The organism is Pigmentiphaga sp. MLSB6-MA01 (assembly GCF_058793475.1).
In genome coordinates this window covers 223,147-279,664 of record NZ_JBXAFV010000004.1, presented here as the reverse complement: position 1 = coordinate 279,664, position 56,518 = coordinate 223,147, and the positions used below count along the sequence as shown (strand labels likewise).

48 protein-coding genes, 1 tRNA gene and 1 pseudogene (2 of these 50 running past the window's edge) are annotated in these 56,518 nt (G+C 68.7%); 20 read left to right on the top strand and 30 right to left on the bottom strand.

The annotated features are described in order from the left end of the window. The 4 genes in view from AC1Q6E_RS08975 to miaB are tightly spaced (at most 28 nt apart) and all read right to left on the bottom strand, a layout consistent with a single transcriptional unit that may run on beyond the window. On the bottom strand, positions 1–193 hold the 5' portion of the coding sequence (locus tag AC1Q6E_RS08975) for a CorC family transporter (RefSeq protein ID WP_152796085.1). It extends 704 nt beyond the left edge of the window; 193 of the gene's 897 nt are visible here — the first part of the coding sequence; it begins with the start codon at positions 191–193; the stop codon falls past the left edge of the window. 28 nt (positions 194–221) lie between these two features. After that, the gene (gene ybeY / locus AC1Q6E_RS08970) at positions 222–713 is read right to left on the bottom strand and encodes an rRNA maturation RNase YbeY (protein ID WP_152797747.1); all 492 of its coding nucleotides are present in this window, start codon (positions 711–713) and stop codon (positions 222–224) included. Further along, positions 697–1,713 carry a PhoH family protein gene (locus AC1Q6E_RS08965; RefSeq protein ID WP_152796086.1) on the bottom strand — a complete coding sequence of 339 codons (1,017 nt, stop codon included), beginning with the start codon at positions 1,711–1,713 and terminating at the stop codon, positions 697–699. Before AC1Q6E_RS08965 ends, ybeY begins: the two co-directional genes overlap by 17 nt. Further along, positions 1,710–3,077 (bottom strand): tRNA (N6-isopentenyl adenosine(37)-C2)-methylthiotransferase MiaB, encoded by a 1,368-nt coding sequence (gene miaB / locus AC1Q6E_RS08960; RefSeq protein WP_492572580.1) that lies wholly within the window; start codon positions 3,075–3,077, stop codon positions 1,710–1,712. The genes AC1Q6E_RS08965 and miaB overlap by 4 nt, the downstream gene beginning before the upstream one ends. Positions 3,078–3,456: 379 nt before the next feature. On the opposite strand from miaB, the gene AC1Q6E_RS08955 reads away from it, so the two are divergent. Further along, positions 3,457–3,533: transfer RNA gene (locus AC1Q6E_RS08955), tRNA-Met, on the top strand. Between the two features lie 64 nt (positions 3,534–3,597). Here AC1Q6E_RS08955 and AC1Q6E_RS08950 read toward each other — a convergent pair. Together AC1Q6E_RS08950 and AC1Q6E_RS08945 are read right to left on the bottom strand one after the other, a co-directional pair. Next, complete coding sequence (locus tag AC1Q6E_RS08950; protein WP_296556762.1) at positions 3,598–5,439, bottom strand: sensor histidine kinase; 1,842 nt, start codon at positions 5,437–5,439, stop codon at positions 3,598–3,600. After that, positions 5,436–6,104 carry a response regulator gene (locus AC1Q6E_RS08945; protein WP_152796092.1) on the bottom strand — a complete coding sequence of 223 codons (669 nt, stop codon included), beginning with the start codon at positions 6,102–6,104 and terminating at the stop codon, positions 5,436–5,438. Before AC1Q6E_RS08945 ends, AC1Q6E_RS08950 begins: the two co-directional genes overlap by 4 nt. Before the next feature lie 195 nt (positions 6,105–6,299). Between AC1Q6E_RS08945 and AC1Q6E_RS08940 the strand changes: the two genes are divergently transcribed. From AC1Q6E_RS08940 to AC1Q6E_RS08930, 3 genes are read left to right on the top strand one after another with little or no spacing between them, the layout of a single operon-like run. Further along, a complete protein-coding gene (locus tag AC1Q6E_RS08940; RefSeq protein ID WP_492572579.1) occupies positions 6,300–8,483 on the top strand; it encodes a sulfatase-like hydrolase/transferase in 2,184 nt (727 codons plus the stop codon). Then, the gene (locus AC1Q6E_RS08935) at positions 8,470–9,591 is read left to right on the top strand and encodes a formylglycine-generating enzyme family protein (protein WP_152796094.1); all 1,122 of its coding nucleotides are present in this window, start codon (positions 8,470–8,472) and stop codon (positions 9,589–9,591) included. The genes AC1Q6E_RS08940 and AC1Q6E_RS08935 overlap by 14 nt, the downstream gene beginning before the upstream one ends. Positions 9,592–9,605: 14 nt before the next feature. After that, a complete protein-coding gene (locus AC1Q6E_RS08930; protein ID WP_152796096.1) occupies positions 9,606–11,948 on the top strand; it encodes a sulfatase-like hydrolase/transferase in 2,343 nt (780 codons plus the stop codon). Positions 11,949–11,996: 48 nt separating this feature from the next. Here the strand turns inward: AC1Q6E_RS08930 and AC1Q6E_RS08925 are convergent, their stop codons facing one another. From AC1Q6E_RS08925 to AC1Q6E_RS08910, 4 genes are all read right to left on the bottom strand, one after another. Next, on the bottom strand, positions 11,997–12,380 hold the full coding sequence (locus tag AC1Q6E_RS08925; protein ID WP_152796098.1) for a WYL domain-containing protein: 384 nt from the start codon (positions 12,378–12,380) through the stop codon (positions 11,997–11,999). Between the two features lie 164 nt (positions 12,381–12,544). After that, positions 12,545–14,350: an alkaline phosphatase D family protein gene (locus tag AC1Q6E_RS08920; protein ID WP_152796100.1), complete on the bottom strand. Its 1,806-nt coding sequence runs from the start codon at positions 14,348–14,350 to the stop codon at positions 12,545–12,547. Positions 14,351–14,445: 95 nt separating this feature from the next. Beyond that, positions 14,446–14,871 carry an organic hydroperoxide resistance protein gene (locus AC1Q6E_RS08915; protein ID WP_152796102.1) on the bottom strand — a complete coding sequence of 142 codons (426 nt, stop codon included), beginning with the start codon at positions 14,869–14,871 and terminating at the stop codon, positions 14,446–14,448. Between the two features lie 101 nt (positions 14,872–14,972). Beyond that, positions 14,973–15,887 (bottom strand): LysR family transcriptional regulator, encoded by a 915-nt coding sequence (locus tag AC1Q6E_RS08910; RefSeq protein WP_296556765.1) that lies wholly within the window; start codon positions 15,885–15,887, stop codon positions 14,973–14,975. Between the two features lie 146 nt (positions 15,888–16,033). Here AC1Q6E_RS08910 and AC1Q6E_RS08905 point away from each other — a divergent pair, with 146 nt between their 5' ends. The 4 genes from AC1Q6E_RS08905 (at position 16,034) to AC1Q6E_RS08890 (ending at position 19,782) form a co-directional block, all read left to right on the top strand. Next, positions 16,034–17,197, top strand: a complete 1,164-nt coding sequence (locus AC1Q6E_RS08905) for an ABC transporter substrate-binding protein (RefSeq protein WP_152796104.1) — start codon at positions 16,034–16,036, stop codon at positions 17,195–17,197. A gap of 7 nt (positions 17,198–17,204) precedes the next feature. Next, the gene (locus AC1Q6E_RS08900) at positions 17,205–18,233 is read left to right on the top strand and encodes a Rieske 2Fe-2S domain-containing protein (RefSeq protein ID WP_152796106.1); all 1,029 of its coding nucleotides are present in this window, start codon (positions 17,205–17,207) and stop codon (positions 18,231–18,233) included. A 220-nt stretch (positions 18,234–18,453) separates the two neighbouring features. Further along, positions 18,454–18,885, top strand: a complete 432-nt coding sequence (locus AC1Q6E_RS08895; RefSeq protein ID WP_152796108.1) for an RcnB family protein — start codon at positions 18,454–18,456, stop codon at positions 18,883–18,885. 36 nt (positions 18,886–18,921) lie between these two features. Then, positions 18,922–19,782, top strand: coding sequence for a spermidine synthase (locus tag AC1Q6E_RS08890; RefSeq protein ID WP_152796110.1), 861 nt, complete (start codon positions 18,922–18,924; stop codon positions 19,780–19,782). Positions 19,783–19,804: 22 nt separating this feature from the next. Here the strand turns inward: AC1Q6E_RS08890 and AC1Q6E_RS08885 are convergent, their stop codons facing one another. Both AC1Q6E_RS08885 and AC1Q6E_RS08880 read right to left on the bottom strand, forming a co-directional pair. Then, entirely contained in the window at positions 19,805–20,929 is a 1,125-nt protein-coding gene (locus tag AC1Q6E_RS08885) for an ABC transporter permease (RefSeq protein ID WP_152796112.1), read from the bottom strand. A gap of 62 nt (positions 20,930–20,991) precedes the next feature. Continuing rightward, positions 20,992–22,434 (bottom strand): TolC family protein, encoded by a 1,443-nt coding sequence (locus AC1Q6E_RS08880; protein ID WP_492572578.1) that lies wholly within the window; start codon positions 22,432–22,434, stop codon positions 20,992–20,994. A gap of 408 nt (positions 22,435–22,842) precedes the next feature. Between AC1Q6E_RS08880 and AC1Q6E_RS08875 the strand changes: the two genes are divergently transcribed. The 3 genes from AC1Q6E_RS08875 to AC1Q6E_RS08865 are packed head-to-tail and all read left to right on the top strand — an operon-like array spanning position 22,843 to position 26,190. After that, positions 22,843–24,219 (top strand): aspartate aminotransferase family protein, encoded by a 1,377-nt coding sequence (locus tag AC1Q6E_RS08875; protein ID WP_152796116.1) that lies wholly within the window; start codon positions 22,843–22,845, stop codon positions 24,217–24,219. Between the two features lies 1 nt (position 24,220). Beyond that, entirely contained in the window at positions 24,221–25,318 is a 1,098-nt protein-coding gene (locus AC1Q6E_RS08870; RefSeq protein WP_492572577.1) for a GNAT family N-acetyltransferase, read from the top strand. Beyond that, positions 25,315–26,190, top strand: a complete 876-nt coding sequence (locus AC1Q6E_RS08865; protein WP_152796118.1) for an arginase family protein — start codon at positions 25,315–25,317, stop codon at positions 26,188–26,190. Before AC1Q6E_RS08870 ends, AC1Q6E_RS08865 begins: the two co-directional genes overlap by 4 nt. Here AC1Q6E_RS08865 and cphA read toward each other — a convergent pair. Next, positions 26,144–28,765, bottom strand: coding sequence for a cyanophycin synthetase (gene cphA, locus AC1Q6E_RS08860; RefSeq protein WP_492572576.1), 2,622 nt, complete (start codon positions 28,763–28,765; stop codon positions 26,144–26,146). The genes AC1Q6E_RS08865 and cphA overlap by 47 nt on opposite strands. 87 nt (positions 28,766–28,852) lie before the next feature. Next, positions 28,853–30,988 (bottom strand): annotated as a pseudogene (locus AC1Q6E_RS08855) (cyanophycin synthetase); the annotation flags it as partial. Between the two features lie 366 nt (positions 30,989–31,354). Between AC1Q6E_RS08855 and AC1Q6E_RS08850 the strand changes: the two are divergent. Together AC1Q6E_RS08850 and AC1Q6E_RS08845 are read left to right on the top strand one after the other, a co-directional pair. Beyond that, positions 31,355–33,631: a cyanophycin metabolism-associated ABC transporter gene (locus tag AC1Q6E_RS08850; RefSeq protein ID WP_152796124.1), complete on the top strand. Its 2,277-nt coding sequence runs from the start codon at positions 31,355–31,357 to the stop codon at positions 33,629–33,631. Next, complete coding sequence (locus tag AC1Q6E_RS08845) at positions 33,628–34,095, top strand: cyanophycin metabolism-associated DUF1854 family protein (protein WP_152796126.1); 468 nt, start codon at positions 33,628–33,630, stop codon at positions 34,093–34,095. Before AC1Q6E_RS08850 ends, AC1Q6E_RS08845 begins: the two co-directional genes overlap by 4 nt. Positions 34,096–34,117: 22 nt before the next feature. On the opposite strand, the gene AC1Q6E_RS08840 is transcribed toward AC1Q6E_RS08845, so the two are convergent. The 9 genes from AC1Q6E_RS08840 to AC1Q6E_RS08800 form a co-directional block, all read right to left on the bottom strand. Then, positions 34,118–35,350, bottom strand: a complete 1,233-nt coding sequence (locus AC1Q6E_RS08840) for a DegT/DnrJ/EryC1/StrS family aminotransferase (RefSeq protein WP_296556770.1) — start codon at positions 35,348–35,350, stop codon at positions 34,118–34,120. Continuing rightward, positions 35,337–35,747, bottom strand: coding sequence for a DMT family transporter (locus AC1Q6E_RS08835; RefSeq protein WP_152796128.1), 411 nt, complete (start codon positions 35,745–35,747; stop codon positions 35,337–35,339). The genes AC1Q6E_RS08840 and AC1Q6E_RS08835 overlap by 14 nt, the downstream gene beginning before the upstream one ends. After that, positions 35,747–36,103 (bottom strand): EamA family transporter, encoded by a 357-nt coding sequence (locus AC1Q6E_RS08830; protein ID WP_152796130.1) that lies wholly within the window; start codon positions 36,101–36,103, stop codon positions 35,747–35,749. The genes AC1Q6E_RS08835 and AC1Q6E_RS08830 overlap by 1 nt, the downstream gene beginning before the upstream one ends. Next, on the bottom strand, positions 36,100–36,945 hold the full coding sequence (locus AC1Q6E_RS08825; RefSeq protein ID WP_152796132.1) for an alpha/beta fold hydrolase: 846 nt from the start codon (positions 36,943–36,945) through the stop codon (positions 36,100–36,102). Before AC1Q6E_RS08825 ends, AC1Q6E_RS08830 begins: the two co-directional genes overlap by 4 nt. Positions 36,946–36,971: 26 nt before the next feature. Next, complete coding sequence (locus AC1Q6E_RS08820; RefSeq protein ID WP_152796134.1) at positions 36,972–37,727, bottom strand: MtnX-like HAD-IB family phosphatase; 756 nt, start codon at positions 37,725–37,727, stop codon at positions 36,972–36,974. A gap of 9 nt (positions 37,728–37,736) precedes the next feature. Then, positions 37,737–38,639 carry an HlyD family secretion protein gene (locus tag AC1Q6E_RS08815; protein WP_152796135.1) on the bottom strand — a complete coding sequence of 301 codons (903 nt, stop codon included), beginning with the start codon at positions 38,637–38,639 and terminating at the stop codon, positions 37,737–37,739. A gap of 14 nt (positions 38,640–38,653) precedes the next feature. Further along, positions 38,654–39,403, bottom strand: coding sequence for an ABC transporter ATP-binding protein (locus tag AC1Q6E_RS08810; protein WP_152796137.1), 750 nt, complete (start codon positions 39,401–39,403; stop codon positions 38,654–38,656). 179 nt (positions 39,404–39,582) lie between these two features. Then, the gene (locus AC1Q6E_RS08805; protein WP_152796139.1) at positions 39,583–41,259 is read right to left on the bottom strand and encodes an MFS transporter; all 1,677 of its coding nucleotides are present in this window, start codon (positions 41,257–41,259) and stop codon (positions 39,583–39,585) included. Positions 41,260–41,563: 304 nt separating this feature from the next. Continuing rightward, on the bottom strand, positions 41,564–42,460 hold the full coding sequence (locus AC1Q6E_RS08800) for a LysR family transcriptional regulator (protein ID WP_492572575.1): 897 nt from the start codon (positions 42,458–42,460) through the stop codon (positions 41,564–41,566). 131 nt (positions 42,461–42,591) lie between these two features. On the opposite strand from AC1Q6E_RS08800, the gene AC1Q6E_RS08795 reads away from it, so the two are divergent. The 3 genes from AC1Q6E_RS08795 to AC1Q6E_RS08785 are packed head-to-tail and all read left to right on the top strand — an operon-like array spanning position 42,592 to position 45,707. After that, positions 42,592–43,572: a Bug family tripartite tricarboxylate transporter substrate binding protein gene (locus tag AC1Q6E_RS08795; protein WP_492572574.1), complete on the top strand. Its 981-nt coding sequence runs from the start codon at positions 42,592–42,594 to the stop codon at positions 43,570–43,572. Positions 43,573–43,592: 20 nt separating this feature from the next. Then, positions 43,593–44,570 (top strand): PDR/VanB family oxidoreductase, encoded by a 978-nt coding sequence (locus AC1Q6E_RS08790; protein ID WP_296556773.1) that lies wholly within the window; start codon positions 43,593–43,595, stop codon positions 44,568–44,570. Between the two features lie 33 nt (positions 44,571–44,603). Further along, complete coding sequence (locus tag AC1Q6E_RS08785) at positions 44,604–45,707, top strand: Rieske 2Fe-2S domain-containing protein (protein WP_492572573.1); 1,104 nt, start codon at positions 44,604–44,606, stop codon at positions 45,705–45,707. 13 nt (positions 45,708–45,720) lie between these two features. On the opposite strand, the gene AC1Q6E_RS08780 is transcribed toward AC1Q6E_RS08785, so the two are convergent. From AC1Q6E_RS08780 to AC1Q6E_RS08770, 3 genes are all read right to left on the bottom strand, one after another. Further along, positions 45,721–47,079, bottom strand: coding sequence for a sensor histidine kinase (locus AC1Q6E_RS08780; RefSeq protein WP_152797741.1), 1,359 nt, complete (start codon positions 47,077–47,079; stop codon positions 45,721–45,723). A 95-nt stretch (positions 47,080–47,174) separates the two neighbouring features. Continuing rightward, a complete protein-coding gene (locus tag AC1Q6E_RS08775) occupies positions 47,175–47,864 on the bottom strand; it encodes a response regulator transcription factor (protein WP_152795961.1) in 690 nt (229 codons plus the stop codon). A 79-nt stretch (positions 47,865–47,943) separates the two neighbouring features. Next, positions 47,944–48,921: a Bug family tripartite tricarboxylate transporter substrate binding protein gene (locus AC1Q6E_RS08770; protein WP_152795959.1), complete on the bottom strand. Its 978-nt coding sequence runs from the start codon at positions 48,919–48,921 to the stop codon at positions 47,944–47,946. 113 nt (positions 48,922–49,034) lie between these two features. Between AC1Q6E_RS08770 and AC1Q6E_RS08765 the strand changes: the two genes are divergently transcribed. From AC1Q6E_RS08765 to AC1Q6E_RS08750, 4 genes are read left to right on the top strand one after another with little or no spacing between them, the layout of a single operon-like run. Then, positions 49,035–50,234, top strand: coding sequence for a CoA transferase (locus AC1Q6E_RS08765; RefSeq protein WP_152795957.1), 1,200 nt, complete (start codon positions 49,035–49,037; stop codon positions 50,232–50,234). 11 nt (positions 50,235–50,245) lie between these two features. Beyond that, positions 50,246–50,983: a GntR family transcriptional regulator gene (locus tag AC1Q6E_RS08760; protein WP_152795956.1), complete on the top strand. Its 738-nt coding sequence runs from the start codon at positions 50,246–50,248 to the stop codon at positions 50,981–50,983. 40 nt (positions 50,984–51,023) lie between these two features. Further along, positions 51,024–51,884: an HpcH/HpaI aldolase/citrate lyase family protein gene (locus AC1Q6E_RS08755; protein WP_492572572.1), complete on the top strand. Its 861-nt coding sequence runs from the start codon at positions 51,024–51,026 to the stop codon at positions 51,882–51,884. A gap of 19 nt (positions 51,885–51,903) precedes the next feature. Beyond that, positions 51,904–52,944 (top strand): MaoC/PaaZ C-terminal domain-containing protein, encoded by a 1,041-nt coding sequence (locus tag AC1Q6E_RS08750; protein ID WP_152795952.1) that lies wholly within the window; start codon positions 51,904–51,906, stop codon positions 52,942–52,944. Here the strand turns inward: AC1Q6E_RS08750 and AC1Q6E_RS08745 are convergent. The 4 genes in view from AC1Q6E_RS08745 to AC1Q6E_RS08730 are tightly spaced (at most 14 nt apart) and all read right to left on the bottom strand, a layout consistent with a single transcriptional unit that may run on beyond the window. Next, positions 52,941–53,570: a VOC family protein gene (locus tag AC1Q6E_RS08745; RefSeq protein WP_492572571.1), complete on the bottom strand. Its 630-nt coding sequence runs from the start codon at positions 53,568–53,570 to the stop codon at positions 52,941–52,943. The two genes, AC1Q6E_RS08750 and AC1Q6E_RS08745, sit on opposite strands and share 4 nt — an antisense overlap. A 14-nt stretch (positions 53,571–53,584) precedes the next feature. After that, positions 53,585–54,394 carry an acetoacetate decarboxylase family protein gene (locus AC1Q6E_RS08740; RefSeq protein ID WP_152795948.1) on the bottom strand — a complete coding sequence of 270 codons (810 nt, stop codon included), beginning with the start codon at positions 54,392–54,394 and terminating at the stop codon, positions 53,585–53,587. Next, on the bottom strand, positions 54,391–55,245 hold the full coding sequence (locus AC1Q6E_RS08735; RefSeq protein ID WP_492572570.1) for an alpha/beta fold hydrolase: 855 nt from the start codon (positions 55,243–55,245) through the stop codon (positions 54,391–54,393). Before AC1Q6E_RS08735 ends, AC1Q6E_RS08740 begins: the two co-directional genes overlap by 4 nt. Then, a protein-coding gene (locus AC1Q6E_RS08730; RefSeq protein ID WP_492572569.1) for an FAD-dependent monooxygenase crosses the window boundary here: on the bottom strand, positions 55,242–56,518 show its 3' portion. Its footprint extends 388 nt past the window's final position; 1,277 of the gene's 1,665 nt are visible here — the last part of the coding sequence; its start codon lies off the right edge, out of view — the gene reads right to left on this strand; the stop codon is at positions 55,242–55,244. Before AC1Q6E_RS08730 ends, AC1Q6E_RS08735 begins: the two co-directional genes overlap by 4 nt.

The window sequence follows — 56,518 nt, the reverse complement described above, 5'->3', positions numbered from 1 at the left end:
GCACGCCCTCGATCATGGACAGTGCCTCGGCATCGAGCAGGTCGCGGCTGTAGGCGGCCTCGAGCACGGCCTTGAGGTCCTCGCGATCTTCCGGTTCGCGATGGATCAGCGCCGAAAGCCGTTCGAAGAAGGTTCTGGGTGGGTTTCTGGGCGTACGCGAGGCGTACGCCGGACTAGGGGAGGTGTCTGACATCGTCCAATTGGACAAGTGTTGCAAAAGTTTAGGATACCCGATACGGGTCGGGTATTGCCATCTTTGCCAGGATACGGGTTTCCAGGGCTTCCATGCGCCGGGCGTCGCGGTCGTTCAGATGGTCGTAGCCCAGGGAGTGCAGGACGCCGTGGACCACCAGATGGGCAGCGTGATGCAAAAACGGCTTTTTCTGCGCCCGGGCCTCGGAAACCAGCACCGGCAGGCACAGGACGATGTCGCCGCCCACCACGCCGTCCGGATCCGCGCCGTATTCGAAGGTCAGCACGTTGGTGGCGTAGTCGCGCTGGCGGAAATCGCGGTTCAGCCGCCGGCCTTCGGCGGCGCCCACCAGCCGCAGCGTCAGGGCGGCCCCTGCCACGCCGGCCAGCTCCGGGGCCCGTAGTGCCTGGGCCACCCAGCGCCGCAGCCGCCAGCGCGGCAGCCGGGCCTCCTGCTGCCCGTACTGGACCGCCAGGGACAGCGCCGGCGCGGCGGCGGGCGTGCTAGCGGCCCGGGGCATGCTGGCCATGTTTCTCGTAGGCGTCGACGATGCGCGCCACCAGCGGATGGCGCACGACGTCGCCGCTGGTGAACTGGGTGAACGAGATGCCCTGCACCGAGGCCAGCACCTGCGAGGCGTCCAGCAGGCCGCTGCGCTGGCCCTTGGGCAGGTCCACCTGCGACGGATCGCCGGTGATGACCGCCTTGCTGCCGAAGCCGATGCGGGTCAGGAACATTTTCATCTGCTCGGGCGTGGTGTTCTGCGCCTCGTCCAGGATCACGAAGGCATGGTTCAGCGTGCGTCCGCGCATGTAGGCCAGCGGCGCGATCTCGATGGTCTGTTTCTCGAACAGCTTGGTCACGCGCTCGAAGCCGAGCAGGTCGTACAGCGCGTCGTACAGCGGGCGCAGGTAGGGGTCGACCTTCTGCGTCAGGTCGCCCGGCAGGAAGCCCAGCCGTTCGCCCGCCTCGACCGCGGGCCGCGTCAGCACGATGCGGCGCACCGACTCCCGCTCCAGCGCGTCGACGGCGCAGGCGACCGCCAGATAGGTCTTGCCGGTGCCGGCCGGGCCCATGCCGAATGAAATGTCGTGCGCCAGGATGTTGCGCAGGTAGTCGCGCTGGCGCGGCGTGCGTCCGCGCAGGTCCTGCCGGCGCGGCAGGCGCAGCACGACTTCCGTTTCGCCCGGGGCACCCTGTGGCGGCGTGTCCTCGTCGGTATCGTGGGCGGCGGTCATCGCGCCCAGTTCGACCAGATTCAACTGCAACTGGTCCACCGACAGCGGCTGGTTCGCGTGTTCGTACAGGTATTGCAGCGCCGCCGAGGCCGCGTCGGCGCGCTCGCCTTCGAGCGTGATCCGGTGGCCGCGGCGCGCCAGCTCGACACCGTAGGCGGCCGCCAGTTGGCGCAGGTTCTCGTCCAGCGGGCCGCACAGATTCGACAGCCGGGCGTTGTCGTCGCCCAGCGAGACGACGACTGGCGCGGCGCGGCGGTGGGAAGCGCGGGAGGCGGCCGTCATGCGGGCACGCCCCCGGCCGTCTCGCGCGTCACGACCTCGCCGCGCAGCGTGTGCGACAGCGCCGTGGTGATGCGGATGTCGGCCACCTGGCCGACCAGCCGCGCGGGCGCGGGGAAATTCACGATGCGATTGTTCTCGGTGCGGCCCATCAGTTCGTTGGGATCCTTGCGCGAGGGGCCTTCGACGATGACCCGCTGCGTGGTGCCGACCATGCCTTGGCTGATGGCCGCGGCCTGGTCGTTGATCAGCGCCTGCAGGCGCTGCAGGCGCGCCAGCTTGACGGTTTGCGGCGTATCGTCGGCCAGGTCGGCCGCCGGCGTGCCGGGACGGCGCGAATAGACGAACGAGAACGACGTGTCGAAGCCGACCTCGTCGATCAGCCGCATGGTCTTCTCGAAGTCCTCTTCGGTTTCCCCGGGAAAACCGACGATGAAGTCCGAGGACAGCGACAGGCCGGGCCGGGCGGCGCGCAGCTTGCGCACGATGGACTTGAATTCCAGCGCCGTGTAGCCGCGCTTCATCGCCGCCAGCACGCGGTCGCTGCCGGCCTGCACGGGCAGGTGCAGGAAGGACACCAGCTTGGGCAGCCGCGCGTAGGCCTCGATCAGCCGCTGCGTCATTTCCTTGGGATGCGAGGTCGTGTAGCGGATGCGCTCGATGCCCGGAATGTCGTGTACGTATTCCAGCAACAGCGCGAAATCGGCGATCTCGGTCGAATCGCCCATCCTGCCGCGATAGGCATTGACGTTCTGTCCCAGCAGCGTCACTTCCTTGACGCCCTGGTCCGCCAGGTCGGCGATCTCGGTCAGCACGTCCTCGAACGGGCGCGAGACTTCCTCGCCGCGGGTGTAGGGCACGACGCAGAAGCTGCAATACTTGCTGCAACCTTCCATGATCGACACGAAGGCCGTGGAGCCATCCACGCGGGCCGGCGGCAGATGATCGAATTTCTCGATCTCGGGGAAGCTGATGTCCACCTGCGACACGCCCGAGGCGCGCCGCCTGGCGATCAGCTCGGGCAGCCGGTGCAGCGTCTGCGGACCGAACACCACGTCGACATACGGCGCCCGCGCCACGATGGCATCGCCTTCCTGGCTCGCCACGCAGCCGCCCACGCCTATGACCAGGCCGGGCTTCTCGCGCTTGAGCATCTTCGCGCGGCCAAGATCGGAGAAGACTTTTTCCTGCGCCTTCTCGCGCACCGAACAGGTGTTGAACAGGATGATGTCCGCGTCTTCCGGACGGTCGGTGATTTCCAGCGGCTGGTCGGCGTTCAGGACGTCCACCATCTTGTCCGAGTCGTACTCGTTCATCTGGCAGCCGAAGGTGCGGATGTACAGCTTGCGGGGAGTGGGATGGCTCATGTGGATTGCCGTGACGGGGTTATAGCCCGGGGGCAGAAAGGCGGAACAGGCCATTTTAGCAGAGGGGGCGGGGTTGCCGGCGCGCCACGGGGCAGCGCTGTTCAGGTCTCTGTCAGTCCCTCCGGGCTAGACTGAAATCTCAGATGATTGCTTTGCCGCCAAGGGCGCCGGTGGAATCCGCAGATCCCCAACGCCTGGCAGGGTTGTTGTCCGACACCGATACCGCGCTTCCCCCGCGAGCATATTGAAGCGCGGCATTGTGTGCTCCCTATTGGCCCGACAGTTTACTGTCGGGCCATTTTTTTGGGTGGATGGCGGCGTGGTCCAGGCCGTTTGCGAATTTTTTTTGGTTCTGTATATAATCGCGGTCTTAGCTTTTGGCGCATTAGCTCAGCCGGTTAGAGCGACGGAATCATAATCCGCAGGTCCCCTGTTCGAATCAGGGATGCGCCACCAGAATTCATGCGGCCCGCAGCGATGCGGGCCGTTTTGTTTTCAGCGGCCGATGGCAGCCACGCCCTCACTCCGGCAACCGCGCCGGAAGCACCAGCAACAGCCTCGCGCCATCCTCCTCCATCGTGAACTCCACACGCCCGCCCAGCTCGCGAGCCCGGCGCTGCATGTTGCGCAGCCCGTTCCCCGCGCCGGCCAGGCGTGGCCGGCCCCCATCGTTGGACACCCGCAGCGTCGCCATCCCGTCCCCGGTCGTCCCGCCTTCGATCGACAGCCGGCGCGCCGGGCCGTGCCGGATGGCGTTGGTCACGGCCTCCTGCAGGATGCGCAGCACGGACAGGGCGTTCTGGGGCGTGACGCCGGTCACCGCCGGCAGTTTCTCGGTGGACCAGTGGAATGCGATGCCCAGGCGCCGCAATTGCGGTTCGAGCCGTTCGCGGAAGGCCGCCAGGGCCACGCCCAGGTCGCCGTCGCCCAGGTCCAGGGAGTGGACCACCAGCCGGAGGTCGTCGAGCGCCGCGCGGGCCGCGCGTTCGATGGCCTGGCCGCCTTCCGGGTTGCGCTCGGAAAGAGCGATGATCGCGACGAGGTGGCCGCTCATCCCGTCGTGCAGGTCCCGCATCAGGCGTTGTCGCTCCTGCTCGCGGACCATCTGGTTGGCGTGGACTTTTTCTTTCTCGTGCGCCAGCCCCAGTTCCGCTTCCCGCGTCGCCAGTTTTTGCCGGAGCGTATCGTTGGCGTGGTCCAGGCTGTTGAGGCTGCGGGCCAGCCGGCCCATCAGGATGACCATGATGGCCAGCAGCATCAAGGTGCGGGCGTACGAGGCGAGCAGGAAAGGATCGTCGTAGCGTCCGGTCACCACGAGGACGTCGTGCACGCCGAACCAGGCCGTCAGCACGCAGGGCACCACCATGATGGCGGCATCCCAGTTCCTGTTCTGCGTGAACTGATGCGCCAGGATGCCGGCGGCGACGACATAGGCGGACAGCGTGATGCAGGCGCTCAGGAGCCCGATCACCGGAAAGGGGACCAGCCCGGTCTGCCCCAGGACCAGAAGGAACGCGGGAGCGGCGATGACGGCCGGCAGCAATTGCCTGGGGCGCCGCCGCCCCACGATCGCCAAGGCCATGCCGATCGCCATGAGGCCGACGGCGGACACGAGCGAGATAGACTGGAATTGTTCCAGGGTGCCCAGCGCGGCGTGCGGCGATTGGGTAAGAACGATCAGGATGCTGGTGATCGACATCGCGGCCAGCCATCCGAATACCGGATCGTGCCGGCGCGCGGTCCAGATGCTGGCAATGCCTAGCGTCAGGGCGATGTGCAGGGCGAAGGTCATGGCACGGACTTCCTCGATCAGGAAGTTCGACAACTGGTACGCCGGCATGACCGCGGCGGCCGTCCCCACGCTGACCTGGGAAAGACGGCCCGGCAGCCACCCGATCTTGCGGGTCTGCCGCAGCAGGATTTCGTTGTCGCCGGCCTGGATCGCGCCGTCGGGAATCCGTGCCAGGAAGGAATAACCGCTGGTGGGCGCCGACCAGACGGTGTCCGGCGCCGCGTCGGCTCTGCGGCCGTTGACCCAGGCCTCGACGCGATGGCGCACGGCGGGGATGAACAGGAACATGGACTCGCCGGGCACATCCGGGACGTGGAAGGACAGGCGATAGCTGCCGGTCGTCAGTTCATAGAGTGTCTCGGGCATCCAGTGATGCGGCAGCGAGACCGCCTGTTCCGGGCTTTCTCCTTCCTGAATGAAACGGGCGTCGGTGATTGCCAGGGTGCCCTGCGGCGGGGACGTATCCACGAGGTGGGGCAGTGCGCCGATCGCGGCCGTAATGGCGACCAGGAGAATCCAGGCGATCAGTTTTCCCCACTCGTGCGAGCGGCGCGCGCGTGTTCCCGTCACAGCTTGATGAGCCCGAGTCTCGACGCCTCGAACACGGCCTCGGAACGGTTGGTGGCTTGCAGCTTGCGGTAGATGTTGCGGATGTGGACCGGGACGGTCTGGCGGGAAATGGCAAGCTTGTCGGCCAGCTCGCCATAGGTGAAGCCCTTGGCGATGCCCCACAGGATGTCCATCTCGCGTTCGGTCAGGGAGGGCTTGTCCGCTGCGTTCTCGGTGTTGCTGGCAACCTGCCCCTGCTCGGCCAGGCGGCGAACCAGGACGCGCGCAATGCGCGAGGAAATGGGCGAACGGCCGGCCATGACGTCCCGGATCGCGTCGAGCAGGTCGATGGAGTCGGCGTCCTTGAGCAGGTAGCCGGCCGCGCCCGCTTCGATCGCGTCGAGGACGGAGCGCTCGTCCGCCAGGATGGAAATGACCATGGCTTCGGCCTTGGGCTGCCGCTTGGCCAGGAACCGGATGGCGTCGATGCCGCTGCCGTCCGGCAGGTTGATGTCGGTGATCAGAAGGTCGATCTCGTTGGCCCCGATGGCGATCAGGGTTTCCTCGAGGTTGGCGCAAGCCGCGCACAGGTCCGCTTCGGGCCATTCGCCGATTATGCGGGCGAGGCGCTCGCGGATGGGCCCATCGTCTTCGGTCAGCAGAATCCTGAGCGGACCCGTCGTCATTGCAGATCTCCTGGCCGCACTCCTGCCGCGGCCGTCCCATCGGCCCATGGCGAGTGCGCATTTCTTGAGTGAGCAAGTATCGCAGAGAGCGCCGGGCCGACCATACCATGTACATGGTATTCAACCGGCGCCCCAGGCATGACTAAGATGCGCCCATCGCGGGCGATCGGCTGCGCGAGCCCAGGGGGAATACCAATGAAAACACATATCCAGCGCCTGGTGGCGGTGGGCGCCGCGGCCGCCATGGGGCTGGCCGCCTGCGGCGGCGGGTCGTCCGGCAGCGGGGACGGCCAGGCCGAAGGGCCCGCCGAGAATCCACCCAATATCCTGTTCGTGGTGATGGACGACGTGGGCATCGATCAGATGGCCGCCTTCGGCTATGGCGGCGCCACCGCGCCCAGCATGCCCAACATCGGCGCGGTGGCCGCGGCCGGCGTGCGCTTCCGCAATACCTGGTCGATGCCGGAATGCTCGCCGGGCCGCGCCGCCTTCTTCCTGGGCCGTTATCCGACCCGCACCCGCATCTATCAGGCCATCGGGCCCAACGATCTGGCCAATTCACAGGTGTCGCCATATGAAGTGACGGTGCCCAAGCTGCTCAAGCGGGCCAACTACGAAAGCGCGATGTTCGGCAAGTTCCACCTGGCCGGCCCCGAGAACAACGAGGCCGGCAACGCCACGCCCAGCGTGCTGGGCTGGGATCATTTCCACGGCTGGATCGGCGGGCTGCCGGGGTCGATCGACTCGACGGCCGGCGGCATCGCGACCGAGAAGACCTATGCCTGCGGCTTCGTGCCGGGCAAGGCCGCCGGCGGCACGGACACGGGGGCCTGCTACCAGGCAGACAACAGCTGCACGACGATCAGCCGCACCTCGCCCTCGCAGGATGCGGCCGGCCTGCAATGCCTGTCCGCGGGCGGCATCTTCGTGCCCGACCAGAGCTGCGGCAAGGCGCCCGCCACGCTGAATTTCGAACGCGAGAACGCCTACTACGTCTCGCCGCTGGTGATCATCGACGATGGCAAGGTCACCGAGGTCCCGCTGAGCGATCCGCGTTCGCGCGGCTACCGCACGCGCATCGAGACCGATGCCGCCATCGACTGGATCAAGTCGCGCCCGTCGTCGCGGCCGTGGATGGCCACCGTCAGCTACAGCGCGGCCCACACGCCCTGGCAGCAGCCGCCCCGCGGCTTGGTGCCGGCCAGCGGCAACGCCGTGGCCGACGGCTGGGACTGCAACGGTTCGCTGACCGGCCGCCTCATCCAGGACCAGATGACCGAGGCCATGGACTCCGAGTTCGGCCGCCTGCTGGTGGAAACCGGGCTGGCGCGCCGCGGCGACGACGGCCGGTTGCAGTACGACCCGAAGGCCGCCAACACGGTGATCGTGATCGTCGGCGACAACGGTTCGCTGGGCTCGGCGGTCAAGCTGCCGTTCAGCGGGTCGCAGGCCAAGGGGACGGCCTACCAGACCGGCGTCTGGGATCCGCTCATCATCGCCGGCCCGCAGGTCGCGCAGCCCGACCGCGAAGTCGATCACATGGTCAACATGGTGGATCTGTTCCAGTTCTTCGGCGAGGTGGCGGGCATTGACGCGCACGCGGCGGTGCCGCGCACGATCGACTCGGTGGCCATCCTGCCCTATCTGACCCACCCCGACCAGCCCAGCCTGCGCACCGTCAATTTCACCATCGGCGGCTACAACCAGCAGGCCGATGGCGGACGCAACGGCGCATGCGTGATCAACACGAGTTGCACCCAGATCCCTGTTTCCAAGAGCGTGTGCGAAGACAACCAGGGCACATGGTGGGGCGCGGGCTACGACGATCCCTCGGTGGTTCCCAATGGCGGCGCCGGCTATGGCTCGTGCTGGAGCGTCAACCAGGCGCTCTACAAGGCCGACCGCGACCAGCTCGAAATCCTGCCCGAGATTTCGGCCGCGATCCGCGACGACCGCTACAAGCTGGTCCGCAACACTCGCCAGGCCTACGACAGTGCCAGTGACAGCGGCACCTCGGTCGTTACCGAGGAGCTGTACGAGGTCGACCAGGCCGTACCCACGCCGCTGCTGGACACGCCTGACCGCGACCTGCTGGTGGCCCCGACCGCTGAAGTCAACGCCGCCTACGCCAACCTGCGCGCCAAGCTCGACGAGATGCTCGCCGCCGATCCGGACTGCCCGGGCGACGGCAATCGCGACGGCGTGGTCGATGCCGAGGATCTCTCCAACTGGAGCCGGCTGGCGCGGGACTGGGGCTTGTCCAGCGTCTACGACTTCGTGATCGCCAACGTGCTGGATGGGCGCACGAACGACGCCGACGGCCAGATCGTGCGGAACAACCTGGGCAAGACCTGCCCCAAGAGCCATGGCATCTACTGACCCCAAGAACGGCCGCCGGCGCCTGCTGGCCGGCGGGCTGGCCCTGGCGGCCGCCGGCACCGGCGCCGCCGGCGTCATGGGCTGGCAGGCCTGGCGCAGCCGCCCCGCGCACAAGCCGCGCATCCTGCTTGGCGATGGCGTCAAGACGCCCAAGGACATGGCCTGGGTGGCGGGCGGCGCGTTCCTGATGGGCAGCGATCACAAGCTGGCCTATCCCAACGAGCGTCCGACGCACGAGGTGCGCGTGCCGGGTTTCTGGATGGACGTCACGCACGTCACCAACGACCAGTTCGCGCGCTTCGTCCAGGAAACCGGCTACGTCACCACCGCGGAACAGAAGCCGGACTGGGAAAGCGTGCGCGTGCAACTGCCGCCCGGTACGCCGCGCCCGCCCGCCGATGTGCTGGTGCCGGGGGCCATGGTGTTCGTCGGCACCGATATGCCGGTGCGCCTGGACGATTACTCCCGCTGGTGGCGCTACGTTCCGGGCGCGGACTGGCGCCATCCCCAGGGGCCGGGCAGTTCCATCGAGGGCAAGGGCGGCCACCCGGTGGTCCAGGTCAGCCATCCCGACGCGCTGGCCTATGCCAGGTGGGCGGGCAAGCGCCTGCCCACCGAGGCCGAATGGGAGTTCGCCGCGCGCGGCGGCCTGGAGCAGGCCACCTATGGCTGGGGCGACGAGCCGCTGGTGGACGGCGCGCGCCAGGCCAACTACTGGGACGTGCGCGAGCGCCGTTTCCCCGTGGTCAGCCCGCGCGCGGGCGGGGCGGCCGGCACGGTCGAGGCCGGCACCTTTCCGGCCAATGGCTACGGCCTGCTGGACATGACCGGCAACGCCTGGCAGTGGGTGGCCGACTGGTATCGCGCCGACTACTTCGCGCAGCAGGCCAGGCTGCGGGCCCACCCCATCGACAACCCCCAGGGGCCTGCCGATTCCTATGACCCCGGCGAGCCCGGCGTTCCGCTCGATGCGCCCAAGCGGGTCATCCGCGGCGGCTCGTTCCTGTGCAACGAAGACTACTGCCTGTCGTACCGGCCCAGCGCCCGGCGCGGCTCGGACCCCTACAGCCCCATGTCCCACCTGGGATTCCGGCTGGTCAGGACTTGAAAGGGAGAACAAACATGAAAAAGATACCGCGCGGCAAACCGATCATCCTGTGCGCGGCGGCCGCGGCCGCATCCGCGCTGCTGCTGTCGAGCTGCTCGGACGATAGCGGCGCCAAGCCTTCGCCGCAGGCGGAGCAAAAGCCCAATATCCTGTTCATCGTGATCGACGACTTCGGCCTCGACCAACTGACCTCCTACGGCTACGGCGGCGCGGTGCCGCCCAAGACGCCCAACCTGACCGCCATCGCCAAGGCCGGTCTGCAATTCCGCAACGCCTGGGCCATGCCCACCTGCACCCCCACCCGCGCCACCTATTTCACGGGCCGCTATCCGTCCAGCACCAACATCCTGAACGCGGTGGTGTCCACCGACCTGGCCAATTCCGAGATCTCGCCCTACGAGGTCACGCTGCCCAAGCTCCTGCGCACCCAGGGCTATACCAGCGCGCTGATCGGCAAGATGCACCTGACCGGCTCCGACCTGGGCACGGCCGCCAACCTGCCCTACGGCCACCAGACCATGTGGAAGCTGGGGTGGGACTACTTCGACGGCTATCTGGACGGCGCGCCCTATCCGATCGACACGCGGGCGGGCCTGGCCACCGTGGCCGAAGGCACCCACAAGTGCGGCTTCGTGTCGAACACGACGATGGATCCGGTCAATGGCGCCGATGGCGGCGCGTGCTATTTCGCCACGGGCAGTTGCGAGTCCATCGCCCGCGGCAGCGACATCGTCACGCCGGGCCGCAGTTGCATGGAGCGCGGCGGGATCTTCGATCCCGGCCAATCCTGCCAGACCGCCCGGCCCGGCTACATCGACTTCAGCGCGCAGAACGGCTACTACACCGGCGAGTTCATCCAGAGCTGGGCCGATGGCCGTTCGCGCAAGGTCACGGCCACCGACCCGTCCGCGCGCGGCTACCGCAGCACCATGGAGACCGACCGCGCCGTGGCCTGGGCCAAGGGGCAGTCCAAGGACACGCCCTGGATGATGTCGGTCGGCTATTCCGCCATCCATGCGCCGCTGCAAGTGCCGCCCCTGTCGCTGGTGTCGGAATCGACCCCGGGCCGCAACGACAACCTGCTGTGCTCGCCGGCCAGCGACATCGAAGGCGCCCCGGGCCAGATCACGGCCCTGGTCGATGACCACATCGTCACCAACCTGATGGTGGAGGCCATGGACAAGGAGATCGGCCGCCTGCTGGTGGAACTGGGCCTGGCCACCTGGAACGATGACGGCACCTTGAACTACCAGCCGGAGAAAACCAATACGATGGTGGTCGTCACGGGCGACAACGGCACCTACGTCAACAGCGTGAAGTTCACCGCGCCGGGCCGCTTCGATCCCACCCGCGCCAAGGGTTTCCCGTATCAGACCGGCGTGTCGGTGCCGCTGCTGGTGGCCGGACCCATCGTGAAGGAACCGGGCCGGGAAGTCCCGCACCAGGTCAGCTCGCCCGACCTGTACCAGTTGTTCGCGGAAATCGCCGGGGCCGACGTCAAGGCCAACGTACCGGCCAATCGCCCGGTGGATGGCCAGCCCATGCTGGCCTACCTGAACAACACCGGCCAAGGCGCCATCCGTGCCCTGAACTTCTCCGAGATGGGGACCAACTTCACCAACCCGGCCACGGACATCACGCCCCAGCCCTGCGTGGTGGAGGGCGCCCAGGTCTGCTTCACCATCTTCCCGAACAAGGCTCTGTGCGAAGACCAGAGCGGCGTCTGGTATGGCGCCGACTCCGGGCTGGCGGGCGTGCCCGCGGAAGGCTTCAGCCAATGCGGCCAGGTGCTGTCCTACCGCAAGGCCCTGGAGGCGGACGACCCCGTGGACATCCTGCCCGATTCGCAGAAGGCCGTCAGCGACGGCAGCTACAAGCTGGTGCGCCTGAACCGCAAGGCCTACACGATGGATACCGCCAATCCGGTCAACTCGGCGTACGTGGAAAACAAGAACACCGACGAGCTCTACCGGATCGACATGGCGGTTCCCAACCCCACGCTGGATCGCAGCGGCAGCGCCATCGCCACGGGTTCGCCCACCATCACCGCCGCGTTGGATGGCGAGGCGCAGCAGGCCTATGCCACGCTCAAGGCAGAAATGGACAAGCGGGACCGGGTGGCGGACTACAACTACAACTACGATACGCAGAACTGCCCGGGCGATGGCAACCGCGACGGGGTGGTCGACCAGAAGGACCTGGACAACTGGACCGAACTCAGCCGGTTGAACCTGCACGAGGGCGTCGCCCAGTCCAGCTGGTACGACTTCAACCATGATGGCAAGACCGACGACGCGGATCGCGCCATCATCCAGGCCAACATGGGCAAGGCCTGCAAGCCCGGTGTCGCCGGTTGATGGGGAGGCCAATTGACGGGGCGGACCGGATGGCCGCGAGGCGTCGGGTCAGACCGTCCTCAGCCATCTTCCACGATTCTTGCGCTGCTGGCTGGCCAGCGGCGGCAGGTCGAAGAGACCGTCCTCGTCGAACGACGATTCGTGCGGCGTCCTGATCAGCCCGGCCAGCTTGTAGGGCGGATGGGGCAGCGGCTCGAAGCGCCGGCCCGTGCGGACCAGCCGGTTCATCTTGTCGGCGTTGTACAGGCGCCAGCCGGGCGGGTCGCCCGAGCGGCCGTCGAGTTGCCAGGCGATCACGATCAGGGTGCCGTCGGTGGTGGCGCCCAGGCAGTGGGGATGGGCGACGCGCGTGGCGCCGTGGTAGTGGAACTGGAGTTCGGACCGGACGGCAATGGCGGCGGACAAGAGGGTGGAGCGGGTTTCGTTGTGCATCGCAGCTCGGGGAATCCTGATGGATTCCCTGGATGGTAGCGCCTGAAAAACCGGATCGCCAGAAAAATGTTGCGATGCACAAATTCGGGTCGAAACGCACCGGAACGGCGCGCGCGGGGCCCCGTTCCGGTGCTCCGCCGACAGGCGGCGGAGCACCGGGCCGGTCAGGGTTCGACCAGCTTGCGGTTGCCTGCGCCCGGCAGCGTCGCCAGGCTCTTGCCCAACGACGCGCGATAGGCGCGGGCATGCACCGTGTCGACGTACTGCCAGTCGGCGCGGATGCGTTCGGGCGTGACGGTCAGGACCATGTAGCCGCGCAGGCTGGTGTCGGCGTACTTCAGGCTGCCGGCCCACTTGTTGCCCGCGGGCAGGGTGGAGAGGTTGGCCAGGCCGGTCAGCAGGGCGGCCAGTTGGGCGGGCGGCACGCCGTCGCCCAGGTATTCCTCGAAGCCGGGCGAGGTGACCGACGAAGCGGCGAACTCCACGCCGATGGCGGCGCCGTCCTTGTCGCGCAGGTCGCTGGCCCAGGCGTTGTGGGTGTCCCCGGCCAGCACGACCAGGTTCTTGTTCAACTGGCGCGCCATGCCCAGCACGGTCTCGCGCGCGGCCCAGTAGCCGTCCCAGGAGTCGAGGTTGTACGGGATGCAGGGCATGGCCAGGATGGCGCGCTCCTGCGCGGTCAGGGTCGGGTCACCGGCCTGCTGCCGGGCCGCCAGCCGGGCGTAGGCGGCGGGGTCCATCGCGAACTGGGCGGGGATCTCGACGTCGCCCAACTGGCCGGTGGCGGCCAGGAGGCCGAGCAGGACCGGCATGGGCAGGTGCACCGGCGCCATCAGCACCTGCTGGCCCAGGACCTGCCAGGTCGCGTTCGAGGCAGCCAGGCGGTCGCGCAGCCAGGCGGTCTGGGCTTGCCCCATCAGTTGCCGGCCGGGCGCGGCGACGTCGGCGGTGAATGCGGCGGCGAATTGCGCGAGTCCGGCGGCAGGATCGGGGTTGCCGAGCAGCGCGCCGAAATAGCTGGTGTAGGACAGTTGTTTGGCGCGGGCCAGGACGCGCGTGTCGAGCATGTGGAGCGACAGCAGGTCGCCGAAGTCGAAGCTGCGGTAGATGACGTTCGGCGCCGACTGCGGCCGCGTGGGCAGCCACTCGTGATAGGCGCGCACCGCGGCCGCCTTGCGCAGCGCGAAGTCGCCCTCGGTGTCGGGCTGGTGGTTCTCGGCGCCATTTTCCCAGGTGTCGTTGGCGATCTCGTGATCGTCCCAGACGGCGATGAAGGGCAGCGCGGCATGCACGGCCTGCAGGTCGGGATCGCTGCGGTATTGGGCATAGCGGCGCCGGTAGTCCGCCAGCGACACGATCTCGTTGGCCGGTTCGGACGGCCGGCCCATGGCCTGCGCCTGTTCCGAGGCATAGCCGTCGCGGCCGTATTCGTAGATGTAGTCGCCCAGGTGGACGGCGGCGTCCAGGTCGCCGCGCCTGGCGGCTTCGGCATAGACGTGGAAGTAGCCGGCGGGGTAGTTGGAACAGGAGAAGACCACCAGCTTGACCTGCCTGACCGGGCCGGTGGGCAGGGTGCGGGTGCGGCCGACGCCGGAAACCTTGTCTTCGTGCTTGAAGCGGTACCAGTAGGCCGTGCCCGCCGCCAGGCCGGCGACATCGATCTTGACGGTGTAGTCCTGGTCGGCGCGGGCGCTGGCCGAGCCGCTCTTGGCGACGTTCTTGAAGGCCTCGTCCGTGGCCAATTCCCATTTGATGTCCACGTCGCCGCCGGTGGCCGGGACGGCGCGGGTCCAGATGACGACGCGGTCGGCCAGCGGGTCGCCGCTGGCGACGCCATGGGTGAAGCTGACGTCGACGGGGTGATCGTCGTCGCCGCCGCCGCAGGCGGCCAGGGCCAGGGTGGAGGCGGCGCCGGCGCCGCCCAGGGCAACGCCGCGCAGGAAGCGCCGGCGCGGGAGAGTATCGGTCATGTTCGTCGTGTTCGCGTGGGGAAGACGCCGGGCAGGCTACCTGCCACGGGTGACAACGAAGTGAACGATTCCGCGCCGCGCCGCCGCGCGGCGGGTCAGACCACCGTGAGCGTGACGTCGATATTGCCCCGGGTCGCGTTGGAGTAGGGGCACACGACGTGGGCCTTCTGCACCAGGGACTCGGCCGTGGCACGCTCGACACCAGGCAGCGAGATCCTGAGCTCCACCTCGATCGCGAAGCCGGTGGGGATGGGGCCGATGCCCACCGCGCCTTCGATGCGGGCGTCGGCCGGCAGGCTGACCTTCTCCTTGGCGGCGACGAATTTCAGCGCGCCCAGGAAGCACGCCGAGTAGCCGGCCGCGAACAACTGTTCCGGGTTGGTGCCGGGACCGCCCGCGCCGCCCAGTTCCTTGGGCGTGGACAGGCGCACGTCCAGCGCGTTGTCGGAAGAGGCGGCCTTGCCGTCCCGGCCGCCGGTGGCCGTTGCGTGGGCGACGTAGAGGACTTTTTCGATCGACATGATGCAACTCCTGTTGGGGCTTGAAGAGCCTTTGGGGGCGGGGGGAAGCCGTGGCTGATGATGGAGTACAGCGCGAAGCAGGGCGGGTTGTCCAGTGGCGGCTAGGGCGCGGCGGGGGCCGGGTCGCCCAGGACGTCCTGGATGAGCGCGCGCAGCCAGATGCTCTTGGGGTCGTGGTGGAAGCGCCGGTGCCAGTACTGCTTGAGGTCGTAGCGGCGGATGGGGAAGGGCGGTTCGATGATGCGCGCGTTGGCGCTGCGCACGTGCAGTTCCGCCACGGCGCGGGGCAGCACGACGATCAGGTCGCTGTCGTTGACCAAGGTGCCCAGGCTCATGTAGTGCGAGGTGCGCAGCGCGATCTTGCGTTCGATGCCGCGGGCGGCCAGTTCCTGCTCGAACATCTCCTGGCTGCGCCCGTCGTCGCGCACCAGTACGTGGTCCATGCCCAGGAATTCATCCAGCGTCATGCCTGGGCCGGCCAGCGGATGGGCCTGCCGCACGAGGCAGGTCAGATCGTGTGAATACAGCCGCTGCTGGAAGATGAAGTTGGATTGCAGGTCGGGGAAGTAGCCCAGGACCGAATCGGCGCGGCCTTCGTACAGGGCGCTTTCGAGCTCGGCCGGCAGCAGGCCGATGGTGCGCAGCCGCGCGCCGGGCGCCTCGGCGCGGATGCGCCGGTAGAGGGCGGGCAGGAAGACCGCTTCGCCGATCTCGCTCATGCACAGCGTCAGTTCGCCGTCGAAGCGGGCCGGCGAGAACTCGGGGTTGGGCAGGATCTCGTGGTCGATGACCTGGATGACCTCGCGCGTGCGGGCAATGATGTGTTGCGCGCGCGGCGTGGCTTCCATGCGGGAGCCGCGCCGCACGAACAACTGGTCGCCCAGCGAGGCGCGCAGGCGCGACAACGCGGCGCTGGCGGCCGGCTGGCTCATGGCGAGGCGCTGCGCGGCGGCGCTGACGCTGCCGGTGTCATAGATCGCGACCAGGACGCGCAACAGGTTCAGATCGGTCTTCACGCGCCGAATATTATCCGAAAATCAAATACTCATTATTGAAAATATTTGCTATTGAAATTATGTGGGCGCCGGTAGATTGCTGGCTGGGCCCGGGTCTGGGTGGGCCTTTCGAGAACGAGGCGCCACGCGCCGACAGGAGACGATTCATGCAGAAGAATTATCCGCTGGCCGCGGCGCTGGTCCTGGCATGCCTGGCCCCGGCGGCGCAGGCCCAGGTCAAGATCGGTTTCATGGGAGAGCTGTCCGGCCCGCAGGCGATGCTGGGCCAGGACATGTACGACGGTTTCATGCTGGCGGTGGAGCAGGAGGGCGGCAAGCTGGGCGGCATCCCCGTCGCCATCGTGCGCCGGGACAGCCAGCTCAAGCCCGAGGTCGCCACGCAGATCGCCGACGAATTGATCGAACGGGAGAAAGTGGCGCTGGTGGCTGGCATGACTTTCTCGAACGTAGCCATGGCGGTGACCCGCAAGTTCGCCTCGGCGCAGGTGTTCATGGTGTCGGGCAACGCCGGGCCGTCGCCCACGGCCGGGTCCGCCTGTACGCCTTTCTTTTTCTCGGCGGCCAAGCAGAACGACCAGTTCGCCGAGGCCAGCGGCACCTATGCCAGGCAGCAGGGCTATGCGCGCGTGATCGCGCTCGCGCCCAACTACCAGGCCGGCAAGGATTTCGTCGCCGGCTTCAAGCGCAACTATGGCCAGCCGCTGGCCGACGAAATCTACACCCCGCTGGCCCAGCTCGACTTCTCGGCCGAGATCACCCGTATCGCGGCCGCGCGGCCGGACGCGGTCTATGCCTTCTACCCGGGTGCCAACGGCGTGGCCTTCGTGCGCGCCTACGGCCAGGCGGGCTTGCTGGGCAAGATTCCGCTGCTGACCAACGCGGCGGCCGACGGCACCAACCTGCCCGCGCTCAAGGAAGCCGCGCTGGGCGTGTTCAACAGCAGCAACTGGGGGCCGGACCTGCCCAATGCGGAGAACAGGCAGTTCGTCGCGGCCTTCGAGGCGAAATACGGCCGCATTCCGTCCGAGTACGCGGCGCAGTCCTACGATTCCGCCCGGCTGATCGGTTCGGCGCTGAAGGCCACCGGCGGCAAGGTGGACGACAAGGCGGTCCTGGGCAAGGCCTTGCGCGCGGCCGATTTCAAGTCGGTGCGTGGCAACTTCCGCTTCAACACCAATAATTATCCGATCCAGGATTTCTACATGTTCGTGGCCGCGCGCGATGCCCAGGGGCGGGTCAGCCTGAAGACCGTGTCCAGGCCCCTGTCCGACGCCAAGGATAGTTTCCACGCGCAATGCCGCATGTCGTGAGGATGGCATGGAGTTCCTGAGGAATTGCTGGTACATGGCGGGCTGGAGCGAGGAGCTTCCCGCCGGGACGCTGCTGTCGCGCACTTTCCTGGAGCAGCCGGTCGTGCTGTTCCGCCGCGAGGGCGGCGCGCCTGTCGCCCTGCTGGACCGCTGCCCGCATCGCGTGGCGCCGCTCAGCCGCGGCACGCTGGCGGGCGATACGCTGCGCTGTATCTATCACGGCCTGCGCTTCGATGCCGGCGGGCGCTGCGTGGAGAACCCGCACGGCGCCATCCCGGCCAAGGCCAGCGTGCCGGCCTTTCCGATGGCCGAGCGCGACGGCATTCTGTGGATCTGGATGGGGGCGCCGGAAGTGGCCGATCCCGCCCGGGTGCCCGACCTCGGCCACATGGCCCGCGTTCCCGCCACCGCGCAGTCGCGCGGCGCCATGCCGTCGGCCTGCCACTATCAATTGATCGTCGACAACGTCGCCGATCTCAGCCATGTCGAGTACCTGCACGCGACCACGCTGGGCGGCGGCGCCTTCGTCGAAAATCGCCCCGCCGTGTCCGAACAGGGCACGGAGGTGGTCGTCGAACTGCGCAGCCGGGGGCAGGCGGCCCCGCCGGTCTACGACCGCTTCTTGCCGGAGCCCGGCGTACCCGTGGATTTCGTCAATCGCGTGACCTGGTGCCCGGCCGGACTGCTCCGGCTGGACATCAGCGTCACGCCCATGGGGGCGCCGCCGGAGCAGGGCCTGCGGACCTTCAATGCCCATATCGTTACGCCCGAGACGCGCACGTCGTCCCATTACTGGTACTGGCTGACGCGCGAGTACCGGCAGGACGACGAGGAGATGACCCGGCTGCGGCATGCGCTGATGACGCGCGTCTTTGTCGAGGAGGACAAGCCTGTCATCGAGGCGCAGCAGCGCCTGTTGGGGACCGCCGACCTGTTCGACGCCCAGCCGGTGCTGCTGGCCACCGATACCGGCTCGATCCGTATCCGCCGCGTCCTCAAGCAACTGCTGGCGCAGGAGTCCGGCCCGACGGCCTGACCGCGGCGGTGTCGTGCCGGCGGGACAGTCCGCCCAGCTCATTGCAACATCGTCCGGCCCGCGCCGTGCCTGGGGATTCCGGCTCAGGACCGGCGCGGCTACACGTTTGATTACGTATGTAGCAATGTATCAATATTGCCGCGGTGTACAGTCAGCTTGCCGAAAGCCAAGTGTGCTCGCCCGTGCGGTGCGGTGCGGCGCAGGGTTAGAAGGAAACGACATGATGATCAAGAAAACGGTGGTGATCGCGATGGCCTGTGCCGGCCTCGCGCTGGGCGCTGCGGCCCAGGCCAAGGGAGACCGCTGGGACCGGGGCCACGGCCACGGCCACTACGACAAGCATGACCGGGGAGATCGTCGCGGCTGGGACGATCACCGCCGCGACCGCGACTATCGCCATGGCTATCGCGACGGCTACCGCGATGGGCCGCGCGTCGTCCACCGCGGATGGGCGCCGCCTCCGCCGCATCGCTGGGCGCGCGGCGACCGCCTGCCCAACTACCATCGCGGCGGTTATTATGTCGTGAACGACTGGCACTCGCGCAGGCTCTATCGGCCGCAGCCGGGCTACCAGTGGGTACAGATGGGCTCCGAGTACCTGCTGGTCGCGATCGCTTCCGGCGTCATCGCCAGCATCATCCTCAACAACTGACGACCCCTGTCCGCAAGGACATTGGAGCGGGATTCCATGTCCATGCGGCATACGCGCCTCGCGGCGCGCGTGGCGGTCCTGGCGCTGGCGGCGGCGACGCCGCTGTCGGCGCAGACCATTCTCCACAACGAAAAATCGGCTTTCGAGGACATCGTGGTCTACGAGTCCGGGGGCGAACGCTGCATGAAATTCGGCAGCGTGCAGGCGCCCGGGCGCCAGACATGCCAGTTGCCGGCGCGGCCCCAGGAACTGCTGTTCGACTACACCCGCATGATGATGGCCTCGTTGTACCTGCGCCCGGATCCGCGCCGCATCCTCGTGATCGGGCTGGGCGGCGGCAGCCTGCCCATGGCGCTGGCCAAGGCCGTGCCCGAGGCCAGCGTCGACGTGGTCGAGATCGATCCGGCCGTGGCCCGCGTGGCCGAACGGTTCTTCGGTTTCAGGACGGGGCCGTCCATGCGGGTGGAAGTGGCTGACGGGCGTGCGTTCGTACAGGCGGCGGCGCGGCGCGGCGACCGCTACGACATCGTCATGCTCGATGCCTTCGACGAGGCCTACATCCCCAGGCACCTGTCGACCGTGGAGTTCATCCGCGAGGTGCGGTCCATCCTGCAGCCCGGCGGCGTGCTCGCGGCGAATACGTTTTCGTCCAGCGGGTCGTATGCGAACGAATCGGCGACCTATGCCGAGGTGTTCGGGGCGTTCTACAACCTGCGCAGCGCCAACCGGGTCATCCTGGCGTCGGCTGGCGCGCTGCCCGATACCGAAACGGTGGCGGCGCGGGCCCGGACACTGCGGCCCGTCCTGGCCCCCATGGGCATCGACCCCGGGCGCCTGCTGCCGATGTTCTCGACGGGCCGCGACTGGCCGCAGGACGCGCGGCCGCTGCACGACTGACGGGGGGCCGGGGCCCCGGCGCTCAGCGCAGCAGCGACGCGGGGTCTTCGCGATGCAGCCGGCGGACCGCGAACAATCCCGAGATCAGCGCGATGGCCATGACGAGGAGGGCGCATATCGCGGCCACCGCCGGCGTCATGCGCACCGGCACGTTCTGCGCGCGCGCGATCGTGAGCAGCACGACGCACAGGATGGCGGCCAGCGCCGTGCCGGTCACGCCGACGCCGAACGCCTGCTTCAGCACGACCGTGCGCAGCGACGAGACGCTGACGCCCATGGCCTTGAGCGTGGCATAGGCGCGCATGGAACCGGCGATGGCGGCGATCAACGTCTGGCTGGTGATGGCCGCGCCCGCCAGGAACACCACCCCGGCCAGGAACAGCACGCCGGCGCCGGCGCCGGTCTGCAGCAGCCAGTACAACTGTGTTTTCCTGGAGAACTCCTTGCTGCTCCAGACCTCGTAGGCGCCGAAGCTGCGCTGGTTGGCGATGCGCGCGCGCGCCGCCTGCGCCTCCGACGGGTCGCGCAGCTTGGCGACGAAGTAGGTCGGCAGGTCGCCTTCGTCCGGCGTGCTGATCAGCCGCGCCGTGTCGGACGAGGCCAGCACGTTGGCGCCGTCCAGGGCGCGCAGGCCGCTGATGACGCCGATGATGCGCACCGGATGGCCGTTGAGCGTCGCCTGCCCGCCTTGCCGCGTTCCGAGCTTGTGCAGGTCGGCGCGGTCGACCACGATGGTGCCGATCTCGGCCAGGCGTTCGCGCAGGTCGGGCGACAGCAGCCGGGAGAAGAGCATGCCGTCCGGCCTGACGTCCAAGCCCGACACGGCCACGCTCATGCCGCCGCGTACCTGGGGGCTGCGCCATTCGGCCGAGCGCAGGTAGAAGGGCTCCACCGCGGCGATGCCGCGGTCCATGCGCAGGGGCATCTCGATGTCGGGGTTCAGCGGCAGCCCCTGGTCGATGCTTTGCGTGCCGGGCGAACCTATCCAGAGATCGGCGTTCGACGCGGTGATGTAGACCGCCGCGTTGCCGAAGATGCCCAGCACCAGGCTGGCCTGGGCCAGCAGCAGCAGGCCCGAGAAGGCCACCGCCACCACCGCGGGCAGGAAGCGCGGCCATTCGTGGATGAGAGTCTTGCGTGCGAGCATGTCAGTCCCGACGAGCCCCCCCGGGGGGCAGCGAACGAAGTGAGCGTGGGGGTCGTAGCATGTCAGTTCCGGGAGGACGACTGTTCTTCCCCGCGCCAGGCCGGGGCGCCGCCCACGGCCTTGTGCAGCGAGATGAACGCGAGGTCCTGCGCCAGCGTGGTGGCCGACAGCGCCAGTTGGGCCTGGATGCGGCGCGCGGCGAGGTCGGCGTTGTCGAATTCGCTCGACAGCTTCGAGGCCGTCAGCCGCCCGGCGTGGTCGGCGGCCCGTCCGAGCGCCTGCAGCGCGCGCTCCTCGGCCTCGCGGCGCTGCCGGTACTGGTCCAGCTCGACCAGCGCGGACTCGGCCTCGGACAACCCTTCCAGCACGGCCTGGCGATAGGCCAGCAGCGCGGCGTCGAGTTCGTCGCCGCGGGCGTGGGCGGCGGCCTGCCGCTGGCCCCAGTCGAACAGGGGGATGTCGATCAGGGGGCCCAGCGAGAAGATCGTCTGGGTATGGGTGGGCGTGTTGCGCCGGTTGAAGTTGTTCGCGAAGTTGCTGGCCACGGTGAGCGAGCCGCCTATGCCCAGGCGGGGGTAGAGGTCGGCCCGGGCGATGCCCAGTGCGCCCGCGGCGTCCAGTACCCGTGCCTGGGCCATCTGGATGTCGGGGCGGGTGCGCAGCATGTCGGCGGGCGTGCTGGTGATGGCCGCCAGCACGGCGGGGTTCGTGGCGTCATCCGGCTCGCGGGTCCAGGCGGGGTCGGGTTCGTGGCGCCCCAGGAGCACGGCCAGCTTGAGCGCGCTCTGCCGGATGGCCAGGCCGGGGTCGGCCAGGGAGGCGCGCGCCTGTTCCAGCGCGGCCTGCGTCCGCTCGACCTCCACCCGCGACGCGAGGCGCGTGCGCTCCCGCAGCGAGATCAACTCCACCTGGCGTTCCTGCAGCGCGACCGCTCCCTTGAGCAATCGTTGCCGGGCCTGGGCGCTGCGCAGTTCGCGCCAGGCACGCACGACTTCGGCGGCGACGCTGACGCGCGCGCCTTGCAGGGTGGCGGCCGCGGCCTCCACGTTGGCGCGGGCCAGGCGCTCGGTGGCTTCGCCCCGGCCGAACAGGCCGAGTTCCCAGGTGGCATCGAACCCGGCCTGGAAGTACGAGCTGCTGGCGTCGGCCGCGACGGCGTCGCGCGTGCGGAAGTTCAGGTTGGGCAGATAGGCCGCGTCGGCCACGCCATGCAGCTTGCGCGAGGCCTGCAGGCGGGCATGGGCCTCGGCGATGGTCAGGTTGCCGGCCAGTGCCTGCCGGACCAGGTCGTCGAGCTGCGGGTCGGCGAATGCTTTCCACCATTCGGCGGGCGCGGCCGCGCCCGCGGCGGCCGGCGCGGCGTTGTGCCACTGCGCGGGAACGTCGGCATGCAGGTCCGGGGCAGGAGCGCTCGCGCATCCGGCCAGGGCGGCGACGGCCAGGACCAGCGTCCGCCGAAGACCGGGATGGGAAAGAGGGGACTGCGGAAAGCGGAAAAAGGGCATGACCAGGCGCGCAGAGGGGCTGTGGGGCGAGGAGGTGGCATGCGGCCCGGCGACGAGGGGCGCAACGCGACCAGGCGTGATCTTACTCTGACTGCCTGCCGGGCATCGGGAGCGAGCGGGACGGCCAGGGCAACTGGCGGGCTATACTGCCGCAGTCCAGGAATTCCCTAACCCAATGGTAATGGAAATGTCTATCTCGGCCGTTTACCCTATGCGCCTCTTGCAACAGGCGCAGCCCACCGGCCGCGTCGACAAGGGCACTCCAAGCCTTTTCTGCGATACTGCGCAACGGCGGAGGGCCGGGAAGGTCGCCGGGGACATTCCCGCGAGCCTCCCCAGAACGATAAGCGGTGGGCGCTCAGCCCACAAGGCCCGCGGCCGCAACTGATCTCCCCGAGGTTTCCCTTAATGAGCTCCGAATCCCAACTGCTTGCCGACGAAGCGCAATACTGCTCGTTCGGTGATACCGTCCATTACGTCAATCCGCCGAAGATCTTCGATCGCTGCGAAGGCAGCTACATGTACGATGCCCAGGGCACGCCGTACCTGGACCTGCAGATGTGGTATTCGGCGGTCAACTTCGGCTATGGCAACCAGCGCCTGAACAATGTGCTCAAGCAGCAACTGGACGTGCTGCCCCAGGTCGCCAGCCAGTACCTGCATCCGACCAAGATCGAACTGGCCAAGGTCATCGCGCAGGACGCCGAGCGCAAGTTCGGCTACAAGGGCCGCGTGCACTTCAACGTGGGCGGCTCGCAGTCGGTCGAGGACTCGCTCAAGCTGGTGCGCAACGCCACGGAGGGCAAGAGCCTGATGTTCGCCTTCGAGGGCGGCTATCACGGCCGTACCCTGGGCGCTTCGGCCATCACCTCCAGCTATCGCTATCGCCGCCGCTACGGCCATTTCGGCGAGCGTGCCCATTTCGTGCCGTTCCCGTATCCGTTCCGCCGCCCGCGCGGCATGACGGCCGAGGAATATAGCGAGCACTGCGTGGCCGGTTTCGCCCGCCTGTTCGAGACCGAGTACAACGGCGTCTGGGATCCGAAGGTGGGGCAGGCCGAATACGCCGCGTTCTACGTCGAGGCCATCCAGGGCACCGGCGGCTACGTCGTGCCTCCGGCCGGTTTCTTCAAGGGCCTGAAGAAGGTGCTGGACCAGTACGGCATCCTGCTGGTGGTCGACGAAATCCAGATGGGTTTCTACCGTACCGGCAAGCTCTGGGCCATCGAGCACTTCGGCGTCCAGCCCGACATCCTGGTGTTCGGCAAGGCGTTGACCAACGGCCTGAATCCGCTGGCCGGCCTGTGGGCGCGTGAAGAACTCATCAACCCCACCGTGTTCCCGCCGGGATCGACCCACTCCACCTTCGCGTCCAACCCGCTCGGTACCGCCGTCGGCCTGGAAACCATGAAGATGCTGGCCGAGGTCGACTACGAGTCCATGGTGATGGCCAGCGGCAAGCACTTCCTGGAGGGCCTGAAGGACCTGCAGAAGCGCCACCGCGAGATCGGCGACGTCGACGGCCTGGGCCTGGCCCTGCGCGCCGAGATCTGCACCGAAGACGGTTTCACGCCCAACAAGGCGTTGCTGGACCGCATGGTCGACATCGGCCTGTCCGGCGACCTGGACTACAAGGGCAAGAAGATGGGCCTGGTCCTGGACGTTGGCGGCTACTACAAGAACGTCATCACGTTCGCGCCTTCGCTGCACATCACGCCGGAAGAGATCGACCAGGGACTGGCGCTGCTCGACCAGTTGCTGACTCGTGCAAAGAACGGCGGTTGAGGTGGCTGGTCCGGGGGCGACCCCGGACTTCCTGCGGCCGTATCTGAACCGGTTGGAACCCGAGGGGCTGGTAGGCCATTTCCTGGCTTGCCCGCCCCAAGGCTTTTCTGCGTGGGTGACCGCCAGCGGCGGTCCGATGTTCCGCGCGCGCTTCGACCTGCTGACCACCGCCGACGACGGCGCCAAGCGCCTGGTCCGGCGCCTGCCGGGTTTTCGCTTCTGGCGGGGCCTGTTGCAGCCGCGCACCGCGTTCGTCGGCACGACCGTATCGGAATACGCGCTGCTGGCCGCGGGCACGGCGCCGGCCAGCCTGGCCGAGCAGTTGAAGGCCGAGTACGGCGGGCAGCAGCCGTTCCTGATCGTCAAGGACCTGCCGCAGGATTCGCCGCTGCTGAGCCGTGAAGAAAACGACTACGCCGCGGCGCTGGCCCAGGCCTGCCAGGCCGAGGGCTTCGTGCTGGTAGAAGGCCAGGCGCTGGCCTATGTACCCATCGATTTCGCCAGCCTGGATGGCTATCTCGAAAGGGTGTCATATTCGCGGCGCAAGAATATCCGCCGCAAGCTGCGCTCGCGGGCGGCGCTGGATATCGAGCGGGTCCGGACCGGCGATTCCCGCTTCGCGCAGCCCGACGTGCTGCGGGAGTTCTACGCGCTCTACCGGAATGTCTACGACCAGAGCGAGATGCATTTCGACCTGTTGACGCAAGGTTTCTTCCAACGGGTCCTGCAGGACGGGGACAGCGGCGGGATCGTGTTCGTGTACCGCCGCGAAGGCCGGATGATCGGCTACAACATCTGCTTCGAGTGCGACGGCAACCTGGTCGACAAGTACATCGGATTCCAGTATCCCGAGGCCCGGGACAACAACCTGTATTTCGTCAGCTGGATGGTCAATCTCGACTACGCGCTGGAGCGCGGCTTGCGCCACTACATCGCCGGCTGGACCGACCCCGAGGTCAAGTCCTACCTGGGGGCCTCGTTCACCTTCACGCGGCACGCGGTCTATATCCGCAATCCCCTGCTGCGGGCCGTGCTCAAGCGCTTCGCGGGACGCTTCGAGGGCGACCGCACCTGGAGCGAAGGAGACGGGAAGGCATGAGCATGGCCCCGCTGGTGCTCGACTTCGACGATGCCTGCGGCAAGGTGGACGGCGCCACGGTGCTGCCGCTGCAGTCCTGGCAGGAGGCCGTGCGTTTCGGCTGCTCGCTGGCTACGTTCCGCGCCCTGCGGCGCGAGCTGGACGGCGTCATGCCGGCGTGCCATGGCACCGTGCTGATGGGCAGCGGCGATTTCCACCACCTGAGCTGGCCCCTGATCGAGCGTATGCGCGCGCGCGGGCCGTTCCGCGTGGTGGTGTTCGACAACCATCCGGACAATATGCGCTACCTGTTCGGCATCCATTGCGGCTCGTGGGTGCGGAAGGTGGCCGCGTTGCCCTTCGTCTCGCATGTCCACGTGATAGGCATCACGTCGGGCGACGTGGGGTGGTCGCACAGTTGGGAAAACTACCTGCGTCCGTTGGCCGGCGGCAAGCTCAGCTACTGGTGCATGAACGTGGACGCGGGCTGGGCCCGGCTGCTGGGCCTGGGCGGCGCGGTGCGAAGCTTCGACGGCCCGGATGCGTTGATGGACGCGGTGCTGCCGGTCCTGGCGGCGTCGTCCGAGCCCACTTATGTCTCGATCGACAAGGATGTGTTCCACCCCGATGTGGCCCGTACCAACTGGGACCAGGGCATCCTGCGCGAGGAGCACGTGGCCCGGGCGCTCGCGGCGCTGCCGGGCAGGGTGATCGGCAGCGACATCACGGGCGAGGTCTCGCACTACGAGTACCGTACCCGGTGGAAGCGGTGGCTGAGCGCCGCCGACGGGCAGGAGGCGCCGTCTCCGGCGCTCCTGGCCCAATGGCAGGCCCAGCAGCACGCGCTCAATGCGCGACTGATTGGCCTGTTGGCTGCCGCATCGCCGCACTGATCGCGCAATCCGCGGCAATGCGCTGCTCGATGTGGGCCAGCGCCTCTTCCACCTGATCCACCAGGATCAGGCACAGATCGCCCGCCGCGAGTTCGTCCATGGCCGTGTCGATGGCCAGGAATTCTCCCCGGATCTCCCGCACGTCCTGCGCACGGGTCGCGCCCGCCAGCCCTTCGCGCAGCAGCGTCAGCACCTCGCCGTCTTCCCGGCCGCGCTGGCACTGGTCTTCGTACAGCACGACCTGGTCGAAGGCGGTGCCGAGGATTTCCGTCTGCCGGCGGATGTCCACGTCGCGGCGGTCGCCCGCCCCGCTGATGACCACCGATCGCCGCTTGGCTGGCATGCGTTCGATCGCGCGCACCAGCGCCTGGATGGCGTCGGGGTTGTGGCCGTAGTCGGCGAAGATCGTGGCGCCGCGGAACTCGAAGCGGTTGAAGCGGCCGGGCGCGGTCTGCGCGTCGTTGACGAAGCTGGCCAGGCCGCGGCGGATGACCTGCCAGTCCAGGCCCAGGGCCCAGGCGGCGGCGATGGCCGCCATCGCGTTCTCGACCTGGAAGTCGATGGCGCCGTCGTAGGTCAGGGGAATGTCGGCCAGCGCGATGCGATGTTCTTCCGCGCCGCGTGCCGCGACGATGGCCTGTCCGTCGCGGTAGACCACGCGCTGGTTCTTGGCGCGCTGGGTGGTGATCAGCGTGTGATGGCGGTCGCTGGAGAAAAAGATGACCGAGCCGGGGCAACTGTCCGCCATGTTGGCGACGTTGGGATCGGTGGCGTTGAGCACGGCGGTGCCGGTGGGCGCCACGTTCTCGACGATCACGCGCTTGACCACGGCGAGGTCTTCGACCGTGCTGATGAAATTCAGGCCCAGGTGGTCGCCCATGCCGATGTTGGTCACCACCGCCACGTCGCAGCGGTCGAATCCCAGTCCTTCGCGCAGGATGCCGCCGCGCGCGGTTTCGAACACGGCCGCGTCGACGTCGGGGTGCAGCAGCACGTTGCGCGCGCTGCGCGGTCCGCTGCAGTCGCCCACGTCGATGCGCTGCTGGCCGATGTAGACCCCGTCGGAATTGGTCATGCCGACCAACTGGCCGTTGACGCCCTGCAGGTGGGCGATCAGGCGCACGGTCGTGGTCTTGCCGTTGGTGCCGGCCACCGCGACCACGGGGATGCGGCCGTCGTCCTCGGGCGCGAACATGTCGGCGATGACGGCTTCGCCCACGGCGCGCGGCTTGCCGTAGGACGGCGTGAGGTGCATGCGCAGGCCAGGGGCCGCGTTGACTTCCACGATGGCGCCGCCCTGGCTTTCCAGCGGCTTGATGACGGTGCCGGCCACGACGTCCACGCCGCAGATGTCCAGGCCCACCGTGCGCGCCGCCGCGATGGCGTGGGCGGCGAACTCGGGATGGACCTCGTCGGTCACGTCGGTGGCCGTGCCGCCGGTGCTCAGGTTGGCGTTGTTGCGCAGGATGACCAGCGCGCCGTTGGGCGGGATCGACTCGGGCGTGTAGCCCGCCTTGGCGAGCGTCGCGATGGCGATGTCGTCCAGGCGGATCTTGGTCAGGCTGGTGGCATGGCCTTCGCCGCGGCGGGGATCCTTGTTCACCTCGTCGACCAGTTGGCGGATGGTGTGCACGGCGTCGCCGGATACCTGGGGCGGATCGCGCCGCGAGGCCGCGACCAGCGTGTCGCCGACCACCAGCAGCCGGAAGTCGTGGCCGGGGATGTAGCGCTCCACCAGGACGGCCGATCCGTACTTGTCGGCTACCGCATAGGCCGCCAGGATTTGCTCACGCGTCGAGATGTTGACCGCGACGCCCTTGCCCTGGTTGCCGTCGCGCGGCTTGACGACGACGGGCGCGCCGATCTCCTGGGCCGCCGCCCACGCATCCTCGGCATCCTCGACCGGACGCCCTTCGGGAACCGGGACGCCGGTGGCATGCAGCAGGGTCTTGGTCAGTTCCTTGTCCTGGGCGATCGATTCGGCGATGGCGCTGCTGCGGTCCATCTCGGCCGCCTGGATGCGTCGTTGCTTCTTGCCCCAGCCGAACTGGATCAGGCTGCCTTGCGTCAGGCGGCGATACGGGATGCCGCGCTGGACCGCCGCCTGCACGATGGAGCCGGTGCTGGGGCCGATGCGGATGTCCTCGTCCAGGTCGCGCAGTTGCGTCAGCGCGGCGTCGAGGTCGAAGGGCGTGTCATGCTCGGCGGCCTGGCACAGCTCGAGCGCGAACTTCAGGGCCAGCCGGCCGACTTCTTCCTCGGTGTACTCGACCACGACCTGGTAGATGCCGGCGTCCAGCGTGGGCACGGTGCGCACGAAGGTGACCGGGCAGCCGGCCTGCGATTGCAGCCCGAGCGTGGCCAGCCCGAGCGCGCGGGCCATGGAGACGGAGCGCTCCTGCCCGGCCGGCTGCAACAGGCCGATGGCCGGAAAGCGGGCGCGCAGGCGCGCCTCGAAGCCGGAGATGCCGGCGATGGCGCGCTCGGCTTCGGTGCACGAGACGATCGCCTCGAGCGCGGTGCGCCGGCTCCACAGATTGGGGCCGCGCAGTGCACGGATACGTGAGACTTCCATGATGTTTTCCTGTGATGCGGGCGCTCGGCGCCGTGCTCGTTTCCCTGGTTTTCAGGCCGTGGCGGCCACGGGGGCCGGCGTGCCGTGGGTTTCGATCCCGGCGCGGATGCAGTCTTGCGGCAGGTCCAGCGCCCAGCCCGCGGCCACGGCCGCGAGGACGCTTTCGATCGGCAGGCCCGGCTGTTCGGTCAGGCAGGGCACGCAGGCCAGGGGAGCCAGGCGAATGTCGTTCGCGCCGTGGGCCAGCACGATGGCATCGGCGCGCACGAACACCGCGCGCTTGCCGGCGGCAAGGTGTTCGGCGATGCGGGGCAGTTCGCCGTCGCGCGCGAATAACACCACGTCGCCGTCGCACAGCCTGGCCATGTCGGCGACCAGGTCGTCGGCGGCGTTCAGCACCGCGCAGCCGCCGGGCAGCACGACGTCGACCTGGGTCCGCAGCACGTTGTAGATCTGCTGCGGTTCGACGATGGACAGGTCGGGATGGGTCTGGGCGGGATCCAACCCGGTCACCACGCCGACCTGGCAGCGGTCGTAGGCCAGGCCCTGCGTCAGGATGGCGCGGGCGCCGTTCTCGATGACGGCCGCCTCCATCATGGGGTTCATCAGCGCGCGCTGTGCCGCGCTCCAGTCGGCGGGGGCGCGGTCGACCTGCCGGTGGTCGAAGAACAGGCCCTGGCTGGACGCGACGGCCACGCGGCGGCCCGCCAGCCGCAGGAACTGTCCGATCAGGTGGGCCACGCCGGTCATGCCGTGGCTGCCCGACACGCCCACCAGCGGGATGCGGCCTTCGCCGCCGTTGGGGAACAGGTGGTCGACGATGGCGCGGCCTACGGGGCGAGGCTGGCCGTCCGCGGGTTTCAGGTGCATCAGCAGGCCGGGGCCGGCATTGACTTCGACGATGGCGCCGCCTTGCTCCTCGAGCGGCCGCGAGATGTCCTCGGCCACCAGGTCGACGCCGGCGATGTCCAGGCCGACGATGCGCGCCGCGAGCCGCACGTGCGCCGCGACCGAGGGATGGACCTCGTCGGTCACGTCGAAGGCGACGTTGCCGTTGCGCTGGATCAGGACTTCTTCGCCAGCGGGCGGGACGGTGTCGCCGTGGTAGCCCTGGCGCGCGAGTTCGATGCGGGCCGCGGAGTCCAGCGCGACCAGGTTCAGCGGATGTTCTTCGGTGTTGCCGCGCCGCGGGTCCGAATTGAGCTGGCTGGCGATCAGCTGCTGGATCGTGGCGCGGCCGTCGCCGATGACCGAAGCGGTCTTGCCACGCGCCGCGGCCACCATCCGGTCGCCCACCACCAGCAGGCGGTGTTCGTTGCCGGGCACGCAGCGCTCGACGATCACCCCGCTGCCTTCGCCGCTGGCCACGCCGAACGCGGTCTCGATGGCCTCGCGCGTGCGCAGGTCCAGGAACACGCCGCGGCCGTGGTTGCCATCGCTGGGCTTGACCACCACCGGCAGGCCGATCTCTTGCGCGGCTTCCCACGCGTCGTCCTTGCTGTCCACCGCGCGGCCCTGGGGCACGGGTACGCCGCAGGCTTGCAGCAGGCTCTTGGTCAGGTCCTTGTCGCAGGCGATGCCTTCGGCCACGGCGCTGGTGCGGTCGGTCTCGGCGGTCCAGATGCGGTGCTGCGCGGCGCCGTAGCCGAATTGCACCAGGTTGCCCTGGTTGAGACGGATATAGGGAATGCGGCGGTCTTCGGCGGCCTGCACGATGCTGGCGGTGCTGGGGCCCAGCCAGTATTCGTTGACGAGGTCGCGCAGGGCCTCGATGGCCGCCGGCACGTCGTAGGGCTGGTCTTCGATGGCCGCCATGACGAGATCGCGCGCGGTGTGGAGCGCGGCGCGCGTGACTTCTTCCTGGTAGGCGCTGACGATCACGCGGTAGACGCCGCGCGTGGAGGTCTCGCGCGCCTTGCCGAAGCCGCCCGGCAGCCCGGCCAGGTTCTGCAATTCCAGCGTGACGTGTTCGAGGATGTGGCCCGGCCAGGTGCCCTCGCGTACGCGGCGCAGGAACCCGCCGCGCTCGTCGTAGCTGCAGCGGTGCTCGATCAGGGTCGGCAGCCAGGCTTCCAGCCGCTCGTAGAAACCGGGAATCAGGTTGGACGGAAAGTCCTCGAGCTCCCCGATGTCCACCCAGGCCTCGAGGACGGGCGGATAAGTCCACATGCTGGGTCCGCGCAGGGACAGCACATCGAGGAATTCAATGTGTTTGCGTTTCATGACGAAAATGGGTCTGGGGCGGGCGCACGGCGCGGAATGGAAAACCGGGGCGTGCAGGCGGCGCGGGCAGGCTGCGAAGTTGGGACGAAGGTCCGGAGGGCACGATGCGAGCTGGGTGTACGCTCTCGGGGCGTACTCGAGTCAATCCGATGACGGTCAGATGAGCGGAAATGTATTGCCCCCTTGCCTGGCAGGCAAGATGGAATACATGGTTTAGGGAATCCCCTAGATGCGGCACTACAACGCATCGGTTTCTCGAACAACGGAAGTTGGTGGGAACTATAATACTTACGTGAGACTGACATATTTCCATGAATTATAAATAGTTACAAATACTATGTTGCTTATTTGGGGCACCTCCCGCCGATGACTGCCGCGTCTCTTTCGTTGTCCTCCCTGCCCGATGCCTGGCGTGGCCAGGCGGCCCCGCCGCTGGCCGAGGGCGAAACTGTCTGCGCCTGGCTGGAGTTGGATCTCGATACGGAATTGCGCTATGCCCGGGGCGCGCTGGTGCTGACCGAAACCCGGCTGCTGGCGGCCTCGGCCGATGCGCCGGGGTGGCGCGACTGGCCGCTGCGCGAGGGCATGCGGCTGGCGTTGTCCGACCATGCCGGCGTGGTCGGGGCCGAACTGGTCGACGCCCACGCGCGGCTGGCCATGTGGCGGACGACCATGGCCCACCATGCCGGCGCCGTCCGGCTGGCCGACCAGTTCGAGCGCCAGCTGGCGGCGCTTACGCAGGGGGGCGTGGCGGCCCGCCTGGCGCCGGCCTGCCCCCGTTGCCATGCGCCGCTGCCGGAAGGCGAACAGGATTGCCCGGCGTGCGAGGCGGACGCGCCGCCCGAGGACCGGGGCTGGGCCCTGCTGCGGCTGCGACGGTTCGCGCGCCCCTATCGCGGCAAGCTGTTGCTGGGTTTCATCCTGACGGTCCTGTCCACCGCCGCCACGCTGGTTCCCCCCTACCTGACCATGCCGCTGATGGACGACGTGCTGATTCCGTTCCAGAACGGCAAGCCTATCGATTACCACCTGGCCGCGTTCTACCTGTCCGGGCTGCTGGGCGCGGCGCTGGTGGCCTGGGTGCTGGGCTGGTCGCGCACCTATATCCTCGCCTGGGTCAGCGAACGCATCGGGGCCGACCTGCGCACCACCGCCTATGAACACCTGCAGCAGTTGTCGCTGGAGTACTTCGGCGGCAAGCGTACCGGCGATCTCATGACGCGCGTCGGCAACGAAACCGACCGCATCTGCGTCTTCCTGTCGCTGCACCTGCTGGATTTCGCGACCGACGTATTGATGATCCTGATGACGGCGGCCATCCTGATCTCCATCGATCCCTGGCTGGCGCTGGTCACGCTGCTGCCGCTGCCCTTCATCGCCTGGCTCATCCACCTGGTGCGCGACAAGCTGCGGCACGGGTTCGAGAAGGTGGACCGCAACTGGGCCGAGATCACCAACGTCCTGGCCGACACGATCCCGGGCATCCGGGTGGTGAAGGCCTTCGCCCAGGAAAAGCGCGAAGTGGCGCGTTTCCGCGAGGCCAACAACCACAACCTGGCGGTCAACGACAAGGTCAATACCGTGTGGTCGATGTTCTCGCCCACGGTGATCCTGCTGACCGAGGTCGGCCTGCTGGTGGTCTGGATATTCGGCATCTGGCAGATCGCCAACCACCACATCTCGGTGGGCGTGCTGGCCGCGTTCCTGGCCTACATCAGCCGTTTCTACCTGCGGCTCGATTCCATGAGCCGCATTGTCTCGGTCACGCAGAAGGCGGCGGCGGGCGCCAAGCGCATCTTCGACATCCTGGATCGGGTCTCCAGCGTGCCCGAACCGGCCCATCCGGTTCCCCTGGGCCGGGTGGAGGGCCGCATCCAGATCCGCGAGGCCACCTTCCGCTACGGCACGCGCGCCGTGCTGCGCGGCGTGGACCTGGACATCGCGCCGGGCGAAATGATCGGCCTGGTGGGGCATAGCGGCTCGGGCAAGAGCACGCTGGTCAACCTGATCTGCCGCTTCTACGATGTCTCGCAGGGGTCGATCAAGGTGGACGGGGTCGATATCCGCGCGCTGTCCATCCCCGGGTACCGGCGCAACATCGGCGTGGTGCTGCAGGAGCCCTTCCTGTTCTTCGGCACGGTGGCCGAGAACATCGCCTATGGCAAGCCCGAGGCCACGCGCGAGGAAATCATCGCCGCCGCGCGCGCGGCCCACGCGCACGAGTTCATCCTGCGGCTGCCGCATGGCTACGATTCGCTGGTGGGCGAGCGCGGGCAGGCCCTGTCGGGCGGCGAGCGCCAGCGCATCTCCATCGCCCGGGCCTTGCTGATCGACCCGCGCATCCTGATCCTGGACGAGGCCACCTCGTCGGTCGACACCTCGACCGAACAGGAGATCCAGAAGGCGCTCGACAACCTGGTGCAAGGGCGTACCACCATCGCCGTGGCACACCGGCTCAGCACCTTGCGGCGGGCCGACCGGCTGGTGGTGCTGGATCGTGGCCGCATCGTCGAGCAGGGACGCCACGAAGACCTGATCGCCAAGGGCGGCGCCTATTATCGCCTGCACCAGGCGCAGACCCGGCAGCTCGATCCGCCCGGCAGCGACAGCACCTGGGACGGCGACGACGAGGAGCAGGCATGAGCTTTCCCTATACGCTGAGCCGCAACGCCTATGGCCGGCTGATCTGCGCCCCCGCCGATGGCGGGCCGGCCGAGGAAGTGACGCCCGTGCGCGCCTTCCCCATCGATACCGAATCCGAGGACATCTCGCTGGTCGGCCCGGGCGGGCACGAAGTGGCGTGGATCTCCCGCCTGGCGGACCTGCCGCCCGCGGCGCGGGAACTGGTGCGGGAAGAACTCGGGCAGCGGGAATTCATGCCCGAGATCCAGCGCATCGTGCAGGTGGCGAGCTATGTCACGCCCACGACCTGGACCGTCCGGACCAACCGCGGCGAAGCCCGGCTATGGCTCAAGAGCGAACAGGACATCCGGCGCATTTCCCAGTCCAAGCTCCTGATCTCGGACGGCCACGGCATTCACTTCCTGATACGCGACCTGGAGCGCCTGGACCGCGCCAGCCGCCGCATCCTGGACCGCTTTCTCTGAGTTCCGGCGCACCGGCGGCGCGTCAGGCCGCCAGGAGCGCGGCCAGGGTTGCGCAGATCGCTTCGAACCGCTCGTCGTCCAGCCAGTGGCTGTTGGTGATCGACAACGCGCGCGCCGCGAAATCGCGGGCGTGGGGCACCGGCGCGTCGGCGACGATGGGGCGCAGGTAGCCGTAGTCGGGCAGGGTGTGCACGAACAGCGGGCCCACGCCCAGTCCCGCGCCCCACAGCCGGTCCAGCGCCCGCTGCCGCGTTTGCGCGTCGGGCAGCAGCAGCATGAAGAACGGCCAGACGCCGTCGCCGCCGGCGGTGTCCTGCATGACGCGTACCCCGGGCAGGTCTCGTAGCCGTCCCAGGCGGCGCAGGGCACGGTCCCGGGCGTCGTCCAGGAACGCCGGCAGGCGGCGGGCCGCCCGCGCGCCCACGCCGCGGCGCCAGCGGCCGACCCGGTGGATGGGGATGTCGAGTGAGAAATCGTCGCCGGCGGCCCGGACGGGATCGCCGGCGCGCAAGGCCGCGCGCTGCGGGTTGCCGTAGGCCAGGCGCATGCCGCGCGGCCCGTACAGCAGCGCGTAGGCCAGGAGTTCCAGGCTTCGGCGGGCTTCCCATCCCGGGCGGCTGCCGACGGCGCGCGCGCTGGTGGCCCGCAATTCGTCGCGCAGCGCGGGATCGCGCGCCAGCAGCAGGCCGCCTTCGTAGATGCTCAGGCCCTTGCCCGCGGCCAGGCTGAAGAAGCCGATGTCGCCATCCAGGCCGACGCTGCGTCCGTCGCGGCGGGCGCCCAGCGCTTGCGCCGCGTCTTCGATGACGGCCGCGCCGCACCGGGCCGCGCAGCGCAGCGCGGCGCTGGTGTCGGCCACGCGGCCGGCGAGGTGGGTGACCACGATGGCCAGCGTATCGTCGTCGCAGGCCGCCTCGAGCGCGGCCGGGTCGAGGTCGAAATGTCCGGGGGCGAGGTCGCACAGTTTCAGCCGCAGCCCGCAATGGTGGACCGCCAGGGCCACCAGCGGGCAGGTATAGGCGGGCAGGATGACGGTCTTGCGCGGGCTGCGCCGGGCCAGCGTCAGCAGCGAGACGACCAGGCTGGAGGTGCCGGAGCATTCCAGTTGCAGGGCCGGGGTGCCCAGCCAGGACGCGATGCGAGCCTCCAGGTCCGCCGGACCGCCGGGCAGGAGGTCGTTCCAGCGCAGCGGCAGGCCCGCCGTGGGCGGAATGTCGCGCCCGTGGGCGCCGGCCGCTAGCCTAGGCGTCGGCACGGCCGGACTCCGGGTGGAGGCGCCGCGATTCGCCGGCCTCGCCGAAGGCCAGGCAGACGATGCCGCCGATGATCAGCAGCGCGCCCAGCATCTGGTTGGTGGTGATGTGTTCGTCGAACAGCCAGACCGACACCAGCATGACGGTCACGACTTCGAGGTGGGAGGCGGCGAAGGCCGGGCCGATGGGCGCGCGCTTGAGCAGCGACATCCAGGTGAAGAACGCGCCGATGTAGCCGACGAAGGCGCCGTAGATCCACGGCTGGCCGAACACCCGCGCCAGCCATTCCAGGTCGGCCGCCAGCGGCATCGCATGGTTGGCGGCGTACTTGAAGCTGATCTGCGCCAGCGTGTCGAAGGCCATCAGCAGGCCGAAGCCGATCAGGTAGAAGCGGCGCATCACGGTATCCCCACGACCGCCACGCCGGCGGCGATCAGCGCGATGCCGGCCACCCGCAGCGGCGTCAGGTGTTCGTTGAACAGGAAGCGGCCGGCGATCATGATGGCGACGATATTGATCGAGCCCAGCAGCACGCCCTCGGACAGCGGCACCAGCGACAGGAAGGCCAGCCAGACGACGAACTCCAGGATATAGCAGGCGATCCCTATCCAGATCCAGGGGCGCCGCCCCAGTTCGCGCCAGTAGCGCAGGCCGCGGCCTTCGGCCGGCGTGGTGGCGGCCGCCTTGAAGGCAAGCTGGCCGCCGGTGTCCACCAGTACGTTCAGGGCCCAGAGCAGGGCGACGAGCGGCGTCATCGCGCCGCCGCCCGGGGTGCGGCGTCTTCGCGCCGCGCCGCGATCTCGGAGAAGAATTCCGCCGACTCGCGGATGACCTCGCGGCGTTCGCGGTCCACCGTGATCATGTGGTAGCTGTCGTGCAGCAGCACCAGCTTGGCGGGGCCGCTGACGCGGTTCATGACCAGGCGCGCGTTGCCGACGCTGGCCATGTCGTCCTCGGCGGCGTGCATGACCAGGCAGGGCGCGCGTACCTGGGGCAGTTGGCGGCGCACCGTGGCCGAGAGGTCGATGAGCTCGGCCAGGGAGGACCAGGGGTTGCCGGGCAGGCCGGCGTCGGCGCTGTCGCCGCCCAGCATGCTGGAGGACACCGCCGCGCGCAGCCGTTCGTCCTTCAGGCCGTAGGGCGGCTCTTCGTCGAAGGTCTTGTCCTGGAACAGGTTGAAGCGCTTGAACCAGGGCAGCAGGAACGACAGGCGCCAGTACCAGGGAATGTTCCAGCCGTCGTAGCGGAAGGTCGCGCCGTAGACGCCCACGCCGGCGATGTCGTCGGGCCGGTCGGCCGCGGCCTTCAGGGCCAGCACCGCGCCCATCGACAGGCCGGCGACGAAGCAATGGTCGACGTCGCGGCGCAGCCGGTCCACGCCTTCCAGCACGCTGGCGTACCAGTCCTTCCAGCCGGTGCGCACGAGGTCGTCGACGTCGCCGCAGTGGCCCGCCAGCTGCATGCCGTAGACCGTGAAACCGGCCCGGTGCAGGCCTTTGCCCACGGTACGCATTTCATTGGGGGTGCCGGTCAGGCCATGAATGAGCAGCACGCCCGCGCGGCCGCCTTCGAAATAGAAATCCGCAGATTTGATCATGAGGTGAAGAATGGACCGCCCGGGGTTCAGGCGGTGCTGGCGGCCGCCGGAGCGATCGTGAAGCCGCGCGGAGGTTGCGCGATGGCGTGCAACTGGCCTTTCAGGATGAAGTCGAGCGCATTGCGGGCTTCGTCGAAGCCGGCGATGGGAATGTGTACCAGGCCATGCTCGCGGCAATAGTCGATCAGGCGATGCTTGGCCAGCACGAAATCGACGGTGCCCGATACGCAGAAGTCCGAGGCGCCGTCGCCCACGTACAGGATTTTCTCGTGCAGGCCGCGCACGCCCGAGCCGTAGGAGCACTTGCAGGTGCCGCTGGCCTTGCGGCAGGCGGCGTCGGCGTAGGGGAAGGTCAGCCGCCAGCTGCGCGGGCCGGCCTGCTCGAAGCGGTTGGCCACCACGGGCAGGTCCGCCAGGCCATGGCGGTCCATGATGGCCGTGATCACGCCCGCCAGGCCGTCGCTGACGATGTGCACCGGTGTGCCGAGGCGGCGCGCCTGGGCCACGAATTCGGGGAAGGCCGGGTCGATCTCGATGCCCGCCACCAGGGCGTCCAGTTCTTCCTTGCTGGCGTCCAGCAGCGCGATCTGCTTGGCCATGCACTCGCGCGAGCCGATCTCGCCCTGTTCCCAGGCGGTTTCCAGCTCCTGCCATCCCGGCCGGCCAAAATGTTCAAGCAGGGTGTCGGTGACATCCTGCTTGGAAATGGTGCCGTCGAAGTCGCACAACACGATCCATTCGGATCCGGGCTGTTCGTCGGCAGCGTACTGACTGAGCAACATGGCAAGCCTTTAGGGAAGGAAACGGACCAGCACCCGCTGGCCGACACGCAATTTCTCGGGTTTTTCGATCGACAGCAGGCTCTCGACCCCCCGGCGGCTGATCCGTTCCTGCGGATCGTCGCTGGGGGCCATGACCTGGAACACGCTGCCTATGCGCTCCAGGCGGGCGGCGATGGGCGTGCCGCCCGGGGCGGATTCTTCCACGATCTCGGCCTGCATGCCGGTTTTCAATGCCGCGACATAGGCTTCGTTCACCTCGGCCCGGACGATCAGGCGGCGCTTGGGCAGCAGGCGCAGCAGTTCGGTCTGGGCCGTGATCGCGTTGCCGACCTGCACGTCCAGCCCCACGATCTCGCCGTCCACGGGGGCGCGGACCTGCTGGCGTTCCAATGTCCATTGCGCCGCACGCAATTTCTGGCGCGCGACCTCGACCGCCGCCTGGGTCGCCGCCGCCTCGGCCTCGGCTTGCGCCACGGCGTTGCGCGCATCGTCGGCGGCCTGGCCGTCGATGGCGCCGCCGGCCGCGGCCTCGGTCACCCGCTGGGCGCGCTGCTGGAGCCCGGGCACGCGGCTGCGCAGCACGCGTTCCTGAGCTTGCGCCTGGCGCAATTCGGCCTCGGCCGCGTCGACGGCCAGCTGGGCCGCCGCGGGGTTGAATTCGATCAGCGCCTGGCCTTTCTTGACCTGGTCGCCATCGTGGACGGTCACGCGCGCGACGGTGCCGTCCACGGCCGCGCCCACGCGCACCAGGCCGCCTTCGACGTCGACGCGTCCGCGCGCGACGGCCGCGTAGGGGGGCTGGTCGGCCGTGGGGGAGTCGGCCTGCGGCTCGCGGGAACACGCGGCCAGGAACAGACTCCCGGTCAGGGTGACCAGGACGCCAAGGCGAAGAGAGGTGAAAAGCTTAGGCACGAGCTCGGGAATTCCTAGGTTTCGGCGACCAGCGCACTGGTGCGCCTGTCGTCCAGGATGCGCCCATCCTCCATGGTCAGGACGCGGTCGGCATGGCTGATCAGGCGCGGATCGTGGCTGACGCACAACACCGTGGCGCCGTGGCGCCTGGCGATGCGGTGCAGGATGTCGATGACTTTCATGCCGTTGCCGGCGTCCAGCGCGCTGGTCGGCTCGTCCGCAAAGAGCAGTTCGGGTTCCTTGGCGAGCGCGCGGGCGATGGCCACGCGCTGCTGTTCGCCGCCGGACAGGCCCGATGGCCGCTGGCGGGCGCGCCCGCCCATGCCGACTTCTTCCAGCGCCGCCCAGGCCTGTTCCTCGGCCTGTTGCTTGGACAGGCCTACGTAGCGCAGGGGCAGGACGACCTGTTCGACAGCCGTCAGCGCGGGAAAAAGATTGAAGCCTTGGAAGACGAAGCCGGTATGCATCAGCCGGAAACGTTCAAGCTCGTGTAGCTGCAACAGGCCAAGGTCCTGGCCCAGGGCGCGCACCATGCCGGCATCCGGACGCAGCATGCCGCTGAGGATGGCCAGCAGGGTGCTTTTGCCGCAGCCCGATGGCCCGGAAATCAATGTCAGTTCGCCGGGCATGATGCTAACCGACAAATCCCGCAGAATGCGCTCGCGCACATTACCGGATAGAAAGGATTTGCTGAGCGACTCGGCGACGAGACTCGGTGTGTTGCCCGGCGTGCGGCCTGTGGCCTGGGGCTCGGTCGCCCGCATGGCAAGGTCTCCAACTGGCTGAAAAACAAAACCCGGCTAAGCCGGGATTGTAACGCTTGTTACGATAACCCAAGTTTTGCGATGGTGGGAAGTCTCGGCGCACCCGGTGCCTGGTCGAATTGTTGCAGGCGCGCCGCATCGCGGGAGCGGGGCGCGGCTTTGCCGCGCCCTTGCCGGGGTCAGTCCTCCAGGCGGTTGTCCTTGGTTTCCTTGACGAACAGGGTACCGATGACCAAACTCATCACGGCAACCGCGATGGGATACCACAGCCCATTATAGATGTTGCCGGTGGCCGCCACGATGGCAAAGGCGGTGGTGGGCAGGAAGCCGCCGAACCAGCCGTTGCCGATGTGGTAAGGCAGGCTCATCGAAGTGTAGCGGATGCGGGTGGGGAACATTTCCACCAGCATGGCCGCGATCGGGCCGTAGACCATCGTGACCAGGATCACCAGCAGCGTCAGCAGCACCACCAGCATGGTCTTGTTGACCTGGGCCGGATCGGCCTTGGCCGGGTAGCCGTGGTTGCGGATTTCCGTCGTCAGGCGCGCCTTGAGCTCGTCGCCGCGCGTCTTGAATTCGGCCGCCGGCAGTCCCGCGCCCTCGAAGGACTCGATCGTGGTGTCGCCTACCTTGATCTTGGCCACGGATCCCGGCGGAGCCGCTTCATTGCTGTAGTTGACCGAGTTCGAGGCCAGGAAGGACTTGGCCTGGTCGCAGGAGCTGACGAACTTGGCGGTGCCCACCGGGTTGAACTGGAATGAGCAGGTCTTGGGGTCGGCCACGACCACCACGGGAGCCTTGGCCTGCGCCGCTTCCAGCGCCGGGTTGGCGTAGTGCGTGATGGCCTTGAAGAGCGGGAAGTAGGCGATGGCGGCGATCAGGCACCCGGCCATGATGATGGGCTTGCGGCCTATCTTGTCCGACAGGGAGCCGAACACCAGGAAGAAGGGCGTGCCGATCAGGAGGGCGATGGCGATCAGGATGTTGGCCGTGGTGGCGTCCACCTTCAGGGTCTGGGTCAGAAAGAACAGCGAGTAGAACTGTCCCGTGTACCAGACCACGGCCTGGCCGGCGGTCAGGCCCAGCAGCGCCAGCAGGACCACCTTCAGGTTGCCCCACCGGCCGAAGGACTCGGTCAGCGGCGCCTTCGATTGCTTGCCCTCGGCCTTCATGCGCTGGAAGGCGGGCGACTCATGCAGCTTGAGCCGGATCCAGACCGAGATCGCCAGCAGGAAGATGGAGACCAGGAACGGGACGCGCCAGCCCCAGGCGGCGAAGGCTTCCTCGCCGGTGGCGTTGCGCACGCCCAATATCACCAGCAGCGACAGGAACAGGCCCAGCGTGGCGGTGGTCTGGATCCAGCTCGTGTAGGCGCCGCGCTTGCCGTGCGGGGCATGCTCGGCCACGTAGGTGGCCGCCCCGCCGTACTCGCCGCCCAGCGCCAGGCCCTGGGCCAGCCGCAGGATGATGAGGATGACGGGAGCCGCGATGCCGATGGACGCGTAGGAGGGCAGTATCCCCACGATGAAGGTCGACAGGCCCATGATCAGGATCGTGATCAGGAACGTGTATTTGCGTCCGACCAGGTCCCCCAGCCGGCCGAACACCAGGGCACCGAACGGCCGGACCGCGAAACCCGCGGCGAATGCCAGGAGCGCGAAGATGAAGGCCGCCGTGTCATTGACGCCCGAGAAGAACTGCTTGGCGATGATGGCCGCCAGGGAGCCATATAGGTAGAAGTCGTACCACTCGAATACCGTGCCTAGCGACGAGGCGAAGATCACGCGCCGCTCTTCCTTGGTCATGGGACGCGCGGCCGGAGTCGGCGCCCCTGAACTGTTGACGGTGGTGCTCATGAAGGAATGTCTCCTGGGTGGGCCTGCTGGGAATGAGTAATAGTTGATATGCAGACTGGCCCTTAGCCACGGGAGCCTCGGGCTTGAAACCAGAGTAGAAATACTTGCTGACGCGGCACTGACGAGTTACTGACGGGGAACTGAATCTTCACGAACTGGTGATATGTCCGGGCCTGGCCCGTGCCGGCCACCCGCGCGGCGCCTGGGGGCGGGGCGGGCGCGGGCGCGCCTGGGAGTTTCCCGCAGGCTGGGCGGCGGGGCCAAAGCGTGGCGGCGGCGAGACGCGGCCCGCCGCTGGCGGGACTCAGCCGGCTGGCGGGACGTCCGGCCGCAGGTGCCCGGCCAGCCAGTCGACCAGGGCGGCGACGCGGGCGACGTGCTGTTTGCGCCGCGGGACGTAGGCCTTGAACCAGGTCTCCTGCAGCGGGAAATCGTGCAGTACCGTCTCCAGCGTGCCGGCTTCCAGGGCCGGGCGGGCGACATACGAGGGCAGGGCGGCGATGCCGAGTTCCGACAGGGCGGCATCCCGCAGCGTCAGGTTGTCGTCGGCCACCAGACGAGGGGGAATGTCCACGCTGATGCCGCCGCGGGCGCTGCGGAAGTGCCAGGCCCGGCCGGATGGCTTGAAGACCAGGCAGGCGTGTTCGGTCAGGGCCTGGGGGTGGCGCGGCCGGCCGTGGCGCGCGAGATACCCGGGCGCGGCGCACAGCACGGTGTCCACCGGGCACAGGGGAATCTCGACCACGCCCTCGTAGCTGGCGGGCCGTCCGCTGATGGCGAGGTCATAGTCCCGTTCGGCGGGGTTGGTGGAGTGATCGACCAGCGAGATCTCCATGGTGATGCCGTCGTGCCGCCGCAGGAAGGCGTTGAACAGCGGCCCCAGCCGCACCGTGGTCAGCGTGGTCGGCGTGGCGATCCGCAGGTGGCCCACCAGCTTGGAGGCGTCCCGCTCCACGCTTTGCACCAGGTCTTCGAAGCTGGCCACCAGCACGCCCGCGCGCGCATGGAGTTTCTCGCCCGCTTCGGTCAGGCGCACCGTGCGGGTGGTCCGGTCGAACAGCCGCGCGCCCACCGTCGCTTCCAACTGGCGGATGCGCTTGGCCACGACCGAGGGCACGACCGCCATCTGCCGGGCGGCCTCCGAAAAACCGCCGCAGGCCACGACGGTGGTGAAAGTGCGCAGTTGCGTGATGGCGTCCATTTGTTCTCTATCGAGCTTACTGATAGCTATTTTTTGAATAAATGTTCTCTATTATTCCTTAATAAAATCCTTTCCCACAATCGGGCGCGAGCGACGCCCACCGTACCCACCCTGGGAAGAGGAGACCAAACATGTCCAAATCGTGGATCTCGCGCATGCTGGCCGCTGGCGTCCTGGCGGCGTCGTCGGTTGCCGCCGCCGCCGCGCCGGGCTATCCGGTCCGGCCGGTCAAGATCGTGACGCCATTCGCCGTGGGCCAGGGGCCCGACGTGCTGCTGCGCATCGTCGCCGAGAAGCTGACCGCCACGCTGGGGCAGCAGGTCATCGTCGAGAACCGGCCCGGCGCCAGCGGCTTCCTCGCTTTCGAGGCAGGCCGGCGCGCCGCGCCCGACGGCTACACGCTGGTCCACATGGACAGCTACCACGTGGGTACCCAGCCGCACCTGTTCGCCAGGCTGCCCTACGACGTGCGCAAGGATTTCGATCCGGTCACGCCGCTCGTGCGCAACTACTTCTTCGTCGTGGTGCCCGCCGGTTCGACGTGGCGGACGATCGGCGACCTGATCGCCGCCGCCAGGACCAAGCCCGGGGGCGTCTCGTACGGATCCTGGGGCGTGGCCAGTCCCGCGCACCTGGGCGGGCTGCTGTTGGCCGCGGCCACCGGCACGGACATGATGCACGTGCCTTACAAAGAGTCGGCGCAGTTGTTCCAGTCGGTGGCCGTGGGCGACGTCAGCTGGACGCTGGGAACGCCGGTGTCGGCCGGCCCCGTGTACCAGTCCGGCAAGGTGCGTTTCCTGGCCGTGGCGGCGCCCCGGCGCCTGCCGGGCTATGCCGAGGTGCCCACCGTGGCGCAGGCCGGCGGCCCGGCCGGCTTCGAGGTGGGCGGCTGGAATGGCCTGTTCGTTCCCAAGGGTACGCCCGCCGAGCTCGTGCTGCGGCTGAACGAAGGGATAGCCGCCGCCCTGGAAGCGCCCGACGTGCGGCAGAAACTGGCCACCTTCACCTATGAGGCCTACGCCATGTCCCCGCGCGACATGGCCCGGCTGGTGGATGAGGAGATCGCCAAGTGGGGCCCGATCATCAAGGGTGCCGATATCCGCCTGGATTGACGGCGAACAGGAGGACAACCGTGGCAAGCAAGCACATCGAGGCCGTGGTGGCCGGGGTCCGGCCGCTGACGCCGCGCATCAAGGAATATCTGCTGGCATCGGCCGATGGCCGGCCGCTGCCGCGCTACGAGCCGGGCGCGCATGTGGCGCTGCACATGGTGTCGCCGGCGCGGGGTCCCATCGTCCGGCACTACTCGCTGATCGGCGGGCTGGCGGGGCAGGACGATCCGCGGCATGTCTATCGCATCGCCGTGCAGCGGGAAGACCGGGCGCGCGGCTCGGCCTTCATCCACGACAGCTTCGCGCCGGGCACGCGCGTGCGCATCGCCGCGCCGGTCAACGATTTTCCCCTGGACCGGCGCGACACCCGCACCTTGCTCATCGCCGGCGGCATAGGCGTGACACCCATCGTCGCCATGGCGCGCAGCCTGTCGCGCCGCGGCTGCCGCTACGGTGTCGTGTACGCCGGCCGGGATCCGGCGGCCATGGCCTACCGCGATCTGCTGGAAGAGGTGGCCGGCGATCGTGTCCGTTTCCACTACAGCGACGAAGCGGGTGTGTTGGACGTGCGCGGCCTGCTGGCGTCGCAGCCCGGTGGCGTGCGCGTGTATGTGTGCGGTCCCGCGCCCATGATCGCCGCCGCCCATGAGGCGGGTGCCGCGCTGGGCTGGGACGCCGGGCGCGTGCGCAGCGAAGTGTTCACCGCCGGTCCCACGGGCGATGAAACGGCCTTCGAGGTCGAACTGCGCCGCTCGGGCAGGACTGTCCAGGTGGGGCCCGACGCCAGCATCCTGGACGCGCTGCGGCTGGCCGACGTGCCCGTGCTGTGGGACTGCGCGCGCGGCGAATGCGGCCTGTGCCCGTTGCCGGTCGTCTCGGCCGACGGCCCCATCGACCATCGCGATCGCTACCTGAGCGATGAAGAGCGCGCCGCCGGCGAGACCCTGTGCATCTGCGTATCGCGGATCCGCGGGACGCGCCTGGTGCTGGACGCCTGACCATTCCGTCATTCCCTGCAGGAGCCTGCCATCATGAACCGCATCGCCGACCCCATGCCCGAACTCCGTCCCGATTTTTCCTTCGAGCCCGGCGGTTTCGCCGACCATGCCACGCCGCTGGTGCGCAATTGCTGGTACGTGGCGGGCCTGTCCGGCGAGATCTCCCGCGAGCTGCGCAGCCGGCGCTTCCTGGGCGTGGATGTCGCCCTGTACCGCACGCAGGCCGGCGAGCCGGTGGCGGTACGCAACCGGTGTCCGCACCGTTCCTTCCCGCTGGCCAAGGGACGCCTGGAGGGCGACGAGCTGATGTGCGGCTATCACGGCATGCGCTTCGACCCGTCGGGCCACTGCGTGAAGATGCCGGCCATGCCGCTGGTCCCCACCAATGCGCAGGTGCGCAGCTTTCCCATCGTCGAGCGCGCGCCGCTGGTCTGGATATGGATGGGCGATCCCGACCATGCCGACCCGGCCCTGATCCCCGACACGGGCTGGCTGGCCAGCCCGGCGTGGAAGAGCGTGAACGGCAGCTTCCACATGAAGGCGGACTATGTGTCGATGCACGAGAACCTGCTGGACCAGACCCATTTCCCCTTTCTGCACCCCGGCGCGATCGGTACCCCGGAGTACGCGCGCAGCAAGCTGGACGTGCGCCAGGACGGCGACGTGGTCATCATCGACCGCGCGCTGAAGAACTCGCCGCCGCCGGACGTCTACGGCGTGCCCACCGGCCTGACCGGCAAGCCGGTGGACCGCTATTCGGAAGCGCGTTTCGCTTCGCCGGGCCTGCACGTGGCCTTCGCCCGCATCGTCGATAACCACGATGCCGGTGGCGCGCCGCGCACCTATCGCTTCAATATCACCCACGCCTTCACGCCCGAGACCAACGGCAGCATCCACTACTGGTGGTTCAACAGCCGCGACGCCAATCTCGACGATCCCGCCGCGGACGCCTACCTGTACGAGGCGTCGGCCAAGGCCTATCTCGAGGACGTGGACGCGCTGGAGTGGATACTGGACGTGGTGAAGCGCGACACCGAACCGCAGTTCGATCTGAATTTCGCGTCCGATAAGCCGGGGCTGCTGATGCGCCGCGCGCTGCACGACATGGCGGCGCGCGAGGCGGGGCTGAGTTTTTGAGCGGCCGCCGGCCTCAGGCTGGCGGGAAACGCACGGTGATGCGCGTGCCGGCCGGTGCGCAGGCCGGGTCCTGCGGGTTGTCGGCGATCGCCAGGGTGGCGCCGTGCCGCTGGGCGATCTCGCGCACGATGGCCAGGCCCAGGCCGCTGCCTTCGGCGTTGGAGCCCAGGATACGGTAGAAGCGGTCGAACACCAGTTCGCGTTCTTCGGGCGGGATGCCCGGACCGGAGTCTTCGACATCGAGCGTCGCGCCCGCCTCGGTTGCCGCCACGCGGACGGTGACGGTGCCGCCGCCCGGGGTGTAGCGCAGCGCGTTGTCGATCAGGTTGTTGACCAGTTCGGCCAGCAGCAAGGCGTTGCCGGCGACCGGGACCGGCGTCTCCGGGCCTTCCAGGCCCAGGTCGATTCCGCGCTCCATCGCCTCGTGCACCCAGTTCTGGGTCTGGTCGCTGGCGACGGCCAGCAGGTCGACGTGGGTGGAGACATCCACGGGGCTGCCCGTGTCCTCGGCGCGCGCCAGCGCGAGCAACTGGTTGACCAGGCGCGTGGCCCGTTCGGCGCCCGAGATCAGGTGCCGCAGGCTGGCCTCCATGTCTTCCGGGCTCGCATTGCGCAGCGCCAGCTCGGCCTGGGTGCGTATGCCGGCAAGCGGCGTCTTCAACTGGTGCGCCGCGTCGGCGACGAAACGCTTCTGCGCGTCGATGTTGGCCGACAGGCGCAGCAGCAGTTCGTTCATGGCGCCCACCAGCGGCGCGATTTCCTGCGGCACCTCGCGGTCGTCGATGGGCGACAGGTCGTCGGGCCGCCGCGCACGCAGCCGTGCCTGGAGTCTGCCCAGCGGCGCGATGCCGCGCGACAGCCCGAACCACACCAGTACCACGGCCAGCGGCAGCACCACGAATTGCGGCAGCACCACGCCCTTGATGATCTCGTTGGCCAGTTGCGAGCGCTTTTCGAGCGTCTCGGCCACCTGCACCAGCGCCGGCTGCGCGCCCGGGATCGTGGGCAGGGACACCCAGGTATAGGCGACGCGCACCGCGAAGCCCCGCATCACGTCGTCGCGGTATTGCACGATGCCGGGCAGGGGGCGTTCGAGCGACGGCAGCGGCAGTTCCCGGTCGCCGCTCAGGTATTCGCCGCGGCTGCCCAGCACGAGATAGAACACGCTGTCGGTCTCGTCGGCGCGCAGCATCTCGCGCGCAGAGACCGGCAACTGCAGCCGTGCCCGGCCGTTGACGTCCTTGATCTGCTGGGCCAGGGCCAGTACGTTGTTGGCCAGGCTGCGGTCGTAGGGCGCGACGGAGATCGATTGCGCGACCACGTAGGTGATGGCGACGCTGATCGGCCATAGCAGGAACAGCGGGACCAGCATCCAGTCGAGGATCTCGCCGAACAGCGACCGTGCCGGCCGTTCGATGGCGGGGATGGGCTGCGGCCCCTTGTGCTCGTCGTCCATCCGGGGCCGGGTCAGGCCGCGCCGTGCTGGACGCCGGGCTCGCGTTCCAGGCAGTATCCCAGTCCGCGCACGGTGGCGATCTTGACGCCGCCGGGTTCCAGCTTCTTGCGCAGCCGGTGCACGTAGACCTCGATGGCGTTGGTGCTGACTTCCTCGCCCCACTCGCACAGGTGGTCCACCAATTGTTTCTTGCTGACCATGCGGCCGCTGCGCGACAGCAGGACTTCGAGCAGGCTGACTTCGCGCGCGGACAGCTCGACGATCTGCTCGTCGATGGTCACCACGCGCCCGACCTGGTCGAAGGCCAGCCGGCCATGGCGCAGCACCGCCGGCCCGCCGCCCGCGCCACGCCGGGTCAGCGCGCGGACCCGCGCTTCGAGCTCGGACAGGGCAAAGGGCTTGGCCATGTAGTCGTCGGCCCCCAGGTCCAGGCCCTTGACGCGCTGCTCCACGCTGTCGGCGGCGGTAAGTATCAGCACCGGCATGTGCGAATTGCGCGCCCGCAGGCGGCGCAGGACTTCGGTGCCCGACAGCCGGGGCAGGCCGATGTCCAGGATCAGCAGGTCGAAGGGCTGGGCCGCCAGCGCGGAGTCCGCCTCGAGCCCGTCGTGGACGGCATCGACCGCGTAGCCGTTCTGGCGCAGGGAGCGGGACAGGCCGTCGGCAAGGATGTTGTCGTCTTCGGCGATGAGGATGCGCATGGGGGAATTGTAGCGTCGGGGCAATGCATCGAGGTTCCCCGGTGCATTGTCCCCCAGGCGCGCGCCGCCGTCACTATTGCTATTCGATCTGATACATCCCCGTGCGGCGCGTCGCGTCGACCCAGTAGGCGGTTTCCTTGTCCAGGAAGCGTCCGAATTCCTCGGGCGTCATGGGCTCCACGGCCTCCAGGCCGAGCTGGGGCAGCTTGGCGACGATCTCGGGGGTCTGCAGCACCGCCCGCACGTCGGCGACGATGCGCGTCATGGCCGCGGCGGGCGTGGACTTGGGGGCGAACATCCCGTACCAGGCGCGCCCCGGCAGGCCGGTCAGCCCGGAACGGCTGGCCAGCGGCACGTCCGGCATGATGGTGGAGGGCGTGTCGCTGCTGGTGATGGCGATGGCCCGGACCCGGCCGGACTTCACCTGGGGCATGGCGCTGGGCAGGGCGTCGATCATCAGCTTGATCGAACCGCCGATCAGGTCCGTGAACGCCGGCGGGCTGCCCTTGTAGGGCACGTGGACGAGGTCCACGCCCGCCAATTGCTTGAAGACTTCCATGCTGAGATGGCTGGTCGAGCCCGTGCCCGGCGAACCGTAGCTGAACTTGCCGGGGTTCGCCTTCAACTGGGCGATGACTTCGGGCAGCGTGGTGGCCGGGAACTGCGCGTTCACCACCATGAGCATGTCCGTGCCGGCCAGCAGCGCGACGGGCTGGAAATCGCGTCCGACGTCGTAGGGCAGATGTTTGTACAGGCTGGGATTGATCACGACGGGGGAGTTGGACGTGACCAGCAGCGTGTACCCGTCGCCCTCGGCCCGCGCCACTTCCTGCAGCGCGATGGCGCCGTTGGCCCCGGCGCGGTTCTCCACCACCACCGGCTGCCCCCATTTCTGCGCCAGCTTGTCGCCGATGGCGCGGGCGAGGATGTCCGAGCCCTGTCCGGGCGGGAAGGGGACGATCACGCGCACCCGTTTACTGGGGAACGCCTGGTCGGCAAGGACGGGTTGGCCGGCCAGGCCCACGGCCAGGCAGCACAGCAAGAGCAGTTTGTTCATGGGAAGGGTCTCCTCGCGAATGGTGCCATCGTCTGGCTTTTCTGTTTTCTCATTTTGATATATTGTTATAACAAACTCAAGATGTCCTTTTCCAACATTGTCCGGGGAGCTTCATGTCGCTACTTCGCGGGTTCCGCATTCTTGCCGTCGAACAGTACGGCGCGGCGCCTTTCGGCACCCAGTTGCTCGCGGCGCTGGGGGCCGAGGTCATCAAGGTCGAGCAGGCCGCGCAAGGGGGCGACGTGTCGCGGCTGGTCGGCCCGCATTTCCTGGCGGATCTGCCCGACGGCGCGCAAAGCCTGTTCTTCCAGAGCCTGAACCAGGGCAAGAAAAGCATCACGCTGAACCTCGCCCATCCTGAGGGGCGGGCCCTGTTCCGCAAGTTGGCGGCCACGGCGCACGGCGTGGTCGACAACCTGCGCGGCGACGTCGCGGGCAAGCTCGGCCTGACCTACGAAGACCTGAAGGACGTCAACCCGGCCGTGGTCTGCGCCCATATATCGGCCTATGGCCGGACCGGCGAACGCGCGGCGTGGCCGGGCTACGACTACCTGATGCAGGCCGAGGCGGGCTATTTCTCGCTGACCGGCGAACCGGACACGGCGCCGTCGCGCATGGGGCTGTCGCTGGTCGACTACATGACCGGCGTGATGATGTCCGTGGGGCTGCTCAGCGGCATGCTGGAGGCCGCGCGCAGCGGCCAGGGGTGCGACGTGGACACCAGCCTGTACGACGTCGCGCTGTTCAATCTCAACTATGTGGCGGCGTGGTACCTGAACGGCGCCGCCGAGACCGACCGCCAGCCCCGTTCCGGGCACCCCTCGCTCACGCCATGTCAGCTCTATCGCACTGGCGACGGCTGGATCTACCTGATGTGCAACAAGGAAAAATTCTGGCGCAACCTGTGCGAGCGGATCGGACGGCCGGAATGGATCACGGATGCGCGCTTCGTCGACTTCGCCGCCCGGGGCCGGCATCGCGAGGAACTGACCGGACTGCTGGACGAGGCGCTGTCGGCGCGCACCACGGCCGAGTGGATGCGGCACTTCGCCGGCACGGTGCCCGCCGCGCCCGTGTGGTCCGTGGGGCAGGCGCTGGATGCGCCCCTGGCCCAGGCCGACGGCCGCATCCGCCGCGTCGACCTGGCGGGCGGCGGCGCGCTGCGGGTGCTGGACAGCCCGTTGCGCACGTCGCGGCCGGCGGTGGCCGTCGGGCCCGCGCCGGCCATGGGCGCCGATACCCGCGAGCTGCTGGCCAGCATCGGGATCGACGAAGAGGAGCAAGGTAGACTAAGGACCCTTGGTGTTCTCTGACGTGTCGCCCCATGTTCCAGCGCAGTGCCGGCTCGCAGTACAAGCTGTTGGCCCAGACCTTGATCCGGCGGATCCGCGACGGCGAATATCCGCCCGGCAGCCTGCTGCCGACCGAGAACGAACTGGGACAGCAGTTCAACGTCAGCCGTATCACCGTGCGCGGCGCCTTGCGCGAACTGGAAGTGCAGGGGCTGGTCAGCCGCCGCCCCGGCATCGGGACCCGCGTGGAGTCGGCGCAGCCCTCTGGCAATTTCGTGCACGTGGGCAACACGGTGGACGACATCCTGCGCTTCACCCGGGGCTTTCGCTTCCATACCCTGAGCATCCGCGAGGTCGACGGCGACGAGGGTTCGGCCCGCGCGCTTCGGCTGCCCGCCGGCCAGCGCTTCGTCCGGGTGACCGGCCTGCGCCAGGCCGAGGGCGCGCCGCCGGTCGTCTACAGCGAACACCATATTCCGCCGCTGTATGCGGACGCGCTCGAGCAACTGGACGGCTACCGGGCCTCCGTTGCCGAATGGCTGGCCGAGCGGCGCGGCGACCGGGTATGCGAAATCCGCCAGGAAATCGATGCCGTCCGGCTGACCCGGGCGCAGGCCGAGCTGCTGCAGACCCGCTTCAGCACGCCGACCCTGCGCACGCGCACCTGGTACTACGGCACGAAGAAAGACCTGATCGTCGCCTCGGTGGGGCTCTTCCCCGAAGGGCGGCATTTGTTCAGCACCGTGATGCGGCGAGAGCCGGTCGGCTGATCCGATCGCGCGGGCCGCGACCTTGCCTCGGAGAGCCCGCGTGACCCACCCCGTCGTTCCTTCCACCTTCCTGTTCTGTCCCGGCAACCGGCCCGACCGCTACGACAAGGCGCTGCGCGGCGGCGCGCCGGGCGTCATCATCGATCTCGAGGATGCCGTGCCGCTCGCCGACAAGGCGGCCGCCCGGCGCGACGCGCTGGCCTGGCTGGCGGCGTTGCCCCCGGCCGGCCAGGGGGCGCCCATGGTGGCATTGCGCGTTTCCTCGCCGCAGACGCCCGCGGGGCTGGAGGACCTGTACGCGCTGGCCCATGCGGGCGCGCTGCCAGCGCTGGACCTGGTGGCGGTGCCCAAGGCCGAGGATGCCGCCGGGCTGCGCATGATCCACGCGCACGCGGCCGCGGCCAACCCCGCGTTGCGGCTGATGGCGCTGGTGGAGTCGGCGCAGGGCGTGCGCCGTGCGGCCGACATCGCCCAGGCGGGGCCGTGGCTGGCGGCGATGGCCTTCGGCGCCGCGGACTTCAGCGCCGAGACCGGCGCGGACAACACCTGGGACGCGCTGGCCTACGTGCGCGGGCGCCTCCTGTTCGAGATCGCCGGCAGCGGCGTGCCCATGCTGGACGTGCCGCATATCGCCATCGACGACGACGGCGGCCTGCGCGGCGACTGCGAGCGGGCCCGCGCCATGGGTTTCCACGGCAAGCTCGCCATCCATCCGCGCCAGTGGCCCATCATCGTGCGGGCCTTCGAGCCCGATCCGGCCAGGCTGGCGTGGGCGGGCGAGATCACCGCCGCCTACGAGCGCGCGGGCCGCCGGGCCTGCGCGGTGGGGGCCACGATGGTGGACGAGCCCGTCTACCAGAGCGCCCTGCGCATCCTGCGGCGTGCCGCCGCCCCGACCTGACCTGCCGTTGGAGACTTTCATGCATACCGCTTACTACCATCTGGGCGACGGCCTCTACGCCGAACGCTTCGGCCTGGGCTTCGAGCATCTGTCCGCCGGACAGCGTTTCGTCCATCGGCCGGGCATTACCTTTTCCCAGCAGGACAACGTGTCCGAGGCCCTGGATTCGATCAACTCGGCCATGGTCCATTACGACGACTGCTACGCCGGGCTGACGGACTGGAAGCGGCCCCTGATGGTCAGCACGCTGACCCTGCAGCGGTTGATCGGCATGACGTCCAAGACCTTCGGCCGGCGCCGCCGCATCGTGTCCATGTCGAGCATCGCGCTGACCCGGCCCATGTTCGGCGGCGATACCCTCTATGTCGAGACCGAAGTGCTGGCCACCGAACCGGTGGATGCGTTCCTGGGCCGCGCCAGCCTGCTGACGCGCGGTTTCAACCAGCGCGGCGAGCAGGTGGCCGAGCTGCGCTACGCGGTCGAGCTGTGGCATGGCGCGGCGGGACCCGATGCCATCGCGGGCGCCACGGCGGCGGACGACGAGCGCTTCCGGTCGCATGCCGCGCGGGAGGACGGCGCCTGGGTCGAGCAGACCGGCCTCTTTTTCGAAGACCTGCGGCAGGGCGAGACCTTCGTGCACAGCCCGCGCAAGACCCTGCTGGCCGAGGAGGCCACCTTGCACGCGCTGCGCGCGATGGAGTGGCAGCCGCAAAGCCACGACCATGCCTTTGCGCAGGCGCTGGGGCTGCCCGGACCCGTGGTGCCGCAGACCTGGGGGATCGGCGTGGCGGTGGCGCTGTCCACGCGCACCTTCGGCCGGGTCACCGTCAACCTGGGGTGGACCGATGTGGAGTTCGGCGCCGACCTGATGCCCGGGGACACGCTGGAGGCGCGGTCCACGGTGGAGGGCACGCGCCCGTCCGGATCCCGGCCCGACCAGGGCGTGGTGGCGGTGCTGACCGAGGCGCGCAACCAGCGGGGGGAGATGGTCAACCGGTACCGGCGCGCGTTGATGGTGTACCGGCGCGGGGCCAATCCCTACGCCAGGGCGGGATATTAGGCGGGTGTTTCCCCGGGCCGCATGTCGTCGAGCGTCTGCCCCGGCGCCATGCGCGGACGGCGCGCGAGTTCCGCTTCCGGGACGCCGGCCTCGTAGGCGCGGATGAGCGCTTCCGGATCGAGCTTGATGCCCACCGGATTCACGGCGAAGTCGTCGCCATGGAAGAAGGCCGCGGCTTCTTCCTTGGTGCGGAAGTTGTCGACCTGCAATTCGATCTGCGTGCCGTCCGGATCGCGGTAGTAGAACGAGAGGGTCGGGCCGTGGTTGATCGTCCAGTAGGGCCGGATTCCCTGGTTCTTCAGGCGCAGGTAGGTCGACAGCAAGGCGCGCAGCGTCGGGTAGGCATAGGCGAGATGATGCAGTCCCCAGCTTCCGGGGCGGGGCGGCCGCAGCCCCGGGACATGCCGGATCGCCAGCCTGTGATGCTCGTCGTCGTAGGTGAGAAAGCACAGGTCGTGGCGGTCGTAGACCACCTGCGCGTTCAGGACGGTCAGATACCAGTCCCTGACCGCTTCGTAGTTGGCCGTCTGGAGGACGAAGTGCGCGAAGAGCGAGGGCGAGTGGGCGTCAGGCTCCACGCGGGCGCGGGGAGCGGGGGCCGATGGCGTCGTGGTCGTATCCGGCATGGTGTCCGTCCTCGTCAGCGCAGGACGCGCTGATCGCTCAGGTCTTTCGCGCCCACCGTCTCGGCAATCGACGCACCGGTGATGTCGAGGATGGGCAGGTCCGCGAGCGCGTTGACGATGTGGTACATGGTGGGCAATTGCTCCCAGGTCGAGCGCACGAACGCCAGCCGGCCGGTGCCGCGCCGGAACGAGCGATGGCGCATGGGACTGCCGCCCGAGGGCGAGATCACCATCTCGCTGACGGAGGGTGCCGCGCCCGAGATCGCGGGCAGGTACCGATAGTGCAGGACGCCGTCGGCGGCGGGGGCGGCGGGAGGCGTGGCCTCGTCGAGTCCATCGATTTCCATGCGCAGGAATTCGTGGCCGTCCCAACTGGCCGCGTAGCAGTGCGCGCCGCGCAGGATGCGCGGTTCGGGCAATTCGCAGTAGAGCTTGGCGTATCCGAGCTCCTCGCGGCCGGTGATGATGGGCTCGGGACGGTTTTCCCACAAGACGGAAAGGAAAGGCCCGCGCGCCGTTTCTTCGCGCCCCTGGTACCGCACGGGGAACCTGACGCCCAGGAGGTTATAGCCCCGCCCGGCCAGCCATTCCAGTTCACGCAGCATGGTGTGCTCGACGGTCACGACGGGCGGGCCGTCGAGTTCGCAGCCGGGAGGCAACAGGGCTTCCAGGCGCGAGCGCTCGGTCAGGAAGCTGATCGCGGCGGACGTGCGCGGGGCGCGGCTCATGTCGAAAGTCCGGCCGTCGGGTCCCTGCCGGGGGCCGGCGCTGGGACCGAAGACGACGGGCATGCGGTGGCGGCCCGCGTGGGGATCGAAAGTCATGGTTGTATCTCGGAGGTGGGAGGAGGTTGGAAGGATGGCCGGACGGCGGCGAGCCCGTGCAGGAACGCGGCCAGTTCGCGCGTGACGGCCTCGGGTTGTTCGAGCGGCGCGGAGTGACCCGCCAGCGGGAGGCCGGCCAGCCGCGCGTCGGGGACCTGCCCAAGGTAGGCCCGGGCCAGCGCGATGGGGCTGATCAGGTCATCTTCGCCCCAGAGTAGCAGGGTCGGGACGGCCAGGTTGCCCAGCCTGGGAACGAGGTCTTCATAGCTCAGGCCCAGCCTGACCGCCAGCGCCAGCGCCGCCGGGTCGTGGCGGACGAATACCTGCCGCGCGGCCGCCATTCGTTCGGGATGGGCGGCCCGGGTGTGGGGGCTGAACATGCGGTCCGCGATCGACCGGAACAGCTGCTCGCGATCGCGGGCGCTGCCGTGCGCGAGTGTTTCGGAGGCCTGCCGCATCCGGTTCCGGGCGTCGCTCGCCGTTGCGTGAGGCGTCGCGTTCATGATCACCAGCGCGGCAACCCGTTCCGGATGGGCCAGGGCGGTCCGGGCGAAGACGGCGCCGCCCTGGCTCAGGCCCACCAGGATGGCGCGTTCGGCCCCCAGCGCCGGGATCAGGGCGGCGACGTCCTCCACCAGGTCGGCGGCGGTCCAGCCTTGCGGCCGCCAGCCGCTGTCCCCGTGGCCGGGCCAGTCCAGGCGCACGCAGCGGTAACGGTCCCCCAGCGCCTCTGCCTGCCGGGCGAACATGGAACGGTCGAAATACAGACCGTGCCCGAACAGGACCAAGGGTCCCGCGCCCGATGCTTCGTACGCGTAGACGGTGCCGCGGATGTCCAGGGTGCGGATCATGGCGCGGTGTCCGCCGCCCGCCCCGCGAGCACCTCCAGCAGGGCGGGCGGCAGCGATTCGCCGCGCCAGGCGACGTGCTGGTCGGGCCGGATCAGGGCCAGCGGCGCGCCGTAGAGGCGGGCCAGTCCCGCGTCGGGAAGCCGCAGATGGCGCAGCGGCAGGCCGGCCCCGGCGGCGAGGCGCGCCGCCGCCATGCCGGCCTGTGGCGTGCCGGCCGTGTCCAGCAACGTATATTCCGGGCCGAGCCGGTCGTACAGAGGCGTACCGTCCGGCATGCGCCACATGGGCGCGCGATGGCCCGGGGCGGCGTGAGGCGGATAGCGGGTCGAGTCGTAGGCCGGGCCGGGTCCGGCCTCGGCCCGCAGGATGGGCGATGCGCAATAGCGCTGGTCCAGCACGGTGCCGTCCGACCACCACTGGGGTTCGAGGTCGCGGGCGACGGGCGCGCTCAGTTCCGCGCGCCGGTCCCGGGCCTCGGGGCCGGTGTCCACGGCCTGCATGACGGCCGACAGACGGTCGAAGGTGGAGCGCAGCCGTTCGTAGTTGGCGTGGGCCTCCTTCGAGGTGCGCTGCACGATGGGCAGGCGTTCGGGGCTGTAGCTGTCCAGGATGGCTTCGTCGGCCCAGCCGCGCAGCACGTGCGCCAGCTTCCATCCCAGGTTGACCGCGTCGCCCACGCCGAGATTGAGGTTGTGTCCACCCAGGGGAGGGATGAGGTGGGCCGCGTCGCCGGCGAGGAAGACGGGGCCGTGGCGGAACCGCTGCGCCAGCAGTTCGAAATAGGAAAAGGGATAGGTCCTTTCCAGCGTGAACGAGAGGCCGGGGCCGATCAGGCGGCGGATCACCGCGTGGGCGTCGATGTCTTCGCCGCTCCCCGCGGGCGGGCGGTAGGTGAATTCCCAGCGGTCGCCGCAGATCAGCCGCGCGGTGCCGGGCACTTCGGGGCTGGCGCAGAAATACATGACTGAATCGGCGATGCCGCGGCTGCGCATGGCCGCCAGCAGGTCGGGGGCATGGAAGAACATGGATATCTGGCGCGACAGGGCGCCGGCGCCTTCGTACGGGATCCCGGCTGCGCCGCGCACCAGGCTGCGGCCGCCGTCGCAGCCGATCAGGTAGCGCGCCTCCATCGAACGTGTCTGCCCCGTGCGGACGTCTTGGACCGTGGCGGCGACGCGGCCGCCGTCGCGCATCTCGACCGCCGTGGCCCGCGACGAGAACGCGATGCGCGCGCCCAGCTCGCGCGCCTTGTCCAGCAGCAGTTCCTGGACCT

Bases quoted from the DNA above. Each gene is read 5' to 3' on its own strand.
- AC1Q6E_RS08940 (WP_492572579.1), top strand. From the start codon at position 6,300: ATGAAAACACATATCCAGCGCCTGGTGGCGGTGGGCGCCGCGGCCGCC.
- AC1Q6E_RS08760 (WP_152795956.1), top strand. From the start codon at position 50,246: ATGTTCCAGCGCAGTGCCGGCTCGCAGTACAAGCTGTTGGCCCAGACC.
- AC1Q6E_RS08825 (WP_152796132.1), bottom strand. From the start codon at position 36,945: ATGATCAAATCTGCGGATTTCTATTTCGAAGGCGGCCGCGCGGGCGTG.
- AC1Q6E_RS08865 (WP_152796118.1), top strand. From the start codon at position 25,315: ATGAGCATGGCCCCGCTGGTGCTCGACTTCGACGATGCCTGCGGCAAG.
- AC1Q6E_RS08920 (WP_152796100.1), bottom strand. From the start codon at position 14,350: ATGACCGATACTCTCCCGCGCCGGCGCTTCCTGCGCGGCGTTGCCCTG.
- AC1Q6E_RS08780 (WP_152797741.1), bottom strand. From the start codon at position 47,079: ATGCTGGTCCCGCTGTTCCTGCTATGGCCGATCAGCGTCGCCATCACC.
- AC1Q6E_RS08885 (WP_152796112.1), bottom strand. From the start codon at position 20,929: ATGCTCGCACGCAAGACTCTCATCCACGAATGGCCGCGCTTCCTGCCC.
- AC1Q6E_RS08835 (WP_152796128.1), bottom strand. From the start codon at position 35,747: ATGCGCCGCTTCTACCTGATCGGCTTCGGCCTGCTGATGGCCTTCGAC.
- AC1Q6E_RS08935 (WP_152796094.1), top strand. From the start codon at position 8,470: ATGGCATCTACTGACCCCAAGAACGGCCGCCGGCGCCTGCTGGCCGGC.
- AC1Q6E_RS08905 (WP_152796104.1), top strand. From the start codon at position 16,034: ATGCAGAAGAATTATCCGCTGGCCGCGGCGCTGGTCCTGGCATGCCTG.
- ybeY (WP_152797747.1), bottom strand. From the start codon at position 713: ATGCCCCGGGCCGCTAGCACGCCCGCCGCCGCGCCGGCGCTGTCCCTG.
- AC1Q6E_RS08810 (WP_152796137.1), bottom strand. From the start codon at position 39,403: ATGCGGGCGACCGAGCCCCAGGCCACAGGCCGCACGCCGGGCAACACA.
- AC1Q6E_RS08895 (WP_152796108.1), top strand. From the start codon at position 18,454: ATGATGATCAAGAAAACGGTGGTGATCGCGATGGCCTGTGCCGGCCTC.
- AC1Q6E_RS08830 (WP_152796130.1), bottom strand. From the start codon at position 36,103: ATGACGCCGCTCGTCGCCCTGCTCTGGGCCCTGAACGTACTGGTGGAC.
- AC1Q6E_RS08805 (WP_152796139.1), bottom strand. From the start codon at position 41,259: ATGAGCACCACCGTCAACAGTTCAGGGGCGCCGACTCCGGCCGCGCGT.
- AC1Q6E_RS08800 (WP_492572575.1), bottom strand. From the start codon at position 42,460: ATGGACGCCATCACGCAACTGCGCACTTTCACCACCGTCGTGGCCTGC.
- AC1Q6E_RS08925 (WP_152796098.1), bottom strand. From the start codon at position 12,380: ATGCACAACGAAACCCGCTCCACCCTCTTGTCCGCCGCCATTGCCGTC.
- AC1Q6E_RS08900 (WP_152796106.1), top strand. From the start codon at position 17,205: ATGGAGTTCCTGAGGAATTGCTGGTACATGGCGGGCTGGAGCGAGGAG.
- AC1Q6E_RS08765 (WP_152795957.1), top strand. From the start codon at position 49,035: ATGTCGCTACTTCGCGGGTTCCGCATTCTTGCCGTCGAACAGTACGGC.
- AC1Q6E_RS08740 (WP_152795948.1), bottom strand. From the start codon at position 54,394: ATGACTTTCGATCCCCACGCGGGCCGCCACCGCATGCCCGTCGTCTTC.
- AC1Q6E_RS08880 (WP_492572578.1), bottom strand. From the start codon at position 22,434: ATGCCCTTTTTCCGCTTTCCGCAGTCCCCTCTTTCCCATCCCGGTCTT.
- cphA (WP_492572576.1), bottom strand. From the start codon at position 28,765: ATGGAAGTCTCACGTATCCGTGCACTGCGCGGCCCCAATCTGTGGAGC.
- AC1Q6E_RS08915 (WP_152796102.1), bottom strand. From the start codon at position 14,871: ATGTCGATCGAAAAAGTCCTCTACGTCGCCCACGCAACGGCCACCGGC.
- AC1Q6E_RS08850 (WP_152796124.1), top strand. From the start codon at position 31,355: ATGACTGCCGCGTCTCTTTCGTTGTCCTCCCTGCCCGATGCCTGGCGT.
- AC1Q6E_RS08945 (WP_152796092.1), bottom strand. From the start codon at position 6,104: ATGACGACGGGTCCGCTCAGGATTCTGCTGACCGAAGACGATGGGCCC.
- AC1Q6E_RS08795 (WP_492572574.1), top strand. From the start codon at position 42,592: ATGTCCAAATCGTGGATCTCGCGCATGCTGGCCGCTGGCGTCCTGGCG.
- AC1Q6E_RS08775 (WP_152795961.1), bottom strand. From the start codon at position 47,864: ATGCGCATCCTCATCGCCGAAGACGACAACATCCTTGCCGACGGCCTG.
- AC1Q6E_RS08875 (WP_152796116.1), top strand. From the start codon at position 22,843: ATGAGCTCCGAATCCCAACTGCTTGCCGACGAAGCGCAATACTGCTCG.
- AC1Q6E_RS08930 (WP_152796096.1), top strand. From the start codon at position 9,606: ATGAAAAAGATACCGCGCGGCAAACCGATCATCCTGTGCGCGGCGGCC.
- AC1Q6E_RS08965 (WP_152796086.1), bottom strand. From the start codon at position 1,713: ATGACGGCCGCCTCCCGCGCTTCCCACCGCCGCGCCGCGCCAGTCGTC.
- AC1Q6E_RS08845 (WP_152796126.1), top strand. From the start codon at position 33,628: ATGAGCTTTCCCTATACGCTGAGCCGCAACGCCTATGGCCGGCTGATC.
- AC1Q6E_RS08890 (WP_152796110.1), top strand. From the start codon at position 18,922: ATGTCCATGCGGCATACGCGCCTCGCGGCGCGCGTGGCGGTCCTGGCG.
- AC1Q6E_RS08770 (WP_152795959.1), bottom strand. From the start codon at position 48,921: ATGAACAAACTGCTCTTGCTGTGCTGCCTGGCCGTGGGCCTGGCCGGC.
- AC1Q6E_RS08820 (WP_152796134.1), bottom strand. From the start codon at position 37,727: ATGTTGCTCAGTCAGTACGCTGCCGACGAACAGCCCGGATCCGAATGG.
- AC1Q6E_RS08745 (WP_492572571.1), bottom strand. From the start codon at position 53,570: ATGCCGGATACGACCACGACGCCATCGGCCCCCGCTCCCCGCGCCCGC.
- AC1Q6E_RS08785 (WP_492572573.1), top strand. From the start codon at position 44,604: ATGAACCGCATCGCCGACCCCATGCCCGAACTCCGTCCCGATTTTTCC.
- AC1Q6E_RS08735 (WP_492572570.1), bottom strand. From the start codon at position 55,245: ATGATCCGCACCCTGGACATCCGCGGCACCGTCTACGCGTACGAAGCA.
- miaB (WP_492572580.1), bottom strand. From the start codon at position 3,077: ATGAGCCATCCCACTCCCCGCAAGCTGTACATCCGCACCTTCGGCTGC.
- AC1Q6E_RS08750 (WP_152795952.1), top strand. From the start codon at position 51,904: ATGCATACCGCTTACTACCATCTGGGCGACGGCCTCTACGCCGAACGC.